The organism is Amycolatopsis solani, from assembly GCF_033441515.1.
GTDB lineage: Bacteria > Actinomycetota > Actinomycetes > Mycobacteriales > Pseudonocardiaceae > Amycolatopsis > Amycolatopsis solani.
In genome coordinates, this window is the sequence record NZ_JAWQJT010000003.1 from 1,485,276 (window position 1) to 1,541,749 (window position 56,474).

Annotated in this window: 56 protein-coding genes (1 of these 56 only partly in view); 28 read left to right on the forward strand and 28 right to left on the reverse strand. The window is 71.1% G+C overall.

From position 1 onward, the window contains the following. Window positions 1–51: 51 nt before the first annotated feature. Window positions 52–1,263, forward strand: coding sequence for an alpha-hydroxy acid oxidase (locus SD460_RS39490; RefSeq protein WP_290059849.1), 1,212 nt, complete (start codon window positions 52–54; stop codon window positions 1,261–1,263). Here SD460_RS39490 and SD460_RS39495 read toward each other — a convergent pair. Next, a complete protein-coding gene (locus SD460_RS39495) occupies window positions 1,260–2,003 on the reverse strand; it encodes an SDR family NAD(P)-dependent oxidoreductase (RefSeq protein ID WP_290059851.1) in 744 nt (247 codons plus the stop codon). The genes SD460_RS39490 and SD460_RS39495 overlap by 4 nt on opposite strands. An 84-nt stretch (window positions 2,004–2,087) precedes the next feature. Here SD460_RS39495 and SD460_RS39500 point away from each other — a divergent pair, with 84 nt between their 5' ends. Both SD460_RS39500 and SD460_RS39505 read left to right on the forward strand, forming a co-directional pair. Continuing rightward, window positions 2,088–2,678: a TetR/AcrR family transcriptional regulator gene (locus SD460_RS39500; RefSeq protein ID WP_290059853.1), complete on the forward strand. Its 591-nt coding sequence runs from the start codon at window positions 2,088–2,090 to the stop codon at window positions 2,676–2,678. A 118-nt stretch (window positions 2,679–2,796) separates the two neighbouring features. After that, window positions 2,797–4,407, forward strand: coding sequence for an L-lactate permease (locus tag SD460_RS39505; RefSeq protein ID WP_290059855.1), 1,611 nt, complete (start codon window positions 2,797–2,799; stop codon window positions 4,405–4,407). Here SD460_RS39505 and SD460_RS39510 read toward each other — a convergent pair. The 5 genes from SD460_RS39510 to SD460_RS39530 all read right to left on the reverse strand — a co-directional run bounded on the left by SD460_RS39510 (window position 4,388) and on the right by SD460_RS39530 (window position 9,557). Beyond that, complete coding sequence (locus SD460_RS39510; protein ID WP_290059856.1) at window positions 4,388–5,020, reverse strand: nicotinamide mononucleotide transporter family protein; 633 nt, start codon at window positions 5,018–5,020, stop codon at window positions 4,388–4,390. The two genes, SD460_RS39505 and SD460_RS39510, sit on opposite strands and share 20 nt — an antisense overlap. 54 nt (window positions 5,021–5,074) lie before the next feature. Then, window positions 5,075–5,797, reverse strand: coding sequence for an MOSC domain-containing protein (locus tag SD460_RS39515; RefSeq protein ID WP_290059857.1), 723 nt, complete (start codon window positions 5,795–5,797; stop codon window positions 5,075–5,077). 550 nt (window positions 5,798–6,347) lie between these two features. Then, on the reverse strand, window positions 6,348–7,121 hold the full coding sequence (locus SD460_RS39520) for a mechanosensitive ion channel family protein (protein WP_290059859.1): 774 nt from the start codon (window positions 7,119–7,121) through the stop codon (window positions 6,348–6,350). Between the two features lie 310 nt (window positions 7,122–7,431). Continuing rightward, complete coding sequence (locus SD460_RS39525) at window positions 7,432–8,652, reverse strand: ABC transporter permease (protein WP_290059861.1); 1,221 nt, start codon at window positions 8,650–8,652, stop codon at window positions 7,432–7,434. Further along, complete coding sequence (locus SD460_RS39530; protein ID WP_290059862.1) at window positions 8,649–9,557, reverse strand: ABC transporter ATP-binding protein; 909 nt, start codon at window positions 9,555–9,557, stop codon at window positions 8,649–8,651. The genes SD460_RS39525 and SD460_RS39530 overlap by 4 nt, the downstream gene beginning before the upstream one ends. Before the next feature lie 131 nt (window positions 9,558–9,688). Between SD460_RS39530 and SD460_RS39535 the strand changes: the two genes are divergently transcribed. From SD460_RS39535 to SD460_RS39555, 5 genes are all read left to right on the forward strand, one after another. Beyond that, window positions 9,689–10,903, forward strand: coding sequence for a PucR family transcriptional regulator (locus SD460_RS39535; protein WP_290059865.1), 1,215 nt, complete (start codon window positions 9,689–9,691; stop codon window positions 10,901–10,903). Between the two features lie 172 nt (window positions 10,904–11,075). Beyond that, complete coding sequence (locus SD460_RS39540; RefSeq protein ID WP_318307507.1) at window positions 11,076–11,999, forward strand: ACP S-malonyltransferase; 924 nt, start codon at window positions 11,076–11,078, stop codon at window positions 11,997–11,999. After that, a complete protein-coding gene (locus SD460_RS39545; RefSeq protein ID WP_290054315.1) occupies window positions 11,996–12,979 on the forward strand; it encodes a beta-ketoacyl-ACP synthase III in 984 nt (327 codons plus the stop codon). Before SD460_RS39540 ends, SD460_RS39545 begins: the two co-directional genes overlap by 4 nt. A 75-nt stretch (window positions 12,980–13,054) precedes the next feature. Further along, window positions 13,055–13,300 carry an acyl carrier protein gene (locus SD460_RS39550; RefSeq protein WP_004559006.1) on the forward strand — a complete coding sequence of 82 codons (246 nt, stop codon included), beginning with the start codon at window positions 13,055–13,057 and terminating at the stop codon, window positions 13,298–13,300. Window positions 13,301–13,328: 28 nt separating this feature from the next. Beyond that, window positions 13,329–14,579, forward strand: coding sequence for a beta-ketoacyl-[acyl-carrier-protein] synthase family protein (locus tag SD460_RS39555; protein WP_290054323.1), 1,251 nt, complete (start codon window positions 13,329–13,331; stop codon window positions 14,577–14,579). Window positions 14,580–14,628: 49 nt separating this feature from the next. Here the strand turns inward: SD460_RS39555 and SD460_RS39560 are convergent, their stop codons facing one another. Together SD460_RS39560 and SD460_RS39565 are read right to left on the reverse strand one after the other, a co-directional pair. Further along, window positions 14,629–15,222 carry a hypothetical protein gene (locus SD460_RS39560; protein ID WP_290054325.1) on the reverse strand — a complete coding sequence of 198 codons (594 nt, stop codon included), beginning with the start codon at window positions 15,220–15,222 and terminating at the stop codon, window positions 14,629–14,631. A gap of 30 nt (window positions 15,223–15,252) precedes the next feature. Next, on the reverse strand, window positions 15,253–15,756 hold the full coding sequence (locus tag SD460_RS39565; RefSeq protein WP_290054326.1) for a DUF3145 domain-containing protein: 504 nt from the start codon (window positions 15,754–15,756) through the stop codon (window positions 15,253–15,255). 272 nt (window positions 15,757–16,028) lie between these two features. Here SD460_RS39565 and SD460_RS39570 point away from each other — a divergent pair, with 272 nt between their 5' ends. After that, window positions 16,029–18,227: a hypothetical protein gene (locus tag SD460_RS39570; protein ID WP_290054328.1), complete on the forward strand. Its 2,199-nt coding sequence runs from the start codon at window positions 16,029–16,031 to the stop codon at window positions 18,225–18,227. A gap of 1 nt (window position 18,228) precedes the next feature. On the opposite strand, the gene SD460_RS39575 is transcribed toward SD460_RS39570, so the two are convergent. Beyond that, window positions 18,229–19,623 (reverse strand): dihydrolipoyl dehydrogenase family protein, encoded by a 1,395-nt coding sequence (locus SD460_RS39575; protein ID WP_318307508.1) that lies wholly within the window; start codon window positions 19,621–19,623, stop codon window positions 18,229–18,231. Between the two features lie 130 nt (window positions 19,624–19,753). On the opposite strand from SD460_RS39575, the gene SD460_RS39580 reads away from it, so the two are divergent. Continuing rightward, the gene (locus tag SD460_RS39580) at window positions 19,754–20,167 is read left to right on the forward strand and encodes an Lsr2 dimerization domain-containing protein (protein WP_290054331.1); all 414 of its coding nucleotides are present in this window, start codon (window positions 19,754–19,756) and stop codon (window positions 20,165–20,167) included. 18 nt (window positions 20,168–20,185) lie between these two features. Here the strand turns inward: SD460_RS39580 and SD460_RS39585 are convergent, their stop codons facing one another. The 5 genes from SD460_RS39585 to SD460_RS39605 form a co-directional block, all read right to left on the reverse strand. Continuing rightward, entirely contained in the window at window positions 20,186–20,917 is a 732-nt protein-coding gene (locus SD460_RS39585) for a lipoate--protein ligase family protein (RefSeq protein WP_290054332.1), read from the reverse strand. Further along, window positions 20,914–22,302 carry an NAD(P)(+) transhydrogenase (Re/Si-specific) subunit beta gene (locus SD460_RS39590; RefSeq protein WP_290054334.1) on the reverse strand — a complete coding sequence of 463 codons (1,389 nt, stop codon included), beginning with the start codon at window positions 22,300–22,302 and terminating at the stop codon, window positions 20,914–20,916. The genes SD460_RS39585 and SD460_RS39590 overlap by 4 nt, the downstream gene beginning before the upstream one ends. Continuing rightward, window positions 22,299–22,601, reverse strand: a complete 303-nt coding sequence (locus SD460_RS39595) for an NAD(P) transhydrogenase subunit alpha part 2 (RefSeq protein WP_290054394.1) — start codon at window positions 22,599–22,601, stop codon at window positions 22,299–22,301. The genes SD460_RS39590 and SD460_RS39595 overlap by 4 nt, the downstream gene beginning before the upstream one ends. A 5-nt stretch (window positions 22,602–22,606) precedes the next feature. Further along, on the reverse strand, window positions 22,607–23,719 hold the full coding sequence (locus SD460_RS39600; protein ID WP_318307509.1) for a Re/Si-specific NAD(P)(+) transhydrogenase subunit alpha: 1,113 nt from the start codon (window positions 23,717–23,719) through the stop codon (window positions 22,607–22,609). A 123-nt stretch (window positions 23,720–23,842) separates the two neighbouring features. Beyond that, window positions 23,843–24,496, reverse strand: a complete 654-nt coding sequence (locus SD460_RS39605) for a TetR family transcriptional regulator (protein WP_290054338.1) — start codon at window positions 24,494–24,496, stop codon at window positions 23,843–23,845. 91 nt (window positions 24,497–24,587) lie between these two features. On the opposite strand from SD460_RS39605, the gene SD460_RS39610 reads away from it, so the two are divergent. The 3 genes from SD460_RS39610 to SD460_RS39620 are packed head-to-tail and all read left to right on the forward strand — an operon-like array spanning window position 24,588 to window position 26,983. Next, the gene (locus tag SD460_RS39610) at window positions 24,588–25,655 is read left to right on the forward strand and encodes a ferredoxin reductase (RefSeq protein ID WP_290054340.1); all 1,068 of its coding nucleotides are present in this window, start codon (window positions 24,588–24,590) and stop codon (window positions 25,653–25,655) included. 10 nt (window positions 25,656–25,665) lie between these two features. Then, the gene (locus SD460_RS39615; protein WP_247012739.1) at window positions 25,666–26,775 is read left to right on the forward strand and encodes a fatty acid desaturase family protein; all 1,110 of its coding nucleotides are present in this window, start codon (window positions 25,666–25,668) and stop codon (window positions 26,773–26,775) included. A gap of 7 nt (window positions 26,776–26,782) precedes the next feature. After that, complete coding sequence (locus SD460_RS39620; RefSeq protein WP_290054343.1) at window positions 26,783–26,983, forward strand: hypothetical protein; 201 nt, start codon at window positions 26,783–26,785, stop codon at window positions 26,981–26,983. A 63-nt stretch (window positions 26,984–27,046) separates the two neighbouring features. Here SD460_RS39620 and SD460_RS39625 read toward each other — a convergent pair whose 3' ends face one another. From SD460_RS39625 to SD460_RS39640, 4 genes are read right to left on the reverse strand one after another with little or no spacing between them, the layout of a single operon-like run. Further along, entirely contained in the window at window positions 27,047–27,739 is a 693-nt protein-coding gene (locus SD460_RS39625; RefSeq protein WP_290054344.1) for a hypothetical protein, read from the reverse strand. Window positions 27,740–27,762: 23 nt separating this feature from the next. After that, window positions 27,763–28,893, reverse strand: a complete 1,131-nt coding sequence (locus SD460_RS39630) for a hypothetical protein (protein WP_290054346.1) — start codon at window positions 28,891–28,893, stop codon at window positions 27,763–27,765. Further along, window positions 28,890–29,732, reverse strand: a complete 843-nt coding sequence (locus tag SD460_RS39635) for a ThiF family adenylyltransferase (protein ID WP_290054347.1) — start codon at window positions 29,730–29,732, stop codon at window positions 28,890–28,892. The genes SD460_RS39630 and SD460_RS39635 overlap by 4 nt, the downstream gene beginning before the upstream one ends. Next, a complete protein-coding gene (locus SD460_RS39640; RefSeq protein ID WP_290054349.1) occupies window positions 29,722–30,177 on the reverse strand; it encodes a type II CBASS E2 protein in 456 nt (151 codons plus the stop codon). The genes SD460_RS39635 and SD460_RS39640 overlap by 11 nt, the downstream gene beginning before the upstream one ends. Before the next feature lie 528 nt (window positions 30,178–30,705). Between SD460_RS39640 and SD460_RS39645 the strand changes: the two genes are divergently transcribed. The 3 genes from SD460_RS39645 to SD460_RS39655 are packed head-to-tail and all read left to right on the forward strand — an operon-like array spanning window position 30,706 to window position 33,056. After that, entirely contained in the window at window positions 30,706–31,974 is a 1,269-nt protein-coding gene (locus SD460_RS39645; protein WP_290054351.1) for a sensor histidine kinase, read from the forward strand. Between the two features lie 9 nt (window positions 31,975–31,983). Further along, window positions 31,984–32,628 (forward strand): response regulator transcription factor, encoded by a 645-nt coding sequence (locus tag SD460_RS39650; protein WP_125306195.1) that lies wholly within the window; start codon window positions 31,984–31,986, stop codon window positions 32,626–32,628. 17 nt (window positions 32,629–32,645) lie between these two features. Then, window positions 32,646–33,056 (forward strand): secondary thiamine-phosphate synthase enzyme YjbQ, encoded by a 411-nt coding sequence (locus SD460_RS39655; protein WP_290054353.1) that lies wholly within the window; start codon window positions 32,646–32,648, stop codon window positions 33,054–33,056. Here the strand turns inward: SD460_RS39655 and SD460_RS39660 are convergent. After that, window positions 32,994–33,998: an ABC transporter permease gene (locus tag SD460_RS39660; RefSeq protein WP_290054355.1), complete on the reverse strand. Its 1,005-nt coding sequence runs from the start codon at window positions 33,996–33,998 to the stop codon at window positions 32,994–32,996. The genes SD460_RS39655 and SD460_RS39660 overlap by 63 nt on opposite strands. 100 nt (window positions 33,999–34,098) lie before the next feature. Here SD460_RS39660 and SD460_RS39665 point away from each other — a divergent pair, with 100 nt between their 5' ends. Further along, complete coding sequence (locus SD460_RS39665; RefSeq protein ID WP_290054357.1) at window positions 34,099–34,794, forward strand: HAD family hydrolase; 696 nt, start codon at window positions 34,099–34,101, stop codon at window positions 34,792–34,794. A 113-nt stretch (window positions 34,795–34,907) separates the two neighbouring features. Beyond that, complete coding sequence (locus SD460_RS39670; protein ID WP_290054359.1) at window positions 34,908–37,031, forward strand: bifunctional lysylphosphatidylglycerol flippase/synthetase MprF; 2,124 nt, start codon at window positions 34,908–34,910, stop codon at window positions 37,029–37,031. Here the strand turns inward: SD460_RS39670 and SD460_RS39675 are convergent. Genes SD460_RS39675 through SD460_RS39685 form a run of 3 tightly spaced genes read right to left on the reverse strand, consistent with a single transcriptional unit; the run spans window position 37,009 to window position 40,366 of the window. After that, on the reverse strand, window positions 37,009–37,683 hold the full coding sequence (locus SD460_RS39675; protein ID WP_290054361.1) for a hypothetical protein: 675 nt from the start codon (window positions 37,681–37,683) through the stop codon (window positions 37,009–37,011). The genes SD460_RS39670 and SD460_RS39675 overlap by 23 nt on opposite strands. A gap of 26 nt (window positions 37,684–37,709) precedes the next feature. Continuing rightward, window positions 37,710–38,618 carry a DUF8017 domain-containing protein gene (locus SD460_RS39680; RefSeq protein WP_290054363.1) on the reverse strand — a complete coding sequence of 303 codons (909 nt, stop codon included), beginning with the start codon at window positions 38,616–38,618 and terminating at the stop codon, window positions 37,710–37,712. Then, a complete protein-coding gene (locus tag SD460_RS39685; RefSeq protein WP_290054364.1) occupies window positions 38,618–40,366 on the reverse strand; it encodes a proline--tRNA ligase in 1,749 nt (582 codons plus the stop codon). Before SD460_RS39685 ends, SD460_RS39680 begins: the two co-directional genes overlap by 1 nt. A 123-nt stretch (window positions 40,367–40,489) precedes the next feature. Here SD460_RS39685 and SD460_RS39690 point away from each other — a divergent pair, with 123 nt between their 5' ends. Beyond that, a complete protein-coding gene (locus SD460_RS39690; protein WP_290054366.1) occupies window positions 40,490–40,843 on the forward strand; it encodes a VOC family protein in 354 nt (117 codons plus the stop codon). Window positions 40,844–40,869: 26 nt separating this feature from the next. Beyond that, window positions 40,870–41,772: a 2-hydroxyacid dehydrogenase gene (locus tag SD460_RS39695; RefSeq protein ID WP_290054368.1), complete on the forward strand. Its 903-nt coding sequence runs from the start codon at window positions 40,870–40,872 to the stop codon at window positions 41,770–41,772. Here SD460_RS39695 and SD460_RS39700 read toward each other — a convergent pair. Continuing rightward, entirely contained in the window at window positions 41,753–42,718 is a 966-nt protein-coding gene (locus SD460_RS39700; protein ID WP_290054370.1) for a GNAT family N-acetyltransferase, read from the reverse strand. The genes SD460_RS39695 and SD460_RS39700 overlap by 20 nt on opposite strands. Window positions 42,719–42,773: 55 nt before the next feature. On the opposite strand from SD460_RS39700, the gene yaaA reads away from it, so the two are divergent. Next, entirely contained in the window at window positions 42,774–43,520 is a 747-nt protein-coding gene (gene yaaA / locus SD460_RS39705; protein WP_290054372.1) for a peroxide stress protein YaaA, read from the forward strand. Window positions 43,521–43,574: 54 nt separating this feature from the next. On the opposite strand, the gene SD460_RS39710 is transcribed toward yaaA, so the two are convergent. Further along, a complete protein-coding gene (locus SD460_RS39710; protein ID WP_290054374.1) occupies window positions 43,575–44,645 on the reverse strand; it encodes an NAD(P)/FAD-dependent oxidoreductase in 1,071 nt (356 codons plus the stop codon). Window positions 44,646–44,729: 84 nt separating this feature from the next. Between SD460_RS39710 and SD460_RS39715 the strand changes: the two genes are divergently transcribed. Beyond that, window positions 44,730–45,284: a suppressor of fused domain protein gene (locus tag SD460_RS39715; protein ID WP_290054375.1), complete on the forward strand. Its 555-nt coding sequence runs from the start codon at window positions 44,730–44,732 to the stop codon at window positions 45,282–45,284. 6 nt (window positions 45,285–45,290) lie between these two features. Here SD460_RS39715 and SD460_RS39720 read toward each other — a convergent pair whose 3' ends face one another. Further along, on the reverse strand, window positions 45,291–46,142 hold the full coding sequence (locus tag SD460_RS39720; protein WP_290054376.1) for a LysR family transcriptional regulator: 852 nt from the start codon (window positions 46,140–46,142) through the stop codon (window positions 45,291–45,293). 82 nt (window positions 46,143–46,224) lie between these two features. Between SD460_RS39720 and SD460_RS39725 the strand changes: the two genes are divergently transcribed. After that, entirely contained in the window at window positions 46,225–47,112 is an 888-nt protein-coding gene (locus SD460_RS39725) for an MBL fold metallo-hydrolase (protein ID WP_290054378.1), read from the forward strand. Window positions 47,113–47,118: 6 nt separating this feature from the next. Here the strand turns inward: SD460_RS39725 and SD460_RS39730 are convergent, their stop codons facing one another. Then, window positions 47,119–48,651: a phytoene desaturase family protein gene (locus tag SD460_RS39730; protein ID WP_318307510.1), complete on the reverse strand. Its 1,533-nt coding sequence runs from the start codon at window positions 48,649–48,651 to the stop codon at window positions 47,119–47,121. Window positions 48,652–48,923: 272 nt separating this feature from the next. Here SD460_RS39730 and SD460_RS39735 point away from each other — a divergent pair, with 272 nt between their 5' ends. From SD460_RS39735 to SD460_RS39745, 3 genes are all read left to right on the forward strand, one after another. Further along, the gene (locus SD460_RS39735) at window positions 48,924–49,889 is read left to right on the forward strand and encodes an RIO1 family regulatory kinase/ATPase domain-containing protein (protein ID WP_290054381.1); all 966 of its coding nucleotides are present in this window, start codon (window positions 48,924–48,926) and stop codon (window positions 49,887–49,889) included. 340 nt (window positions 49,890–50,229) lie between these two features. Beyond that, window positions 50,230–51,834 carry a DEAD/DEAH box helicase gene (locus SD460_RS39740; protein WP_290054383.1) on the forward strand — a complete coding sequence of 535 codons (1,605 nt, stop codon included), beginning with the start codon at window positions 50,230–50,232 and terminating at the stop codon, window positions 51,832–51,834. A 100-nt stretch (window positions 51,835–51,934) separates the two neighbouring features. After that, a complete protein-coding gene (locus SD460_RS39745) occupies window positions 51,935–53,110 on the forward strand; it encodes an 8-amino-7-oxononanoate synthase (RefSeq protein ID WP_318307511.1) in 1,176 nt (391 codons plus the stop codon). 230 nt (window positions 53,111–53,340) lie between these two features. On the opposite strand, the gene SD460_RS39750 is transcribed toward SD460_RS39745, so the two are convergent. Together SD460_RS39750 and SD460_RS39755 are read right to left on the reverse strand one after the other, a co-directional pair. Next, the gene (locus SD460_RS39750; protein ID WP_290054384.1) at window positions 53,341–53,775 is read right to left on the reverse strand and encodes a GNAT family N-acetyltransferase; all 435 of its coding nucleotides are present in this window, start codon (window positions 53,773–53,775) and stop codon (window positions 53,341–53,343) included. Between the two features lie 20 nt (window positions 53,776–53,795). Beyond that, window positions 53,796–54,614, reverse strand: a complete 819-nt coding sequence (locus SD460_RS39755) for a S1 family peptidase (RefSeq protein ID WP_290054386.1) — start codon at window positions 54,612–54,614, stop codon at window positions 53,796–53,798. Window positions 54,615–54,780: 166 nt separating this feature from the next. Between SD460_RS39755 and SD460_RS39760 the strand changes: the two genes are divergently transcribed. Together SD460_RS39760 and SD460_RS39765 are read left to right on the forward strand one after the other, a co-directional pair. After that, complete coding sequence (locus SD460_RS39760; RefSeq protein WP_318307512.1) at window positions 54,781–55,635, forward strand: M15 family metallopeptidase; 855 nt, start codon at window positions 54,781–54,783, stop codon at window positions 55,633–55,635. A 96-nt stretch (window positions 55,636–55,731) separates the two neighbouring features. Further along, window positions 55,732–56,474: the 5' portion of a mycothione reductase gene (locus SD460_RS39765; protein WP_290054390.1), read on the forward strand. It continues 652 nt past the right edge of the window; the window shows 743 of its 1,395 coding nt (coding positions 1–743); its start codon is at window positions 55,732–55,734; its stop codon lies off the right edge, out of view.

The window sequence follows — 56,474 nt, forward strand, 5'->3', positions numbered from 1 at the left end:
GGCAGACATCCGATGTCTGCCGGGTCCCGCCTGCCCAGGGAGTTGATGAAGGTGACGAAGCGCCGACTGCCGAAGCCGGACGAGCTGAAGCAGATCCTGCGACCGAAGCCGATCGTGCTGAACCCGACCGAACGGCGGCTGGCGAACGCGCACACCATCGCCGACCTGCGGATGGCCGCGCGCAAGCGCACCCCGCGGGCGGCCTTCGACTACACCGACGGGGCGGCGGAGCTCGAGGACAGCCTGCGCCGCGCGCGGCAGGCGTACCGCCGGGTCGAATTCCACCCGAACGTGCTGCGCGGAGTGTCCGATGTGGACACCTCCCGCGAGATCCTCGGCAAGACCTCGGCGCTGCCGTTCGCCTTCGCCCCCACCGGGTTCACGCGGATGATGCAGCACGAAGGCGAAAGCGCGGTGGCTCGCGTCGCCGAGCGCAACGGCATCCCGGTCGGGCTTTCGACGATGGCGACGACGTCGATCGAGGACCTGGCCGCGGCCGCGCCGGGCGCCCGCAAGTGGTTCCAGCTCTACGTCTGGCGCGATCACGGCGCCGGCGAAGATCTGATGAATCGCGCGTGGGAGAACGGCTACGACACGCTCATGCTGACCGTGGACACCCCGGTCGGCGGCGCGCGCCTGCGCGACGTCCGCAACGGCCTGACCATCCCGCCGGCGCTGACGCTCAAGACGTTCCTCGACGGCGCGACGCACCCGGCGTGGTGGTTCAACCTGCTCACCACCGAGCCCCTGCAGTTCGCCTCCCTGAGCCACTTCGACGGCACCGTCGCCGAGCTGCTGAACAAGCTGTTCGACCCGACGCTGAACTTCGACGACCTCGACTGGGTCCGCCAGACCTGGCCGGGCAAGCTCGTCGTGAAGGGCGTGCAGAACGTCGACGACGCCCGCGACGTCGTGAAGCACGGCGCGGACGCCGTCCTGATCTCCAACCACGGCGGCCGTCAGCTCGACCGGGCCCCGACGCCCCTGGAACTCCTCCCCGCGGTGCTGGACGAGGTCCAGGGTGGCGCCGAGGTCTGGGTCGACACCGGCATCCTCTCCGGCGGCGACATCGTGGCCGCGATCGCCCGCGGCGCCGACGCCGTCCTGATCGGCCGCGCGTTCCTCTACGGCCTCATGGCCGGCGGCGAGCGCGGCGTGCAGCGGTGCGTGGACATCCTGCGGACGGAGATGGTCCGCACGATGCAGCTGCTGGGCGTCCGGACCCTGAAGGACCTGACGCCGAGCCACGCCACCCTGCGTTAGACCTGCGCCTGGCCGCCGTCGACGAAGAACTCGACGCCGTTGACGAAGCTCGCCTCGTCGGAAGCCAGGAACAACGCCGCGGCGGCGATCTCCGCCGGGTCCGCGAGGCGGCCGAGCGGCACCTCCGCCGCGAGGCCGTCGACCAGGCCCTGCTTCGCGCCCTCGTCCACCAGGTCCAGCAGGCCCGGCGTGCGGGTCGGGCCCGGGCTCAGGACGTTGACCCGCGTGCCCGTGCCCTTGAGGTCGAGCGCCCAGCTGCGGGCGAAGTTGCGGACCGCCGCCTTCGTCGCCGCGTAGACGCTGAAGGCCGCGCCCGGCCGCGTCGACGTCGTCGAGCCGGTGAGGATGATCGACGCGTTCGCGTTCAGCAGCGGCAGCGCCTTCTGCACGGCGAAGAGCACCCCCTTGACGTTCGTGGCGAACGTCGTGTCGAACTGCTCCTCGGTGATCTCGCCGAGCGGGGCGAAGCTCCCGCCGCCGGAGTTGGCGACCACGACGTCCAGCCCGCGGCCGCGCTCGGCCACCGCGCGGTAGAGCTCGTCGAGGTCGGCCAGGTTCGACGAATCCGCCCGGACCGCCGTCACGCCGTCGCCGATCTCGGCGACCGCGTCGTCGAGCGCTTCCTTGCGACGGCCCGTGATGAACACGTGCGCGCCTTCGGCCGCGAAGCGCTTCGCGATGGCGAGCCCGATGCCCGTGCTGCCGCCGGTGACGACGGCCGTCTTGTCCTGCAGGTTCACGCTGTTCCCTCCAAGTTCTTGACTATCTCGTCCAGAACGTACGCCGTTATGGACGAGATAGTCAAGAACGGGTAGCCTGATCCCATGGCGAGACCCCGGAGCTTCGACGAGGCAGCGGTCCTGCGCATTGCCAGGGACCAGTTCTGGGAGACCGGCTACGCGGGCACGAAGGTGGACGAGATCGCCGCCGCGACCGGCCTCGGCAAGGGCAGCCTCTACGGCGCGTTCGGCGACAAGCACGCGCTCTTCCTGCGCGTCTTCGACCACTACAGCACCGAAGCGGCCGAGGGCACGCGCCGTCAGCTCGAGGGCCCCGACGACACGGCGTACCAGCGACTGCGCGACCACGTGCGCGCGATCGCCGAGTCGGTCGTCGCCGACCGGGCGCGCCGGGGGTGCCTGATCGCGAAGAGCACGGCCGAGTGCGCGGAGCACGACGAAGCGGTCGCGGCCCGCAGCCGGCTGCTGTTCCGCGACCTGCAGGACCACCTGACGGCGTGCATCGCGGGTGCCCAGCGCGCGGGTGACCTCGACGACGACCCGGATCCCGCCCACCTGGGCGGGCTCGTGCTGGCGGTGCTGCGCGGCCTCGAGGCGCTCGGCAAGGGCGGGGTCGAGCCGGACGACATCCGGGCGATCGCCGAAACCGCGCTCGCCGTCCTCCCGAAGCCGTGAAGCGCTGACTCGTTGGGCCAACTGGTCTCAACTTCTTGACGGACCGCCTGGTTTGTGACGAAGATCTCGGGCACTCGCCGAAAGGCCGTTTTCGCATCGTGGAAAACGGAGGTCGCCCGTGTTCGTCCAGAATCTCACTCCCCTCGGTTCGCTGGGCCTGTCGGCGCTCGTCGCCGTGCTGCCGCTCGCCACCGTCCTCGTGCTCCTCGGGGCCGTGCGGATGCGGGCGCACCACGCCGCCCTCATCGGGCTGCTCGTCGCGCTCGTCGTCGGGATCGCCGCGTTCGGGATGCCCGTCGTCCAGGCCGTCTCCGGCGCGCTGTCGGGCGCCGCGTTCGGGCTGTGGCCGATCATGTGGATCGTCGTCAACGCGCTGTGGATCTACCGGCTCACCGTGCGGACCGGGCACTTCGACGTCCTGCGCCGCTCGTTCGGCCGGATCTCCGACGACCCGCGCATCCAGGCGCTCATCATCGCCTTCTGCTTCGGGGCGCTGATGGAGGCGCTGGCCGGCTTCGGCGCGCCTGTCGCGATCAGCGCCGTGATGCTCGTGGCCGTCGGCTTCCACCCGGTCAAGGCCGCGGTGGTCGCGCTGGTCGCGAACACCGCGCCGGTCGCGTTCGGCGCGATGGGCACGCCGGTCGTCACCCTCGCCCAGGTCACCGGCCTGCCGCTGCAGGAGGTGTCCTCGATCGTCGGGCGCCAGACGCCGCTGCTCGCGCTGGTCGTGCCGCTGCTGCTGGTGATCATCGTCGACGGCAAGCGCGGGCTGAAGGACACCTGGCTGCCCGCGCTCGTCTGCGGAGTGGCGTTCGGGCTCGTGCAGTTCCTCGCGTCCAACTACGTGTCGCCGCAGCTGGCCGACATCGGCGCCGCGCTCGCCGGGGCCGCCGCGCTCGTGGCGCTCCCCCAGACGCGCCGCCCGGTGCCCGAAGCCGTCCGGATCGGCACCGGCGGGACGGCGACCGCGGAGGCCCCGCCGGAGGACTCGCGCAACGACGTCGTGAAGGCGTACCTGCCCTACGCGTTCATCATCGTGATCTTCTCCATCGCCGTGCTGCCGCCGGTCAAGAAGCTGCTCGACAAGGCGACGTGGAAGTTCCACTGGCCGGGGCTGAACGTCGCCGGGCCGAACGGGAAACCGGTGTCCGGCAACACCTTCTCGCTGCCGTTCCTCAACACCGGCGGCACGCTCGTGCTCATCGCGGGCGTCCTGACGGCGGTGGTGCTGGCCGTCTCGGCGAGCGCCACCGCGCAGGAGTGGCTGGCCACGGTCAAGGAGCTGCGGTTCGCGATCCTGACCGTCACCGGGGTGCTCGCGCTGGCCTACGTGATGAACCTGTCCGGCCAGACGAGCACGATCGGCACGTTCATCGCGGCGGCCGGCGCCGGCCTGGCGTTCCTGTCCCCGGTGCTGGGCTGGTTCGGCGTCGCCGTCTCCGGCTCCGACACCTCGGCGAACGCGCTGTTCGGCGCGCTGCAGGTGACGGCGGCGACCAAGACCGGCCTGCCGGCGGACCTGCTGGCCGCGGCCAACAGCTCCGGCGGCGTCCTCGGCAAGATGGTGTCGCCGCAGAACCTCACGATCGCCTGCGTGGCCGCGAACCTGCCCGGCGAGGAGGGCAAGCTGCTGCGGAAGGTGCTGCCGTGGAGCCTGGGGCTGCTGCTGGTGATGTGCCTGATCGTGTGGGGTCAGAGCACGCCGGTGCTCAGCTGGATGCTGCCGTGACCCGTGCCTCGACGCGCTTGGCGGAGCGGTTCCAGCTCCACCAGCCGTGCACGACGAGCCCGGCGAACACGATGTAGATCGCGGCCGAGAAGTACAGGCCCGAGGAGATCTGCAGCGGCACGCCGATCGCGTCGACGACCAGCCAGACCAGCCAGAACTCGACGAGCCCCGCGCCCTGGGCGCCGAAGGCGACGAGGGTGCCGACGAAGATCGCGGCGTCCGGCCACGGCGCCCAAGACGCGTCCAGTGCGTCGAGGACCAGGGCCATGACGGTCGTGCCGACGACGAAGGCGGCCAGCATGGCCAGCCGTTCGGCGAGCCGGCCCGAGCGGACGACGACGCCGAACACCGGGTCCTTGCGGCGCGTCCAGGCCCACCAGCCGTAGAGCGAGATGGCGAGGATGGCGACCTGCCGGGCGGCGAGCCCGCCGAGGTGCGCGGAGACGTAGACGGCGAACAGCAGCACGGTGGCCCCGACCTGCACGGGCCACGTCCACAGGGTGCGACGCTGCGCGAGGAACACGACCGCCAGCGCGAACACCTGCCCGGCGAGCTCGGCGATCGAGATCCACTGGCCCAGCACGGTGATCCCGTGGTGCAGCAGGAAGTCCACGGCACGCCCCTTTCGTCCTACCGCTCCCAACATGCTCCGCGGGAGGTGAATTCCCTAGGGACTGTGAGGGGCGGAACATCCCACCCCGTGGACGTCGTCCCCGACGCGGAGCGCGCCGCCGCGGACCACGCGGGCCTGCACGCCGAAGGTCACGCCGTTCACCTCGGAGATCGTCTTGAGCAGCCCGGGCGCGGCGGGCAGCCCGTCGGCGGGCAGGCCGACCATCACGCAGCGGACGGCCTTCCGGAGCACTTCCAGCTCGACCTCGCCGATCCGGACCCGCTCCCCCACCCAGGACTCCTCGGTCCGCCCGGGCACCGATCCGGTGTCGAGCAGGATGTTGGCCCGGAACCGCCGCTCGTCCACCGCGACGCCGGGCGTGTGCCCGGCCAGCCAGGCCAGCGAGGAGGTCGTGACCAGGTGGACGGGGGCTTCGTCGTGGTGCGGGACCCCCGCTTCCTTCGCCAGCTCGACCCCCGGGAAGTCCAGCGCGGCGGCGAGCTCACCGTGCACGTCGGCGGCGTCCCCGCGCCGCACGCGCCCGTCCGGGAAGGTCAGCACCGGGACGTCACCGTCGTAGCGGGCGGCGAAGGCGTGCAGCCCGGGCATCAGCCGGAACCGGGTGGAGTTCTTGCCGCTGCCGAACCGGCCGCCGGGCTCGTAGACCGCGTAGAGGCGGTCTCCGTCGAGACCGCGGTCGCCGACGTGCACCTCGGTCAGCCGTTCGCCCGCCATCGACTTCACCGGATAGCGCCAGAGCGCCGCCACAACCCCCATCGCCCCAGGGTAGTGCCCGCCCGGGAGGTCTTGAATGAGTCATTCAGGTCGTCCGGCGACAGGGTCCCGGCAAAGTCGCGGGTCCCGCCGACCTGAAGGGGACGTTGCCGGCATCTGATGTCCTGAAGGGGACTTTCCTGTCATCACATGACAGGAACGTCCCCTTCAGGACACCGCGAGCGGCGCGGGACCGGCCTGGAGGACCGGACCACCGCGACTTTGCCGGAGCCCTGGCGTCCGGGGTCCTGAATGACTCATTCAAGACGTCCGGACGCGGGAACGGGCCCGGCGGCTTCCTCGTCCGCCACAGCTCCGGCGAAGTCGCGCGGGTCTGCCGGGGGCACCACGTCCCTCCCCTGCGGGTGCGACCGGCCGACATCGGGGTGCGCGAAGGTCGCGAATGACTCATGGGGGACCTCTGCTGCCTCGAATGAGTCATTCGCGACACCGCAGCCGGGCGGCAGAGCCGGCGGACAGACCTCCGGACGCGGGAACGGGCCCGGCGGCTTCCTCGTCCGCCGGGCCCGTTCCCGTGTCTCCCGCTACCCGGTCACAGCTGCGGACGCGGGGTGCCGGCCGGCGGCGTCGGGGTGTTGTCGGCCCCCACCGTCGTCCGGGGCCGCTCGGCGGTGCCCATCTCGCCGGTGCGCTGCTTCGGCGTCTCCAGCTGGTGCTCCATGTTCGCCATCCAGCCGCGCCAGCGGTCCTGGGCCGGCTTGATCAGGCCGCCGCCGAAGCCGACGACGATCACGCCGCCGATCGTGGCGAGGACCGCGATCAGGACCGGGCCGGTGATCGCCGTCGCGATGTTCACCTGGCCTAGGGCGGCGATGATGCCGAACGCCATGATCAGCCAGTAGGCCGCCATCGACAGCGGGCGCGCCGCGCCCCGGCCGGACAGCGCCGACGCGACGACGTCCCGCACGACCTTCGCGATGGCCGCCGCGACCACGACGAGCACCAGCGCGACCACGATCCGCGGCAGGAACGCGATGATGTCGTTGAGCAGCTGGCTCACCGGGTTCGTCGGCCCGAACACGCCGAACGCCAGCTGCAGCGCGATCAGCAGGATGAAGTAGTAGACCAATTTGACGAGAATCCCGGCCGCGTCGATCTTCTGGCTGCCGATGTTCCCGGAAAGGCCGGTCTTCGCGACGAGTTTGTCGAACCCCACTTTCCCGAGCACCAGTCCCAGTGCTTTCGAGATCGCCTTCGCGATCAGCCAGCCGATCAGCAGGATGATCAAGAATCCCAAAAGCTTCGGGACGAACGTGGCCACCAGGTTCCACGCCTGCCCGAGCCCGTCCTTCAGTTGCTGGCCCATACCGACTCCCTCCACGGGTTTTGCGCCCGAATCCCCACCCTCGGATTCGGGGTGGTGCCGCTGTGTTGCACCGGATCGTTGATCAGGTACCCAGCGGCGGCAACTCGTGCGCCCCACGATCGAGTGAGACGACTGGCGCGGAAAGATCACCCGTGGCCATACTGGTTCTACCGGTGGGGACCGGGGAGACGAGGCCGTCCGGCGCAGCGTAAACCGCGAGCGCCGGGCGGCCTCGAGCATATGGACTACATAAATGTTCCGGCCCCCGGACACCGAAGCGTCCGAGGGCCGGTTGAACAAACGGTGAACGTCAGGCGGCCCGCAGGGCGTCCCGCAGTTTCACCTTCGCGCCACTGCGCATGACGGCGTTGCGGTAGATCCGCGCGGCCAGCCAGATCAGCCCCGGGATCATCAGCACCACCAGCCCCACCGACAACACGGCTTCCCACACCGGAACCCCGCCCATCGCCAGCCGCATCGGCATCAGCGTCGGCGCGAACACCGGAATCACCGAAAGCACCTCGACGAACGTGTTGCCCGGGTCCGACGGCAGCACGGAAATGCCGACGACGTACCCGGCGATCACGAACATCAGCGCGGGCATCGTCGCGCCGCCGACGTCTTCCTGGCGCGAAACCAGCGCCCCGAGCGCGGCGAACACGATCGAGTACATGAAGAACCCGAGCAGGTACCACACGATCAGCCAGACGACGGTGCCCACGGCGGCCGAAACGGAAATGGTGAGCACGCCGGCCGCGAGCCCGGTGATCACCCCGCCGGCCCCGATGACGAGCATCTGGATCAGCCCGACCACGCCGATGCCCAGCACCTTCCCGGCCATCAGCTGCCACGGCTTGATCGTCGACAGCAGCAGTTCCACGACCCGCGACGTCTTTTCCTCGACGACGCCCTGCGCCACGCTCTGGCCGTTGATCATCAGCGAGAGGTAGATCAGGATGCCGGCCGCGATGCCCAGCACCAGCTGCTGGCCGTTGTAGTCGTACGGCTGCTCCAGCGGCGGGTCTTCGACGAACGTCGCCGACGCGATCGCCGCCTGGAACTGCGCCGGGTTCCCGCCCAGCGCGGAGATCTGCTGGTCGAGCGCGACCTGCCGGGACAGCAGCTGCAGCACGTTCGAGAGCTTGCCGTCGAGATCCTTCTTCACCTGGACGTGCACGGTCTTGCCGTCGCCGGTGAGCAGCGCGTCGATCGAGCCGTCGGCCAGCTTGGCGCGCCCGGCGGCCTCGTCGGCGACCTGCGTGAGGTCGATGCTCTCGTCGACGGCCTGGCCACTGGCCTTCAGCGGCGCCGAGAACGCCGCCGTCGCCGGGGTGTAGCCGACCGTCGAGTCGGCGCCGCCGCCACCCGAGACGAGCTTGATCAGCAGGATGCCGACCACGATCAGCAACAGCATGACCACGGTGGCGACGCGGAAGGCCTTCGACTTCACGCGCGTGCTGATCTCGCGGGAGGCGACCAGCCCCACCGCCGCGGCCGGGCTCATCCGGACATCCGGGAGCGGGGTGCTCATGCGGGGACCTCCTCGGTCGTCACGACGGTGCGGAACAGATCGGCCAGCGACGGCTGCTCGCGCGCGAACTCGCGCACCGGCCCGGTGGCCAGCGCGGCCTTGAGCACGTCCTGGTCGTCCGCGCCGTCGCCCAGCTCCAGCTCGGTGACCGAGCCCTTGCGGCCGAGCACCCGCACGCCCGCGACGCCGTCGGCCCAGCCGTCACCGGCCTCGGGGACGTCGACGCGCAGCCGCACGGCCCCGCCGGCCCGCAGTTCGCCGACCGTGCCGACCTCGACCATCTGTCCACTCCGGACGATGCCGACCCGGTCGCACAGCCGCTCGACGAGGTCGAGCTGGTGGCTGGAGAACACGACCGGCACGCCCTCGGCGGCCTTTTCCTTGAGCACCGCGCTCATCACGTCGACCGCGACCGGGTCGAGGCCGGAGAACGGCTCGTCGAGCACCAGGATCCGCGGCTCGTGCACCAGCGCCGCGGCCAGCTGGACGCGCTGCTGGTTGCCGAGGCTGAGCTTCTGCACCTCGTCCTCGCGGCGGGCGGCGACACCCAGCCGTTCGGTCCACTTCTCCGTCGACGCCTGCGCGTCGGCGGCGGACATGCCGTGCAGCCGCGCGAGGTACGTCAGCTGCTCGGCCACCTTCATCTTCGGGTAGAGCCCGCGTTCTTCGGGCATGTACCCGATGTGGCGCCGCGTTTCGTGCGTCACCGGCTGCCCGTCGTAGCGCACTTCGCCGGCGTCGGCGGACAGCACGCCGAGCGCGATGCGCATGGTCGTGGTCTTGCCGGCGCCGTTGCTGCCGACGAACCCGAACAATTCGCCCGGCCGGACGTCGAAGGTCATTTCCCGCAAAGCCACCACGTCGCCGTAGCGTTTGGAGATCGCGTCGATCTCTAAACCGGTCATCCCGGTTCCCCCATTTCTCTCCAGCTTCCCCGTTGCCCGCGATCCTAGGCAGTAGGTGCACGCACCGCATACCGCCCGGCGTTGCCACCGAGGGCTACGAAAGTTGCGGGACACGTAGGATCGCTGGAGCCATGGATGGAACCACCGCCCCGCGCCGGGTGCCGAAGCACCACGGACTGTCCGCGAAGACGCTCCGGCGGCTGGAGCACGCGTCCGGCAGCCTGGCCAGCGCGAGCATCACGGTGATGGAGCAGCGGCTGACCTGGTTCGCCCGGCTGCCCGCCGACCAGCGCGCGAGCGTGCTGCTGATCACGCAGGCGGGTGCCGCCGGCTTCGTCGGGTGGCTGCGGGACTCCAAGGAAGCGCTGAAGCTGACGACGGAGGCGTTCCGCGACGCACCGGCCGAGCTGTCGCGCTGGGTCAGCCTGCGCCAGGCGGTCGGCATGGTGCGGCTGGCGATCGAGGTTTTCGAAGAGCAACTGCCGGATTTCGCCGCGAATGAAGCGGAACGCGCGGCGCTGATCGAAGGAATCCTGCGTTACGGCCGGGAAATCGCGTTCGCGGCGGCCAACTCGTACGCGGCCGCGGCCGAAGCGCGCGGCGCGTGGGACGCCCGGCTGGAGGCGCTGGTCGTCGACGGCATCGTCCGCGGCGACGCCGAGGAGTCGGTGCTCTCGCGCGCCACGGCGCTGGGCTGGGACCCGATCGCGGCGGCGACCGTCCTGGTCGGCAACCCGCCGTCGGACGACCCGCCCGCGGTGGTGTTCGAGGTCCGCAGCCGCGCCGCCCGCGTCGGGCGCCCGGTGCTGCTGTCGGTCCAGGGCTCCCGGCTGGTGGTCGTGGTCGGCGGGCCGACCGACGGCGGCGTGAAGGAGCGGGAAATCCTGGCCCGCATGTCGGTCGCGTTCGCCGAGGGCCCGGTGGTCGCCGGCCCGACGGTCCCGTCACTGGCCGAGGCCCACCACAGCGCGACCGAGGCGCTCTCGGGGCTGCGCGCGGTGGTCGGCTGGCCGGGCGCGCCCCGGCCGGTCCGCTCGGCGGACCTGCTGCCCGAGCGCGCGCTGTCCGGGGACGCGGAAGCCGAGCGCCTGCTGGTGGACTCGATCGCGCGCCCGCTGGAGGAAGCGGGCCCGACGCTGCAGCGCACGGTGGAGGCGTACCTGGAGAGCGGCGGCGTGCTGGAGACGTGCGCGAAGACGCTGTTCGTGCACCCGAACACGGTCCGGTACCGGCTGCGGAAGGCGGCGGAGCTGACCGGCTGCCAGCCGACCGACCCCCGGGACGCGCTGGTGCTGCGGATCGCGCTGGCGGTGGGCAGGCTGGCCCGCGCCCGCGGTCTCTGGTGAGGGCCGCGTCACGTGATGGACTTAACAGCGAAAGGTGATTGAACCCGACAAGGCATCCGGGTTACGCGCGAGCTTCTCCGGCGCGTCTTTGGAGGGTTCCGACAAAGACGCCGCGTAGACACTGTGAGCGTCGGCATCCCGGGAAACCACCGTCGCCGTGTTGTCTTGAAGGGTGACAGCAGCAGTCCTCGCTCCCGGTCAGGGGTCCCAGGCCCCCGGCATGTTCACGCCCTGGCTCGACCTCGACGGCGCGCGCGAGCGCGTCGCGCAGTGGTCCGACCGCGCCGGGCTCGACCTGCTCCGCCTCGGCACCGAGGCGGACGCGGACGAGATCCAGGACACCGCGGTCGCGCAGCCGCTGATCGTCGCGCTCTCGCTGCTCACCTTCGAGCACCTGCAGGCCGCCGCGCCGGTGCCCGCGGACGCGCCGGTCGCCGGCCACTCCGTCGGCGAGCTCGCCGCGGCCGCGATCGCCGGGGTGCTCGAGCCCGCGGACGCCGTCGCGCTCGCCGCCGTCCGCGGCGCCGAGATGGCCAAGGCCTGCGCGCTCGAACCGACGTCGATGGCCGCGGTCATGCTCGGGGACCCCGAGCAGGTCGTCGCGTGGCTGGAGGACCGCGGCCTGACCGCCGCGAACCGCAACGGCGCGGGGCAGATCGTCGCGTCCGGCGCCGCCGACGCGGTCGCGAAGATCGTCGCCGAGCCCCTGGAAGGCACGAAGATCCGTGCCCTCAAGGTCGCCGGCGCGTTCCACACGCAGTACATGGCGCCCGCCGAAGAGGCGTTGCGCGCCTACGCCGCCGAGCTGACCCCGGCCGACCCCACCCGGCCGCTGCTGTCCAATGCGGACGGCGCCGTCGTCACCAGCGGAGCCGAATACCTGGAGCGCCTGGTCTCGCAGGTCACCCGGTCGGTCCGCTGGGACCTGACGATGGACGGCCTGGTCTCCCTCGGCGTCACCCGCACCGTCGAACTCGCGCCCGCGGGCACCCTGACCGGCCTGGTCAAGCGGCAGCTCAAGGGCGTCGTCACCACTACCACCGCGCTGAAGACGCCGGCCGAGCTGGCGGCGCTGCGCCAGGAGGACGCCTCGTGACCGACCGACCGGCCCTGAGCCTCAACCCGGGCTCCCGCGGCAGCCGCGTGCTGGGCGTCGGCAGCTACCAGCCCGAGCGGATCGTCAGCAACGACGACCTCTCGAAGATCATGGACACCAACGACGAGTGGATCCGGACGCGCGTCGGCATCATCGAGCGCCGCTTCGCCGACAAGGGCGAGCTGCTCACCGACATGGCGGTCGCCGCCGGCACCGCCGCGCTGGCCGACGCCGGGGTCGATCCGTCCGAAGTGGACACGGTGATCCTGCCGAACTGCACGATGCCGACGCCGATCCCGAACGCGGCCGCGCAGGTCGCCGCCCGGATCGGGATCCCGAGCCCCGGCGCGTTCGACCTGAACGCCGCGTGCGCCGGGTTCTGCTACGGCCTGGGCGTCGCCTCCGACCTGATCCGCGGCGGCTCCGCCAAGAAGGTCCTCGTGATCGGCGCCGAGAAGCTCACCGATTCGGTCGACCCGACCGACCGCGCGAACGCCATCATCTTCGCCGACGGCGCGGGTGCCGCGGTCGTCGGCGCGTCCGACGAGCCGCAGATCGGCCCGGTCTCCTGGGGCAGCGCGGGCGACCTCGTCGACCTGATCGGGATGACCGAAGAGAAGTTCATCTACCAGGAAGGCCAGTCGGTCTTCCGGTGGGCGACCACCCAGATCGCCCCGATCGCGTTGCGCGCGCTGGAGGTCGCCGGGCTGAAGCCGTCCGATGTGGACGTGCTGATCCCGCACCAGGCGAACCTGCGCATCGTCGAGGCGATCGCGAAGAAGCTCCGGGCGCAGGGCGCCCGCGAGGACATGGTCGTCGCGGACGACATCAAGTACTCCGGCAACACCTCGTCGGCGTCCATCCCCCTCGCGCTGGACCACATGCGCAAGGCCGGGACGGCGAAGTCCGGCGACGTGGTGCTGGCGGTCGGGTTCGGCGCGGGCCTGTCCTACGCCGGGCAGGCGTTCGTCTGCCCCTGATCACCGTTACGCTCCCCGCGGGCACTCGCCCGAGGGAACACAGACCCCCAGAAAGACCGAGAAGGGAACTACCCCATGGCTGACAACGCTGAGATCCTCGCCGGCCTCGCCGAGATCGTCGAAGAGGTGGCCGGTGTGGCTCAGGACGACGTCACCGCCGAGAAGTCGTTCGTGGACGACCTGGACATCGACTCGCTGTCGATGGTCGAGATCGCCGTGCAGGCCGAGGACAAGTTCGGCGTCAAGATCCCGGACGACGAGCTCGCCAACCTCAAGACCGTGGGCGACGCCGTGAACTACGTCTCGGCCAACTCCAAGTAGTCCTCTTCCCCTCCTTGAGGAGACTCCCATGAGCAACATCGACGTCGTGATCACCGGTCTCGGCGCCACCACACCGCTCGGCGGGGACGTGACGTCCACCTGGGACGGTCTGCTGGCCGGGCGGAGCGGGGTCCGGGCGATCGAGGCCGACTGGGTCGAGGAGCTGCAGCTGCCCGTCAAGATCGGCGGCATGCTGGCCGTCGATCCGTCGGAGGTCCTCCCGCGGGTGCAGGCCCGCCGGCTGGACCGCTGCGAGCAGGTCGCGCTGATCGCCGCCCGGCAGGCGTGGGCCGACGCCGGGTACGCGGAACCGACGGACGAGCACACCGACGTCGACCCCGACCGCCTCGGCGTGTCGATCGGCACCGGCGTGGGCGGCCCGGTCACCCTGCTCACCCAGAACGATCTGTTGCACCAGCAGGGTCTCCGCAAGGTGTCGCCGCTGACCGTGCCGATGCTGATGCCGAACGGCCCGGCCGCGCACGTCGGCATCGACCTGAAGGCGCGGGCCGGCGTGCATTCGCCGGCTTCGGCCTGCGCTTCGGGAGCCGAAGGCATCGCGAGCGGGGTCGAGATGATCCGCTCCGGCCGCGCCGACGTCGTGGTCGCCGGGGGTGCCGAAGCGTGCATCCACCCGATCACGCTGGCCGGGTTCGCCCAGGCCCGCACGGTGTCCACGCGCAACGACGACCCGGGTGCGGCTTCGCGGCCGTTCGACGCCAACCGGGACGGCTTCGTCCTCGGCGAGGGCTCCGGCGTGGTCATCCTGGAGCGCGCGGACCTGGCGAAGGCCCGCGGGGCGCGCGTCTACGCGACGATCGCCGGGCACGGCATCACCTCGGACGCCTACCACATCACGGGCAACCACCCCGAGGGCATCGGCCAGATCGCCGCCATGCGTGCGGCGATGAAGATGGCCGGCGTCACCGCGGCGGACGTCGGGCACGTGAACGCCCACGCGACGTCCACTGTGGTCGGTGACATCGGCGAGGCGGCGGCGATCCGCAACGCGGTCGGGGAACACCCGGTCGTGACGGCGCCGAAGGGCGCGCTCGGCCACCTCGTCGGCGGGGCCGGCGCGGTCGAGGGGATCATCACGATCCTGTCGCTCTACCACGGCATCGTGCCGGCCACGATGAACCTGACCGATCTGGACCCGCGGGTGCAGCTGGACGTCGTTTCGGGTGAGCCGCGCAAGGTCGAGCTGACCGCGGCGATCAGCAACTCGTTCGGCTTCGGCGGTCACAACACCGCCCTGCTGTTCACCCCCGCGGCCTGACGGACGCGAACAAAAAAGGGGCCCGGCTTCGGCCGGGCCCCTTTTTTCATCAGCATTTTTCGTGTTCGGGCGGCGGGCCCTTGTCGATCGAATCGATCTTCAGCGCGCCCTGCTCGACGACCATCGGCAGCACCAGCCGCCACTTGATGCACGGCTCCTGGAAGAACGGCGGGGCGTCCTCGGGGTTCTGCACGCTGGTGAACCCGACCAGGACGCGCAGCGACGAGCCGGAGCCGCGCTCGATCCGGTAGACGACGGCGTCTCTGTCCTTTGTGGTGCGTACGCCGTTCTTCCAGGTGGTGAGCGACTGCTCCGCCACCCGCTGCGCGCTGACCACGCTCGTCCACTGCTGGTACTGCTTGTTGTTGATGGCCGAGAAGTACGTCTCGATGACCCGGCGGACGGCGTCGGCCTGCGGGTGCGCCCGCGCGTCGTCGGTCATCCGCACGGCGTCCGCGGCGGCCGGCTCGCCGCTGCCCGACGTCGCCGGTGTCGCGATCGCGGCGGAGGTGTCGTCGGCGGGCTGGTCGGGACGTCGGTAGAGCTCGCGCGCGAGCAAGCCGGCCCCGACGGTCACGGACAGCACCACGACCACGACGGGCACCAGCCAGCGCTGGCGAGAGCTGGGGGCGGGGGTGGTCACGCCGTGAGCGTACCGGCCCCCGTCCCGCGGCTAACCGACCTGGTGCAGCCAGGTCACCGGGGCGCCGTCACCGGCGTGGCGGTAGGGCTCGAGCGCCTCGTCCCAGCTCGCGGCGAGGAGTTCGTCGAGCTTGTGCGCGAGGGACTCACCCCCGCGGGTCATGGCGACGAGGGCGCGCAGCTGGTCTTCGCCCACCACGATGTCGCCGTTGGCACTGGTCCGGCCGTGCCACAGGCCGAGGCCGGGCGCGAAGCAGTACCGTTCGCCGTCGACGCCCGCGCTGGGCTCTTCGGTGACTTCGAACCGGATCATCGGCCACGCCTTGAGGGCGGACGCCAGTCTGGCGCCGGTGCCCGCGGGCGCGCGCCAACCGCATTCGGCGCGAAGCTGACCCGGACTGGCCGGCTGCGCCGTCCACTTCAGGTCAACGCGGGCACCCAGGGTGCCCGAAATGGCCCACTCGACGTGCGGACACACCGCAGACGGCGACGAGTGGACGTACACCACACCTCGGGTGCTGCCACGGGTGCTCACTGCTACCTCCGCTTGTTGCTCGACGAGGGACGTCTTCCCCTACGCCCTGACTCGAGCTGCGGAACGGCTTCAGCGCGGCTCCCGAATACCGCCTCCGATGCGTTGTAGCACATTCTGCACCCCAACCGTGCTGTTTGGCCACATGAACACCACAAGTCACCCGGGGCACCACTTTCGGAGGGCAAGCGGCCGCGTCGTCCCCGTGTCGCACGATGGATGCGGCCACGCGCGCTAGCGTGATGACCCGGAACGACGAGCAGGGAGGGGTTTCGGTGCGACTGGTGCGCCTGGAGCGGCAGCAGTCCCGGGTGGCCGACGACATCCGGGCGGCACTGGCATCCCTGGGCCGCGGCAGCACCGTGATCGGCGGCATCGCCCTGATCGGCGTCGGCTCGGTGACGGACCGCCCGATCGAGGCGGTGGTCATCCTCCCCCACGGCGTGATCATCGTCATCGGCGTGGACCTCCCGGATCCGGCCCTGCGCCTGGAAGCCCCGCTGGGAGCCCCCTGGCGAGCGGACGGCTGGCCCCTCGTGGCCGACGACGACGCGGTCAACCCGGCCACGGAGGCGCTGGACGTCTCCCAGGCGTGCGAGCGCCGGATCGCCGCCCTGGTCCCGGGAACGGCCCCGGTGGGCACGATCATCGCGGTGGGCCCGTACGTGGAGACGGTCGACCAGCCGGCAGGCGACCTGGCGGGCCCGGTCCGCGTCCTGCACCCCACCCCGACCACGATGCTGGCGGCGACGGTCTCCCTGGCGACAGCACATCGGCCCCGATCGGTGGACCAGGTCCGCGCGTTGATCCGCGGACTGGCACCGGACGCCCCGGAGTTTTCCGACGACGTGCTGGTGGGAGAAGGCTTCAGCCGCTTCACGGACGACGTTCCGCCGGAGTCCCTTTGGGACAGCGGCCCGGAGGTTCCGGCGCAGAGCGCATCCCCGGTGGCCGGGGGCGGGGTGGGGGCTGCCGCCGCCGTGCCGGGGTCGGTGGTTCCGGGCTCCGCCACCGCGGGCTCGGCCGGTTCTGACACGGCCGGTTCTGACACGGCCACCTCCAGTACACCCGCTTCCGGCTCGACCGCTTCCGAGCCGGCCACTTCCGACTGGCGGACCGAGACCCCGGTCCCGCCCGAACCGGAGCCTGCCGCGGCCGAAGAGCCGGTGGCCGAAACCGCACCGGTCGAACCCGAGCCGGAACTTCCCGCCGCCGCAGCCGAACCGACCGCGTCCGTCGAAGCTGCGCTGGAGCCGAAACTTCCTCTCGACTCCGAAATCGCGCTCGTCGAGGTGCCCCGGCCGCCGGAAATCGTGTCCGAGGAAGCCGAACGCACCGAAGTCCTCGCCCCTCAAGGACCACCGGTCTTCCCCGGCACCGAATCCACCCGGCCGAGTGAACCCGGACCGTCCACGACGGACACCGAGCGAACCGAAACCCTCACACCCGACGCCCAGCGCACCGAGCGCCTCCCCTTCCCCGCCGCAACCGCGCCCGCTTCACCTGCCGCACCCCAAGCAGCCACGCCACCGACCGCCGCCGCAGCTGCCGCACACGCGGCAGCCACCGCACCCGAATCAGCCACGCCATCCCCCGCCGCACCCGCGGCATCCACCACCTCCCCAGCGGCCACCCCATCCGCAGCTGCCGCACCCGCGGCACCTGCCGCATCCACCACCTCCCCAGCAGCCGCCCCATCCGCAGCTGCCGCACCCGCGGCAACCGCCGCCTCCGCAGCCGCCCCACCCGCAGCAGCCACCGCGCCCAGCCGGCCGCGCACCACGCCATCGCCCCACCCGCTCCCCGCGGCCCGGCAACCGATCCAGCCCGCCACCCCGCAGCCCTCCCCCCAGCCACGACCGGAGGACTCCCGCACCGTCCGCTGGCTTCCCCTCGGCGCCATCGGCCTGCTCGTCCTCCTGGTCGTCGCCGCGATCGCCGTCGCCACCACCGGGGACGACACCGCCGCCGCGCCGACCGGGCCGCCCACGCCCGCCACCCAGCCGCCGCCCGCCAGTCCGACGACGGCCGCTCCCGCGCCGAGCCTGCAGTTCGCCCTGCGCGCCGCCGACGCCGATCAGCGGTGTGCGTCGCACGCCTTCGGGGACGCTCAGGCCAGCCTGCAGCAGACCAGCTGCGCCGGGGTGCGGCGCGCCAGCTACGCCGCCACCGTCGACGGGCGGCCCGGGGCCGTCACCGTCGGGATCGTCGAGTTCCCCGACGCCGCGCAGGCGGCCGCCTTCAAGGCCGTCGCGGACACGCCGGGCGGGGGCGGGATCCTCGACCTCGCCACCGAGACCGGCAAGTGGGGCGACACCGCCCCGCCGCGGTTCGAGAACGCCGCCTACGCCTCCAAGGTCGAAGGCACCTCCGTGCGGCTGGTGCAGGCCGTCTGGGCGCCGGGACCGTCCACTCCGGACGATCCCGGCCTCGCCCGCGCCGCGAAGGCGGCGCTGGACCTGCCCGCGCAGTGACTCAGAGGCCGTACGCCTCGAGCAGCCGCAGCCACACCTCGCTGATCGTCGGGAACGACGGCACCGCGTGCCACAGCCGGTCCAGCGGCACCTCGCCGACGATCGCGATGGTCGCCGAGTGCAGCAGCTCCGAGACGTCCTGGCCGACGAACGTCACGCCGAGCAGCACGTTCCGCTCGGTGTCGACGACGATCCGGGCCTTGCCGGTGTAGCCGTCCGCGTGCAGCGACGAACCCGCCACCGCGATGTCGATGTCGACGACCCGGTCGGCCGAGCCCGGCCGCGCGTCCGCCAGGCCGACCGCCGCGACCTCCGGGTCGGTGAAGACCACCTGCGGCACCGCGTGGTGGTCGGCCGTCGCGGTGAACGGGCTCCACGCCGCCGAAGAGACCGGCTTGCCCGCGGCCAGCGCCGCCACCGTGTCGCCGGCCGCGCGGGCGCCGTACTTGCCCTGGTGGGTCAGCGGAGCGCGGCCGGTGACGTCGCCCGCCGCGTACAGCCAGCCACCGTCCACTGCGGACACCCGGCCGCTGTCGTCGACCGTCAGCGCGGCGCCCGCTTCGACGCCGAGCGTCTCCAGGCCGAGCCCGGCGGTCGCGGGACGGCGCCCGGTCGCCACCAGGAACTCGTCGACGACGACCGTCTCGCCGTCCTTCAACGTCAGTTCGGTGCCGCCCGCCCCGGCGGCGACCCGCTCGACACCCGACTCCGTGTGGACGTACACCCCCGCTTCGCGCAGCCCGTGCAGCACGAGGTCGCCGGCGAAGTGCGCGTTGCGCGGCAGCGGGCGCTCGCCGGTGATCACCAGGTGGACTTCCGAGCCGAGCGACGCGAACGCCTGCGCCATCTCGACGCCGACCACACCGCCGCCGAGGACGCCGAGGCGCGCCGGCACCGACTCCGCCGACGTCGCCTCGCGCGAACCCCACGGCCGGATCGTGTCGAGGCCCGGGATCTTCGGCGTGTTCGGCACGCTGCCGGTGCACACGATCACCGCGTGCCGCGCGGTCAGCACGCGGTCGCCGCCGACGGTCACCTCCCGCTCACCGGTGATCACGCCGTGCCCGCGGACCGGCTCGATGCCGGCACCGCGCGCCCAGTCGACCTGTCCCGAGTCGTCGCCCTTGCCGGTGAACCAGTCACGGCGGGCGAAGACCGCCGCCGGGTCGAGCCGGTCGCCGACCGGGACGCCGGGGACCCGCCGGGCGGCGGCGAGGAGATTGCCCGGCCGCAGCAACGCCTTGCTCGGGATGCACGCCCAGTACGAGCACTCGCCGCCGAAGCGTTCGTGCTCGACGAGGGCGACCTTCAGGCCGCCGCGAGCCGCCCGTTCGGCGGCCACCTCCCCCACCGGACCCGCGCCGATCACCACTACGTCAAAAGTCTGTGCAGCCATGGGGTTCAGCGCACACCACCGCGCGGGATCGCGCAAGCCAGCGGCTATCCTCGTCGGGAGAAGCTGCAAGGTCTATCGGCGGCACCGGGTGCCGTCGCCCCGGTGCGCCCGAAGAGCACGGGAGGTTGTCGTGGCCAAGAACACGGCTGTGCGGGTGCTGGACGATCTGACCGGCGAGGCCGCCGCGGAGACGGTCGGGTTCGGGCTGGACGGCATCGAGTACGACATCGACCTCTCCTTCGCCAACGCCGACGCGCTGCGCGAGTTCCTGCAGCGCTACGCCGACGCCGGCCGCCGCACCGGGGGCCGCAAGCGCCGTCCGCGGATCGTGCCGGGCGCGAAGCGGCCGCGAGCGAAGGCCGCAGCCAAGACGACCACCGCCAAGACCACCGCCAAGGCGGCACCGAAGGCCGCGGCCAAGGCGAAGACCGCGAAGGCCGAGCCGGTGAAGACGACCCGCGCCCGCAAGGCGGCGGAGCCGAAGAAGACCACGCGGGCGACCGCGCGCAAGGTGCCCGGCATCACGTTCTCGGCCGCCGAGTAAGTCCACAGTAGACAGAGGTCACGCCGCGCGCTGGGCGCCGTCCGCGTGCCAGGACGGGTAGTGGTAGCGGGTGTGCAGCAACGTCCGCTGCCGCGCGCGTTCGGCCTCGGTCGGCGGGCGCGGCACGAACGTCCCGAGGATCTGCGACGCCGCCGCACGCACCGCGGCCTCCACCGCCGGGAAGCCGGGCCGGACGCCGTGCTCGGCCAGCGACGCCACCGGGCTGCGGTGGGAGTCGAGGGGCCGCGGGTCCGGCGGCGCGCTCGTCAGGTAGCGGCCGACCAGCGCGGCCGACGTCTCGACCAGCAGCGTCGAGTGGGCCAGCAGCCCGGTCTTGGTGCGGAACACGGCGAACCCGCACAGCTTCGCGTCGGCCACGAACAGCCCGCGGTCGCCGATCCGCGGGACCAGGCCGAGCTGGTCGACGGCGGCGCTCATCACCTGGCCGAGCGCTTCCAGGGGCCGGTCGGCCGGGCCGGGCAGCACCAGGGTCACGTTCAAGTTGCCGGGGTCGTGGAACACGGTGCCGCCGCCGCTGGCCCGCCGCAGCACCGGGACGCCGTCGCGCTCGCATTCCGAGACGCGCACCTCGCGCGCGATCCGCTGCCCGCGCCCCACCACGACGCAAACCGGGTTGCGCCAGAGCCACAGCACCGGTGACTCGGGCGCAACCCGGAGGAGTGCTTCGTCGAACGCCAGGTTCTCGGCCGGGTCCGTGAACGCGGCACGGACGTCCGACCCGGTCGTCATAGCGCTTTGAGTTCCTCCACGATCTCGCCCACCGACGACTTGGCGTCCCCGAAGAGCATGCTGGTCTTCGGATCGTAGAACAGGTCGTTGTCGATGCCCGCGAAGCCGGAGCTCATGCCGCGTTTCAACACGATCACGGACCGGCTTTCGTTGACCTTGAGGATCGGCATCCCGTAGATCGGCGAGCTCGGGTCGGTCTGCGCGGCCGGGTTGGTGACGTCGTTCGCGCCGATCACGAGCGCGACGTCGGTCTGGGCGAACTCGGAGTTGATCTCGTCCATCTCCTTGAGCTGCTCGTACGGCACGTCGGCCTCGGCGAGCAGCACGTTCATGTGCCCGGGCATCCGGCCGGCCACCGGGTGGATCGCGTACGCGACCGTGATGCCCTTCTTCTCCAGCAGCTTCGCCATCTCGCGGACGGTGTGCTGCGCCTGCGCCACGGCCATGCCGTAGCCGGGCACGACGACGACCTTGCTCGCGTACGCCATCTGGATCGCGGTGTCGGCGGCGCTGGTCGCGCGCACCGGACGGGCTTCCTTCGCGCCCCCGCCGGCCGCCACCGCCGGACCGCCGCCGAAGCCGCCCGCGACGATCGCCGGGATGGACCGGTTCATCGCCTTGGCCATCAGGTTGGTCAGGATCGAGCCGGACGCGCCGACGATCATGCCGGCCACGATCAGCGCCGTGTTGTCGAGCGCCAGGCCCATCGCCGCGGCCGAAAGCCCGGTGAAGGCGTTGAGCAGCGAGATGACGACCGGCATGTCCGCGCCGCCGATCGGCAGCACGACGGTGAGGCCGAGGATGCCCGCCGCCACGAGCAGCCCGACGATGAGCAGCCACGAGTCGCCGCCGGCGATGATGGCCACCGCGCAGGCGAGCGCGACCAGCAGGAGCAGCGCGTTGACCGGCTGCTGCAGCTTGCCCATGGTGATCGGGCGGCCGCTGATCAGCTCCTGGAGCTTGCCGAACGCCACGTTCGAGCCCCAGAAGGAGATCGACCCGATGATCGCGGCGAACAGGGACGCGATCGCGATGTACGCCGGTTCGTGCGCGTAGCCGTCGGTGGAGTTGAACTCGACCCACGCGATGAGCGCGACCGCGCCGCCGCCGACGCCGTTGAACAGCGCCACCATCTGCGGCATCGCGGTCATCTTGACCTTGCGCGCGGACGGCACGCCGACCACCGCGCCGATCGCGACGCCGAGGACGATGAGCAGCCAGTTGCCCATGCCCGGGGTGAGCAGGGTGGCGATCACCGCGATGCCCATGCCGACCGCGGCGATCCAGTTGCCGCGGACCGCGGTGCGCGGGCCGGTCAGGCCCATCAGGCCGTAGATGAAGAGGGCGAACGCGATGATGTAGAGGATCGCGACGAAGTCGGTCACTTGTCGTCCTCCTCGGCCGGAGCGGGTTTCTTGCCCTTGAACATCGACAGCATCCGGTCGGTGACCAGGAACCCGCCGACGACGTTGATCGTGCCGAAGGCGATCGCGATCACCAGCAGGATCTTGTTGAAGACGCCGTCGACGCCGAGGCCGAGCACGACCAGCCCGCCCAGCAGCACGATGCCGTGGATGGCGTTGGTGCCGGACATCAGCGGGGTGTGGAGGGTGTTGGGCACCTTGGAGATGACGGCGAAGCCGACGAACCCGGCGAGCACGAGCACCGCGAGGTTCTGCACCAGGGGACTCACGACGGGCTCCCTTCGCGCCCGGCCACGCAGGCACCGGCGACGATCTCGTCTTCGAAGTTCAGCTCCAGCGCGCCTTCCTTCGTCACGAGCAGCTCCAGCAGCTCGACGACGTTGCGGGCGTACAGCTCGCTGGCGTGCGAAGGCATTTCGGCGGGCAGGTTCAGCGGGGAGGAGATGGTGACGTCGTGCTCCACGACGTCCTCGCCCGGCTTGGTCAGCTCGCAGTTGCCGCCGGTCTCGCCGGCGAGGTCGACCACGACCGACCCGGCGGGCATGCCCTTGACGGCGTCCGCGGTGACCAGCGTCGGCGCCTTGCGGCCCGGCACCAGCGCCGTGGTGATCACGACGTCGAACTTCGTGATGGCCTCGGTGAGCCGCCGCTGCTGTTCCTCGCGCTCTTCCGGCGTCAGCTCGCGGGCGTACCCGCCTTCGCCGACCGCCTCGATGCCGAGGTCGAGGAACTGCGCGCCGAGCGACTTGACCTGCTCGGCGACCTCGGGCCGCACGTCGTAGCCGGTGGTCTGCGCGCCGAGCCGCTTCGCCGTGGCCAGCGCCTGCAGCCCGGCGACGCCGGCGCCGAGCACCAGCACCTTGGCCGGCGGGACCGTGCCCGCCGCGGTGGTGAGCATCGGGAAGAAGCGCGGGAGCTTCTGCGCCGCGAGCAGCACGGCGCGGTAGCCGCCGATGCTGGCCTGCGACGACAGCGCGTCCATCGCCTGCGCGCGGGAGATCCGCGGGATCGCCTCCATCGCGAAGGCGCGCAGGCCCGCTTCTTCGAGCTTCGCCAGCCCGTCCGGGTTTCCGCGCGGGTCGAGGAAGCCGACGAGCACGGATCCCCGGCTCAGCTTCGCGACCTCGTCCGGCGCGGGTGGGTTGACCTTCACGACGACCTGCGCGCTCCAGGCGTCGCCGAGCTCGGCGCCCGCTTGGGTGTACGCGTCGTCACTCAGGTGCGCCCTGGCCCCGGCGCCCGGTTCGACGACCACGCGCAGCCCTCGCTGCGCCAGCCGCCCGACCAGTTTGGGCACCATGGCCACCCGGCGCTCCCCGGGGCGTGACTCGGTCACCACACCCACGGTGAGCTGCTGACTCTGTTCGCTGTCCGTCACACGACCTCCTCATCGGCGAGGCACGATCCGAGGGTTGTACCACGCCGGACCGACAGTCCCCAGTGACGTGAGTCGCAAGTCTCGGGGTTCTGCCGGGAAATACGAACGTCGTGCGGGAAACGTTCAGCGAGTTTTCCAGTGCGGGATGCCGAGCAGGATCAACCGCAGCCGTTTTTCCGCCGTTCCGGTGATTTTCGCGTCTTCACCTGGGCGGGCTTCCAGCAGTTCGACGGTCGTCGTGATCATCACGGAAACGATCAAGTCCGCCAGCATGTGCAGGTCTTCGGTGCTCCACGAGCGCAGCGGGGTGAACCGGGCCAGGTCGATCGCGAGGTCGCCGGAGAACAGGCGCAGTTCGACGGCGATGGCGCGGGCGAGCGGGCCGCCGCCGTAGCGCTCGCGGGTCAGGAACCGGAAATGGTCCTCGTGCGCCCGGACGAATTGGTGCACGGTGGCCACCGAGGCGCTGATCATCCCCTGGTAGGTGTCCGGGTCGGTGCGGGCGGAGCGCATCATGCCGCGCAGCGTGCGCGTCGCTTCTTCGACGAGCGCGACGCCGAGTTCCTCCATCGTGGCGAAGTGCCGGTAGAACGCCGTCGGCACCAGGCCCGCACCCTTCGCGACTTCACGCAGGGAAAGCGTGGCGAACGGGCGGTCGGCCAGCAGGTCCAGCGCGGTGTCCAGCAACGCCTGACGGGTGCGCTGCTTGCGCTCCTGGCGGCTCACCGGCTCTTCCGACACGTCCACCAGCGTACGGATGTCCACCGCGTTGCTCACGTCACATCCTCGCCTTCCCGCGTTGACAGCGGCTCCACTCCTGCAGTGCACTGTTCAGTGTACAGTCGTTCACTGTAACCGAGGAGGACAGATGACGGCGCTCATCCCCCGGCGGGTGCGCAGCCTCGCCTCGCTGGCCGAGGCGCTGCTGACGCCCCACGGGATGGACCGGTACCTGGAACTCGTCGACCCGATGCTGGTCCGCCGCGAGATCCGCGGGCTGGTCACGGCGGTGCGCAAGCAGACGCCGGACAGCGTCACCCTCACCGTGCGGCCGAGCCGCGCGTGGCCGGGCTTCACCGCCGGCCAGTACGTCCGCCTGCAGGTGGAGATCGACGGCGTCCGGCGCACGCGGTGCTATTCGCCGTGCGGTTCGCAGTACGACGGCGAACTGGAGTTCACGGTCAAGGAGCAGGGCCTGGTGTCCGGGCACCTGAACCGCGCGATCGGCGTCGGCTCGGTCGTCAACCTGTCCACTCCGGACGGAAGCTTCACCCTGCCCGCCACCCGGCCCGACCGCGTGCTGCTGATCGCGGGCGGCAGCGGCATCACGCCGGTGCTCGCCATGGCCCGCACCTTGGTCGACGAGAAGCACCCGGGCGAGATCGTGTTCGTGCAGTACTCGAACGGCCCGGCCGACGCGCTCTACCGCACCGAACTGGCCGAGCTCGCCGCCCGGCACCCCGGCCTGCGGGTCGTGCACGCCCACACCCACACCGAGGGCGGCGAACTGCGCGGCTTCTTCACGCCGGAGCACCTGGCGCGGGTCGCGCCCTGGTTCCGCGACGCGGAGGCGTACGTCTGCGGCCCGAAGCCGCTGATGGACGCCGTGCGCGAGCAGCTGGGTGAACGCGTGCACACCGAGGAGTTCACGCCGCCGGCGCTGACCTTCGACACGGCGAACGCCGAAGGGCAGGTGCGCTTCAAGCGCAGCGGGCGGGAGTGCGCGAACTCGGGGAAGCCGTTGCTGGAGCAGGCCGAGGAGGCCGGGCTCTCGCCGGAGCACGGCTGCCGGATGGGCATCTGCTTCTCCTGCACCCAGCTCAAGACCGCCGGGCGCGTCCGCAACGCGAAGACGGGCGAGATCTCCGGCGAAGAAGACGAAGAAATCCAGCTCTGCATCTCCGTCCCCGTCGGGGACGTCGAGATCGACGCGTGAGGAGACCGCCATGACCGGATTGCAGGACCGCCTGACCCCGGCGCAGATCGAGGAGTTCGGCCGCGAACTCGACGCGCTGCGCCAGCGGATCGTCGACGACCTCGGCCAGGAGGACGTCGACTACATCCACACCGTCATCAAGACCCAGCGCGGGCTCGAGGTCGCCGGCCGCGCGCTGCTGTTCGCCGGGTTCTTCCCGCCCGCGTGGCTCGCCGGCGTCGGCGCGCTGTCGGTGGCGAAGATCCTCGACAACATGGAGATCGGCCACAACGTCATGCACGGCCAGTACGACTGGACGCGCGACCCGGCGCTGAGCTCGCAGCGCTTCGAGTGGGACACCGTGGCGCCCGCCGAGAACTGGCGACACTCGCACAACTACATCCACCACACGTACACGAACATCGTCGACAAGGACCGCGACGTCGGCTACGGCATCCTGCGGATGGACACGGCCCAGAAGTGGCACCCGTACTACCTGGGCAACCCGGTGTACGCGACGCTGCTGGCGCTGTTCTTCCAGTGGGGCGTCATGCTGCACGACCTCGAGGTCGAGAACGTCGTCAAGGGCGAGCGGTCGTGGGCCGACAACGTGCCGGTGCTGAAGAAGATCGTGCGGAAGGCGTCGCGGCAGGTCGGCAAGGACTACGTCCTGTTCCCGCTGCTGACCGGCCCGCTGGCCCCGCTGACGTTCCTCGGCAACGCGACGGCGAACCTGACCCGCAACCTGTGGGCGTTCGCGATCATCTTCTGCGGCCACTTCCCCGCCGACGTCGAAAGCTTCACCGAGGAGGAGACGGCTTCGGAGTCGCGCGGCCAGTGGTACCTGCGCCAGATCCTCGGCTCGGCGAACATCTCGGGCGGCCCGCTGTTCCACATCATGAGCGGCAACCTGTCCCACCAGATCGAGCACCACCTGTTCCCGGACATCCCGGCGCGCCGCTACCCGCAGATCGCGGGCGAGGTGCGCGCGATCTGCGAGAAGTACGGCCTGCCCTACCACACGGGACCGCTGCGCAAGCAGCTCTGGTCGGTCGCGAAGAAGATCGTGAAGCTCGCTCTCCCGCAGACTTCGCCGTCCCCGACTACCGTGGAACCCGACCGGCAGCTCCGAGCAGCGTGAGGGTGACATGGTGGGCCAGTTCGAACGAGACAAGGACACCCTGCAGGTGATCACCGAATCGGCCGCGACACACGTCGGCAACATCGCATCGATCATCACGGGCGCGATCCGCGACATCGCCCGCGAAACGGGCGACTGGCTCACGGACGTCATCGAGATGCGCGAAGCCGCACAGCGGGCCCGGGAGGACGACCCGGACGCCCCTTGATCCGTGCAGTCACGCAGGGTGGAGGCTCGCCGGCCTTGTCGTCTGCAGCCGGCGAGCTCTCGGTCAGGCCCATGCGGTCGCCGACACAGACCTGCCGTTCAGACGAGTGAGGCTCCGAGTGACGTTGGTCAAGATCGATGTGGATTTGACCGCGGTTGCGATGGCCGTCTCAGCCCAGTCGGGTAACGGGTCCGGCGGCAGGTGGTGGTGCGGACGAAGGATCAGTCTTCTGGTCAGCCGGGACTCGAGCTGCCAGAGCGCGATGTCCATGCCCCCGGCGGGGACGTCGAACTCGAGCTCACGCTTGAATTCGGTCTCCGTCTCGATCCGCACCATGGACTGTGTGAGCTTCGACCACTCGGCTGACAACTCACCGGAGACGTTCACTACCCATACGTCGCCTTTCCCGGACAGTTCAAGACCGACCGTTCTGGCCAGCTCGCGCGACACCTCCTGCCCCACGCCGCTCCGGACTGTTCGGCTATCCCGGAAGAGGGCCGGCCCAGCGACCGACTCGGCCCACAGCAGCCGCCAGACCTTGGTGTGCTGGAACAGGAAAGTCAGCGTGTTGGCAGCGTCCGCCAGCTCCGCCTGCGGCAGGCCGAAGAAACCCGGCTCGTCCACCAAGAGCCGACGAGTCAGCTCCGGAGCCGTCACCGCGCGAGCTGCGGTCCACGGCGCTGCCAAGTCGGCCAACCGAGCGAGACCACTCCCCACTGAATCACCGGAAAACGCCGGAGGTTCATTCTCGTGCATCGCCAGCTCCTCTCCCGGGTGTCTCACCTGGTCACCCACGATCGCAGAGCAAATCCGCGCAAGAGCTTGCTGCGGCCTGTGCCGCGTGTCACGTACTCGATAAACTTTCCAAGCTCGGTTTTGACGTCGGCGAAGTCCCTGACCAGGTCGCCGGGCAAGGTGACCTCGACGACAGGTGAGACCGTGGTGCCCAGCTTCAGCAAGCCATCGGCTAGGCCTGCTCCGGTCGGGTACAGGAAAGAGACCGTGACCGGGCCCGTCGTGGTCTCGACCAGCCCGCGGGCGACCAGCCGATTCCGCACCACGACCAGGCGAATCGACGCGAATTCGGGACGACGGATCCGATCCTGCTCCCGAATTAGCGCCTCCCGGCCTTTTGGTGACTCCGTCCACCCGGCGATACCCAAAGAGGCCCGCTGCTCGCTGCCACCGTCCTTGCCAGCTTCGGCTCTCCTATTCTCCACGTCGTGCGCCGGCGTCCTCTCCGAGGTGACACCGGGTGCTTCTTCTGCAGGCATACTGCCGTCCGAGCCGCCCGTCACAGCCTCCGGCTTTTTCTCTTTCGCGTCGTTCCTCAGCCTTGCGATCATGATCTCCGGCTCCGCACGAGCAACCACGTGAACGTGATCGCGCGGCAGCTCGAAGTACCGATCACCTCCTCTTACGAAGAGGTAGTGCCGAGCGGTAGAAAATCCGCTTATGTTCACCGCGAGACTCGCGAAGAAGTAGTCGTGGTTGTGCCCCGGGCTGTCGACAGTCTGCTGGTAACCACGGATGTCGCCATCGCTGAGGTCCACCGACCGATTGGGGTGGTGACTGTGCCAGCTGCCGAGGTTTTCGATTTCCGGGTACCGCTCCTCCAAACGCCGGAAGCACGACTCCTGCCAGCGCCGGTCACCGATGTGGTAGGTAGCCGTGCGCTTGGCCTCCGGCCCGTCTTCGATGAAGTCGAACACCACGAACTTCAGATCCGCCAACCCGGCCAGGCGCTCCTCAAGACGGTCGTACTTGCTGAGACCGACGATGAACCCCACCCACTTGCCACCCACCTCGATCTTGGGATGGGCGACGATCTCGGCATCGAACTTTTCGGCCACATCCTGGGGTACGAGCACCTGGGGCAACGCGTGTTTGACCCTCATCGTGACGTTCACACCTCTCCCCCTTGTCCACACTCCAAATGGCAGTCCAGTTGTGGCCGAAGAATTGCACGGGAAGTGTCGTACATGGCGTCGAATAATCCTGGAATTCGCCGCAAAGCGAGGGTCAGCCAGTTGAACGAAGGCAAACTGAGGTAGCGCGAGTCCCGACCCGCTAGCAACGAAACTACGTAGTGTGCATGATAGGAGGCCACAACCGAGATGTCGGCGGCCAGGCCGGAGGCGACAAAATCCTGCTCACCAAGGCCGTAGATTCGCTGAGTTTCTTCGTCGGTAAGATCCAACCAGTTGTCGAGGTCACGCTTCTGTTCGACGCTGAACAACGTCTTGCAGTCATGGCAAGCCGTCTCACCCGGGAGGTAAGCGTAAACCTCCCCACCCATGCCGGTGCGAAAAACCGATCCGAACACGACCGGCACGCGCTTCGCCACACAGACGGAATTCACGAAGCTTCGAGCAGGCGAATTGTCGACCGCACACAGGACGACGTCCGCCTCCCCGACGTCCTCTGGGAAGCCGGGATCCGCAAGAACGTCCCCGCCGACTCGCTCGATCCGGTAGGCAGGATTGCGGTCGAGCAGCCAGTCCCGGGCGATGTCCGTCTTCAGCCGCCCCAGATCGGCTCGCCGGGCGGGGTGCTTCACCAGGTTGACCGCTTCCAGGCGATCCGGGTCGTACAACGACCAGCGACCTATACCGGTCATGCCAAGGCGTTCGAGCACAACAGCTCCGCCACTGCCCAAACCGACCACGACAATCTTCTTGTCCGCGAGCCGCGAGGTGTCAATCAAGTAGTCGATCCGGGTGGTGTCCAGTTGCACATCAGAGGTCATGCCACCATTTCCTCACGTTGTATACGGTCCCGTGCCGATGCTGTTCCGGACCAGGCCAGATGCGCCGAATAAGGAAGACCTCGTACTTGTTCAACCAGAGTGCAGACTTCGCTACAAGGAAGGCCAGTGACATATATGATTGCCACTGGTTGGAGCGCATCACGCACAAGCTCTTGCCAATCATGTGTGGATTCGATGTCGGCACCCAGCCTGAGGGCTCGACATCGGGCAGCACATGAGGATACGAAGATTCAGCAACGACTTTGATGCCGTAGGATTTCCCCGCGAACGTGCGCAAGGTTCCGGTCGCCACCGCGAACCGTCCGTGCTTGCCGTTTCCAACGATCGTGAACTGCGGAAAGTGCTGGAGCAAGATGGCTCTCTCGGCCGCGAGCCGGTCACCCTCGGACGCCACCAGAAGAGACCTGGTCACCTGGAAATTCATCTCCGATCCCGGCCGTACTCGCCCTTTTGATCCGAGATCCCCGCGATGGACTTCCCTGCTCCGACAGCGGGCGCTTTGCCAACGGCATGGATGTTCCCCGATGAGTCGATCTCGACAAGATCTGCATCACCCAGGGACGAGAGCAGCCGCTCGGCCTCGTCTCTACTGGTCATGGACAACCTCTCAAACAGTCGATGATCCACCGTGCAATTCGATCCCGCCCCAGTGGTCGCCAGGCACGGCATGAACGTTACGGTTTATGGATCCCTATCATCGACTTCACCCGATAAACCCGGCGGAAACTATCCCACCACCGCTTGGATTGCACGACGTCACACTGTCGAGAGCAAGAATAGATCTTGAAGGTAGTTTTGACTGCTTCACCGGCAGCCTGCTAGCTCCGGGAAGAGGACCACACCTGCGCCGCGACGGTTCGCGAGGGTGGATCACGGTACCCGGGAGTTCCGTAGCAGAAGCCGGGGGAAAACCGGATGGGCCCGCCCCGCGAACCGGGCGAGACTGGAACCCGTGACCAGCCTCGACCTACCCCGCCCCCACCCGCTCCGCCGGGTCTTCGGCCCCCTCGCGGCGCGGGACTTCTGGGCCGAGTACGCCTGGCTGTGGCTCGCCGGCCCGCTCAGCCTGTTCTCCCTCTTCACCTTCCTCGTCCTCGTCTTCACCGGCCTCTGGCTGACGCCGGTCCTGCTCGGCTTCCTCGTCATCGCCGGCGCGCTCCTCTACGCCCGCGCCCTCGGCGCCGCCCACCGCGGCCTGGCGAAAGCGCTGCTCGGCGTGAGCGTGCCCGCCCCGCGCCGTCCCGAGCTGAAGCCCGGGCTCTGGAGCTGGGTGAAGGCCCGCGTCGGCGATCCGGCGGGCTGGCGCACGGCCGGCTACCTGCTGATCCGCTTCCCGCTGACCATCGCGGGCCTCTTCACCGTCTTCTTCGGGACGGTCTACGGCGTCACCGCGACGACGTTCGCCGTCCTCTGGTTCCCGCTCGGCGAACGGACTCTGCCCGTCTTCGACATCAGCGCCGACAGCTGGGCCGGGGCGCTCGCCTGGTCGGCGTCGGGGCTGCTGGTGCTCGTGGTGCTGCCGTGGGTGACCCACGCCTTCACCGCGCTCGACCGGCTGCTCGTCGTCGGCCTGCTCGGGGAGCGCGTGCTGTCGGAACGGGTCCGCGACCTCGAAGAGAGCCGCGCGACCGCCGTCGAGGACGCCGCGCTGCGGTTGCGGCGCATCGAACGCGATCTCCACGACGGCGCTCAGGCCCAGCTCGTCGCGCTGTCGATGAAGCTCGGCCTGGCCAAGGAGGAGCTCGAAGGCGTCGACCTCCCCCAGGTGAAGGAGCTGGTCACGGCCGCGCACGCCAACGCGAAGCAGGCCCTGACCGAACTGCGCGACCTCGCCCGCGGCATCCACCCCGCCGCGCTGGACGCGGGACTCGACGTCGCGCTCGCCACGCTCGTCGCGACGTCCGGGATCGACGCGCGGGTCGCCGTGCGGCTGCCGCGCCGTCCACCGCCGTCGCTGGAGACGATCGTCTACTTCAGCGCCGCCGAGCTGCTCACCAACGCCGCGAAGCACGGCGGGACGACGTCCGTCGAAGTCACGGAGGAGCGCGGCGTCCTGTGGCTGAGCGTGCGCGACGACGGGGGTGGCGGCGCCCGGATCGTGGCCGGTGGCGGGCTGGCCGGCGTCGCCGAACGGCTGCGGACGGTCGACGGCGAGCTGGCCGTCACGAGCCCGGCGGGTGGTCCGACCGAAGTGATCGCACGGGTGCCGCTGCCCCGCTAGGGTCGCGGCATGCGGATCGTCATCGCGGAGGACTCCACCATCCTGCGCCAGGGCCTCGTCGAGCTGCTGACCTTCCGCGGCCACGAAGTCGTCGCCGCGGTGAAGGACGCCGACGCGCTGCGGACCGCCGTCGAAAGCCACACCCCCGATGTGTCCATTGTGGACATCCGGATGCCGCCGACGCACACCGATGAAGGCCTGCGGGCCGCGATCGCGCTGCGCGGCGAGCTCCCGGGCTGCGCCATCCTGCTGTTCTCCCAGTACGTCGAGACGAAGTACGCCGCGCAGCTGCTGGCCGACCGCGCCGGCGGCGTCGGTTACCTGCTGAAGGACCGCGTCGCGGAGGTGTCGGACTTCCTCGACGCGCTGCGCCGGGTCGCGGACGGCGAAACGGTGCTCGACCCCGAAGTCGTCAGCCAGCTGTTCTCCGCGACGCGCCAGACCGACGCACTCGGCGGCCTCACCCCGCGGGAACGCGAAGTGCTGGGCTTGATGGCCGAAGGCCGGTCGAACTCGGCGATCGCGGCGAAGCTGTTCCTGTCGGCCGGTTCCGTGGAGAAGTACGTGACGTCGATCTTCGGCAAGCTCGGCCTGCCACCGTCCGAAGGGGACAATCGCCGGGTGCTCGCGGTGCTGCGCTACCTCGACTCCTGAGGCTTACGCTGGGAGCCATGTACTCCACCGAGATCGAGGTCCGCACCGGCTCCGACGCCGTCGTCCACGACCTCACCCGCGAAGCCGAGGCCTTCCTGCGCGACGCCGACGCGGCCGACGGGCTGCTGCACGTGTGGGTGCCGCACGCCACCGCCGGGCTGGCGATCCTGGAGACCGGCGCCGGCAGCGACGAAGACCTGCTGACCGCCCTCGACGAGCTCCTCCCCCGCGACGGCCGCTGGCGGCACCGGCACGGGAGCCCGGGTCACGGCCGTGACCACGTGCTCCCGGCGCTGGTGCCGCCGTACGCGACGATCCCGGTGCTCGGCGGCGTGCTCGCGCTGGGCACCTGGCAGTCGATCTGCCTAGTGGACACCAACCTCGACAACCCGGTCCGCAAGGTGCGGTTCAGCCTGCTCGCGGGCTGAGCGGCCCGGCCACAGCGTCACCAGCAGGCCCGCGGCGAGCAGCGCGCCCAGCACCCAGAGGCCGGTCGTGACGTCGGGTGCGTCCGGCACGCCCTGCAGCAGGCTGCGCAGGCCCTCGGTCGAGAAGCGGAACGGCGTCCACGACCAGAGCAGCGCGCGGTAGGCCGGGTTCAGCAGCTCCGGCACCTGCCCGGCGACCGCGGGCGCGACCAGGTACAGCGGCCCCAGCACGGCCATCGCGCGCAGGCCGAGCAGGCGCAGCATCCCGGCCTGCACCGCTGCGAACGCCGTCGCCGAGAGGAAGACGAAGCCGAGCACCCCGGCGTCCAGCGGCAGCGCGGAGTCCCACAGCGCGAAGAACCCGGCCACGACCGCCGCGAGCAGCACGCCGACGCCGACGACCTGCGTGAACCGCGATCCGGTGCCCGGCACGCGGCCGGTCCGCTTGGCCAGCTGCGTCAGGCCGAGGCCGGCGACCAGCGCGCCGATCCAGGCCAGCGCGGACGCGGCCAGCGGCGCGGTGCGGCCGGCCAGGCTCACCGGGTGCAGCACCTCCTGCTTCGGCGCGCCGGCCAGCGCGGTCGCGGCGCCGGTCAGCGCCTGCTGCGCGACCTGCGTGCCGGCCGGGTTGACCGCGCCCGACGTCACCACCGTCGCGACCGGTCCCGGCCCGAGTTCGAGCACGCCGTAGACCTTCTTGTCCGCCAGCAGCTGCCGCGCTTCGGCCGGGCTCGCGACGGTCCAGGCGAGCTGGCCCCCGCCGTGCGCGGCGATGCGCTGGGCGATTTCGGGCGGCGCGGCGACGGCGACCGGGACGCCGTCCGGCGCGACCGTGGCCTGCGCGCCGAAGGTGAGGAAACCGAGCACCACCGCCACCAGCGCGCCGGCCAGGGCGGCGATCAGGGCGAGCGCCCCGGTGGGGCGCCGGGCAGGACCGGTCATGACCAACCTCCAGTTATTCGTCGCTTGTTGAATTCAAGCTAAGGCCGCACTCCCAAGAAGTCAACACGTGTTGAATAGTGGCGCCGGTAACCTCGATCTCGTGACGAAGAAGCGGCTGGTGCTCTGGGACATCGACCACACCCTCGTGGACTTCACCGAACTGGGTTCGGCCTGGTACGCGACGGCGTTCACCGCCGCGACCGGGGCCACCCTGCGCGTCAACCCGGTGTTCGGGGGCCGCACGGAGCTCGCCACGACGACCGACCTGCTCACCGCGAACGGCTTCGAAGCCGCGCAGGAGACGATCCAAGCGCTGTTCAAGGCCCTGGTGGCGGAGTCCGAACGCGCGGCGCACCGCTTCCCGGCCGAGGCCCGCGTGCTGCCCGGCGCGGCCGAGGCGCTGAGCGAGTTCGCCGGGCACGACGGCGTCGTCCAGACGCTGGTCACCGGCAACCTGCCGGAGATCTCCCGGCACAAGCTCGCCGCGTTCGGCCTGCAGGAGCACCTCGACCTGGAGATCGGCGGCTACGGCACGCTCTCGGTGCACCGCCCGGACCTGGTGCCGCACGCGGTGGGGCTGGCAGCGGCCAAGCACGGCACCGAGTTCGAAGCCGACGAGGTCGTCGTCATCGGCGACACCCCCAACGACGTCAAAGCCGCGCTGGACAACGGCGCGGTCTCCATCGCCGTCGCGACCGGTCACTTCTCGGCCGAGGAACTGGCGGCGGCGGGCGCGCACACCGTCCTGCCGGACCTGGCCGACACCGACGCCGTCCGCGCCGCCGTCCTCGGCTGACGTTGTCCTCCTGAGGAGGGGGATACCCCTCAGCCGAAAGGACGACTCCCCTAGGGGAAATCTCCGTCTGCTGCCCGATGCCCACGGCGACCGCCGCTCGCCAGACTCTTCCCATGACTCAAACAGGGGCGGCGGGCAAGCTCGCCGGAGGGGGACGCGTCCGGGGAACGGTCGCGGTGCTCAGACAGCGTCTCCCGTTCACCAGCACCGTGACGGCGGCCATGCTGGTGCTCGCCGTCGCGTCCGGCGCGCTCTGGAACGCGGCCGAAGACCGCGCGGCCTACCCGTTCATCGCCTACGGATTGCCGTCGCTGGAGGCGGGCCGGTGGTGGACCATGATCACCGGGCCGTTTTTCGCCGTCATCCCTTGGTACTACCTCCCGATGGTCGGCAGCTTCGCGCTCTTCGCCGGCTTCGCCGAGTGGCAGCTGGGCACGCGGCGCGCGATGGCCGTGACCATCGGCGGCCAGGTCGCCGCCGTCCTCGTCGCGACCCAGTTCCTCGCGCTGTGCCGCAATTCCGGCTGGCTGTGGGCCGAGCGGGTCGCGGGCAGCCTCGACGTCGGGTTCTCCGGCGGCGCGCTCGCCGCGGTCGCGGTCGCCAGCGCGACGCTGCGTCCGCCGTGGGCGCTGCGGTTGCGGGCCGGGCTGTGCGTGTACGCCGGCGTCGCGATCGTCTACGTCGGCACGCTGGCCGACCTCGTGCACTTCTTCGCGCTGCTGCTGGCGATCCCGCTCGGCAAGCGGCTCGTCGGCGGCCGGCGTGCGGACGAAGCTTCCGGTCCGAACCTGCGTGAGTGGCGGCTGCTGACCGTGGCCGGCCTGCTGCTGCTCACCGTGGCCGAGATCGTGATGTTCCTGGTGCCCGGCGACGGCCCGTTCGGCTCGGCGGAAGGGGTTTCGCTGTCGGCGCCGGAGCTGGCGATCCTCGTGGTGCTCGTGGTGCCGATGCTCAACGGGCTGCGCCGGGGCGGGCGCGTCGCGTGGCGCTGGGCCGTCGCGCTGTCGGCTTTCGTCACGCTGCAAGGGTTCGCCGTCGCCACGCTCGTCGGGCTGGCCGACGTCTTCGGCGGGGACTACGACGTCGAAGGCCTGCCGCTGTTCTTCGTCGACAATCTCTTGTGGACGGTCGAGCTGGGTGTCCTGATCGCCGCGCGCCACGCGTTCCGCGTGCCTTCGCGACGCCGGCTGCGGCGGCACGCGCAGGGCCCGGGGCCCGCGCTGGCCCGTTCGCTCCTGGGCCGCCACGGCGGCAGCACGCTGTCGTGGATGACGACCTGGCCGCGCAACACCTACTTCGTCCGCGAGGACGGCCGGTCCTACCTCGCCTACCGGCGGCACGCGGGAGTCGCGGTCGCGCTCGGCGACCCGATCGCGCCCGACGGCACCGCGGCGGCGACCGTCACCGAATTCACGACGATGTGCGAGAACTCCGGCCTGGTGCCGTGCGTGTTTTCGGCGACGGAGGCCACCGTCGCGGCGACGCGCGAGCTGGGCTGGCAGCACGTCCAGGTCGCCGAGGACAACGTGCTGGACCTCGACGGCCTCGAGTTCCGCGGCAAGGCGTGGCAGGACGTCCGGTCCGCGCTCAACAAGGCCGCCAAGCAGCAGATCGACTTCCGGCTGGTTCGCTTGGCCGACCAGCCGGAACCCATCCTTGCCCAAGTCCGGGCGCTCTCGGAGGAGTGGATCGCCGACAAGGGCATGCCGGAGATGGGGTTCACCCTCGGCGGGCTCGACGAGGCGATGGACCCCGCCACCCGGGTCGGCCTCGCGGTCGACGCGGAGGGCACCGTCCACGGCGTGACGTCGTGGCTCCCGGTCCACACGGGCGCGGGCAAGATCGGCGGCTGGACGCTCGACGTCATGCGCCGCAGCGCGCACGGCTTCCGCCCGGTGATGGAGTTCCTCATCGCGTCGGCCTGCGTGGCGTTCCGGGAAGAAGGCGCGCGGTTCGTCTCGCTTTCGGGCGCGCCGCTGGCCCGCAGCGGCTCCGGCCCGGCGCGGCCGGTGGACCGGGTGCTGGAGTCGCTGGGCCGCGTGATGGAGCCGTACTACGGGTTCCGGTCGCTGCACGCGTTCAAGGCGAAGTTCCAGCCGCGGCACGTCCCGCTGTACCTGGCGTTCCGCGACGAAGCCGACCTGCCCCGGATCGGGCTGGCGCTGAGCCGGGCGTACCTGCCGGACGTGCGGCTGCGGCAGCTGGCGAAGCTGGTCAGTAGCTCTCGGGCACGCTGATCCGCTGGGGGAAGCGGATCTTCCGGCGGCTGACGACGTTCTGGTCCTTTTCGATCAGCCTGCCGTCGGTCAGCCGGAGCCAGTGCCCGTCGCGGGAGTCGCTGAACGCGAGCATCACCCCCGGCGTGGCGTCGGTGCCCGTCCAGCGGACGGGCATCCGCCACTTCCCCGGCGGCAGCACGGCGTAGAGGTACTCGTCGTCTTCGATGACCGGGCCGCGGTGCAGCGTGGACCCGGTCATCGGCAGGCTCAGCACGAGATCGAACGAGACGACGACGTGGTGGATCGCTTCGGCATTGGCGTTGGCGACGACCATGAACACGGTGCCGTCGTCCTCGCCCGCCTCGGTCCACGCGGTGACCTTCCCGGCCTGTTCCTGCCGCTCACGCAACTCTCGCCGCTGCCGGTCGGCCTGCGCGAGCCGCCCGTCCCGGATGGCGATCCACAGCGCGACGACGACGGCGCCGAGGGTGCCGATCCCGCCGGCCCACTGCCCGGTGGCACCCCACCAGTCCGGATCCCGCGGTTGCACGAGCCAGCTCCAGGCGCCGGCCAGCAACGGCCCGAAGAGGAGCAGGACCCCCGCGGCGCCCAGCACCGCGAACGCGCCGATCCGGATCCGTGCGAGCCGTCTGTCCGCGTCACCACCCATGCGGGCAGCCTGCCGAATCCGGGCGCCTAGCGGTAGGTGGTCGGCGGCGGAGTCGTCGTGCCGCGGTCCGCCGCCGGCACGAACCGGTAGCTCCGCACGATCCCGACCAGGTCGTCGCGCACCGAAGGGCCGCCCCGATCGCTGTCCGCGTAGGCGACCACGACTCCGGCCGTCCCCGCGTTGCCGCCGAACGCCATCGCCGCCACCAGGGCGTGCTTGGCCGCGCACTCCCCCGTTTCGGTGGGGACGACTTCCGCGACCACGATCCGCGCCGGCGCTTTCGTCCCGTCGGCCTTGGTGAGCTGCGCGTCGGTGCCGGCGTCGGCGGTCACCGCGGCGAGCGGGCCGCCGTCCGGGCTGAACGCGCTGACGCCGAGGTCGGTGACGGCCTTGCGCGCCGCCGCGTCGAGGTCGGCCAGCGGTTCCGTGGTCACGCCCGCGCCGCCGAGGTCACTGTCGCGGCAGAAGTCCTCGCCCAGGAACGCGCTCGTGATCAGGCGCATGCCCGGCGCCGTGCCGGTCTTCTCCCAGCCGTGCAGCGTGCCGGGTTCGGGCACCCAGTTCGGCGGCACGTCGTAGGCGTACGAACCGTCCCGGCCCGCCACCGACCGCCAGCCGGTGACCACCGGCGGGACCGCCGCCCGCGGCGACGGAGTCACCACCACTGGCGAACGCGGCGTGGGCGCCGAGGACGACTCGCGCGGCTTGCCGACACCCAGCGCGTTCAGCACCCCGGCGACCAGCGCGATGAACACCAGCCCGAACCACGGCGCCTTTCGCCACTTCAGCGGCTTCGCGGCCGGACGGATCCGCTTCGGCCGCGCACGCCGGAGGTCCGGCGCGTCCGCGGGTTCGTAACCGCCGAACCCGCGGAGCGCCGCGTTGTCCTCGTACCCCGGCGTCTCGTCTTCGGGCCGCCGGCGGAACCGGGCCATCAGGACCGGACGAGCTTGACCAGGTGCTCGGTGACGGCGTCGACCGCGATCTCTTCACGCTCACCGGAGCGCCGGTCCTTGACCTCGACGACGCCGTTGGCCAGGCCGCGCCCGACCACCAGGATGGTCGGCACGCCGACCAGCTCGGCGTCGGCGAACTTGACTCCGGGCGTCGCCTTGCGGTCGTCGAGGATGATCTCCAGACCGGCGTTGTCCAGCTCGGCGGCGATCTTCTCGGCGCCGGCGCGCACCGCGTCGTCCTTGCCCGCGATGACGATGTGCACGTCGAACGGCGAGACCTCGCGCGGCCAGATCAGGCCGAGGTCGTCGTGGTTCTGCTCGGCGAGCACGCCGACCAGCCGCGAGACGCCGACGCCGTACGAACCCATCGTGATCCGGATCGGCTTGGAGTCCGGGCCGAGCGCGTCCAGCTCGAAGGCGTCCGCGTACTTGCGGCCGAGCTGGAAGATGTGCCCGATCTCGATGCCGCGCGCGGCGACCAGGGTGCCCTGGCCGTCCGGCGACGCGTCGCCCTCGCGAACCTCAGCGGCTTCGATCGTGCCGTCGGGGGTGAAGTCGCGCCCGGCCAGCAGGTCGACGACGTGGTGGTCGACCTTGTCGGCCCCGGTCACCCAGGCGGTCCCGGGGACGATCCGCGGGTCGGCGAGGTAGCGCACGCCGTTGTCCTGCAGCGCCTTCGGGCCGATGTAGCCCTTGACCAGGAACGGGTTCTTCGCGAAGTCGGCTTCTTCGAGCAGCGCGACCTCGGCGGGCTCCAGCGACGCTTCGAGGCGCTTCATGTCCACTTCGCGGTCACCGGGGACCGCGACGCAGACCAGCTCCCACTCCTTCGCGCCCGGCTGACGCGTCTTGAGCATCACGTTCTTCAGCGTGTCCGCCGCGGTGAACGTCCGGCCCAGGTCCGCGTTGTTGAGGAAGGTGACCAGCGACTCGATGGTCGGCGTGTTCGGCGTGTGGTGCACCTGCGCGTCGGGACGGCCCTCGATCGGCTGCGCGGGCGGCGCGGGCGTGACGACGGCTTCGACGTTCGCCGCGTAACCCGAGTCCGTGCTGCGGACGTAGGTGTCCTCCCCCGTCTCGGCGACCGCGAGGAACTCCTCGGACGCCGAACCGCCCATCGCGCCCGACGTCGCCTTCACGACGACGTACTCGAGGCCGAGCCGGTCGAACAGCTTCGTGTAGGCGTCGCGGTGCGCCTGGTAGGAGCGCTCCAGGCCCTCGTCGTCGAGGTCGAAGGAGTAGGAGTCCTTCATGACGAATTCGCGGCCGCGCAGGATGCCGGCGCGGGGACGCGCTTCGTCGCGGTACTTCGTCTGGATCTGGTACAGCGTGACCGGGTAGTCGCGGTACGAGCTGTACTCGCCCTTCACCGTCAACGTGAAGAGCTCTTCGTGCGTCGGGCCGAGCAGGTAGTCGGCGCCCTTGCGGTCCTTGAGGCGGAAGAGGCTGTCGCCGTATTCGGTCCAGCGGCCGGTGGCCTCGTAGGGCTCCTTCGGCAGCAGTGCGGGGAACTGGATCTCCTGCGCGCCGATGGCGTTCATCTCGTCGCGCACGACGTTCTCGACGCGGCGCAGCACGCGCAAGCCCAGCGGCAGCCAGGAGTACCCGCCCGGGGCGACCCGGCGGACGTAGCCGGCGCGTACCAGGAGCCGGTGGCTCGGTACCTCGGCGTCCGCCGGATCCTCGCGCAACGTGCGAAGGAACAACGACGAAGTCCTGGTGATCACTGCGGGGCTCCCTGCGCCGGGCGGGTGTGAAAGTCCCGCTCAGGGTAGTCACTCGCCCCGCCGTGACTCCAACGGGTTACTCGGCGGCCCGTTTTTGTCGGGGGTCGTCGCTAGCTTCGGGGCATGGCGATCCACATGGGCATGATCACGATCGACTGCGCGGACCCCCGAGGTCTGGCGGAGTTCTGGACGGCGGCGCTCGAGACGACGGTCACGCAGGACTACGAAGGCGAGTTCCTCATCCTCGCGCCCGCCGGCGGCGGCCTCCCGCTGGCGCTGCAGCGGGTACCGGAGCCGAGAGCGGGCAAGAACCGGGTCCACGTCGACTTCCGCGGCGACGACCGCGAGGCCGAGGTGAAACGCCTGGTCGGGCTGGGTGCGAAGGAGCTCGCGGTGCACCGGGTACCGGGCCTGACCTGGACGGTGCTGGCCGATCCGGAGGGCAACGAGTTCTGCGTTTCAGGAGGCGAGCACTGAGCTCGGGCGCCGGGTAGAAAGGCGGCATGAGCGCTCGCGTACTGCTGCCCTGGACCGACATCGAGGTGCCGGAGGGGGTCGAGGTCGCGTATTACGACGGCCGCGAAGCCGTTCCGGGCGGCCTCGACGACGTCGAGTTCTACGTGCTCCCCTACGACCGCGGCCCGGAGCCGCCGAAGCTGATCAAGGAACTGCCCGCGTTGCGGGTGGTGCAGGCGCTCTCGGCCGGGGTCGAGGCACTGCTCCCGCTGCTGCCGGACGGCGTCCGCCTGGCGAACGGGCGGGGGCTGCACGACCTGAGCGTCGCCGAGCACACCCTCGCCCTGATCCACGCGGCGCAGCGGGACCTGCCCCGATGGTTCGCCCAGCAGACGCGGGGCGAGTGGGTGCGCGAGCACACACGCTCACTGGCCGACAGCCGCGTGCTCCTGGTCGGCCACGGCTCGATCGGGCAGGCGATCGAGCGCCAGCTCGTCGCGGCGGAGGCGGTCGTGACGAGGGTGGCGAGCCGCCCGCGTCCGGAGCAGGACGTCCACGGCGTCGCCGAGCTGCCGGAGCTGCTGCCCGGCGCCGACATCGTGGTGCTGATCCTGCCGGACACCCCGGCAACCCGGGGGCTCATCGGCCGCGCGGAGCTGGCGGCACTCCCGGACGATGCCCTGGTGGTGAACGTCGGCCGCGGCACGGCGATCGACACCGAGGCACTGGTGGCGGAGACCCGCGCCGGACGGCTGCGCGCGGGCCTCGACGTCACGGATCCGGAACCCCTGCCCGCCGGCCATCCACTGTGGACGGCGCCGGGCGTGGTCATCACCCCGCACATCGCGGGCGGGTCGGCGTCGTTCTACCCGCGCGCGAAGAAGCTGGCGGCCGAGCAGCTGAGGCGGTACGTGCGGGGCGAGGAGCTGCTCAACCTCGTGGAGCACTGAGCACGTACACGTGCCATTCGTCGTCGACGCGGTACCCGCACCGCTCGTAGACACCGAGCGCCCGGTGCGCGTTGTCGACGTCGACGTTCAGGGCCGACCGGTCGAACCCCGCGGCCTTCGCGGCCCGGAGCGTGTGGCCCAGCAGGCCCGAGGCGACCCCGCGCCCGCGCAGCACCTCGCGCGTCCCGACCCAGGTGGCGTGCAGCTCGCGAATGCCCGTCGCCGCGGCTTCGGACGCGTAGAAGTGGCTCAGCACGAACGCTAGGACCTTTTCCCCGTCGAGGACGAGGAACGACAGGTCCGGCCGGAAGTCCTTCGAGCCGGTGACCAGGTGCCGCCACGCCTCCGGCTCGTAGAGCGTGCTGCCCCAGTGGTCGGCGAAGGTATCGTTGCGGGCATCGAGGACGGCGCGGTCCTGCTCGAACCCGAACGGCACCGCCTCGAAGCCGTCCGGCAGCGCCGGCTGCGGCGGCAGCTCCGCCAGGCCGACGCGCATGGTCACCATCGTCCGGAGATGCCGGTAGCCCGCCCCGGCCAGCACTCCGGCGATCCAGCGCTCGTTCTCGTGGAGGCCGTAGTGCAGTTCCAGCGGCGCGCCCGGGAAGGCACGCTCGTGGACCTCGCGGCTCGTCCGCGAGAACCACCCGGCCAGGTGAGCGCCGAGGACGTCGTCGCGGTGGTCCGGGTGCACGATCGACTGCAGCCGGATCATGTGCACGGGCTCGGCGGCGTCCCGGCGGCGGATCAGGCCGTACCCGACCAGCCGGTCGCCCGCCCAGGCGCCGATCGTGGCGCGGGCCAGGTCGATGCTGGGACCTGCCAGCTCTTCGCGGAGGTCTTCCTCGCTGAAGTGCTCACCCGTCCGGTCGGTTTCCTCGGCCGCCGCGTACAGGCGGGTCAGGGCCGGTACGTCGGCGAACGTCAACGGGCGCCAGGTCAGGTCCATGCCGGGAGGCTAGGCCGGGCGGCGGCGCCCGCGCACCCCGATTTACGCTCGGCACGTGCTGGTGCTCCTCCCCCCTTCAGAGACCAAAGCCGACGGCGGCCGCGGCGGCCCGCTCGAGCTGAGCGCGCTGTCGTTCCCCGAGCTGAACCCGGCGCGCGCGAAGCTCGCGGACGCGCTGGTCGAGCTGGCCGCCGACGTCCCGGCCAGCATCGCGGCCCTGGGCCTCACCGAGCGCCAGGCCGGGGAGGTCGCGCGCAACGCCGAGCTCTGGACGTCCCCGACGATGCCGGCCCTGCGCCGCTACACGGGTGTCCTCTACGACGCCCTCGACGTGAAGAGCTTCACGAAAGCCGGCCTCGAGAAAGCCCACCGCCGCCTGGCGGTGACGTCCTCGCTGTTCGGCGTCGTCTCGGCCACCGACCCGATCCCCGCGTACCGCCTGTCGGGCGGCAACTCCCTGCCCGCCCTCGGCACCGTCCGCGGCCTGTGGAAGCCCGTCCTCGAGCCGGTGCTGCAGGCGGTCGAGGGCTTGGTCGTGGATCTCCGTTCAGGCACGTACTCGGCCTTCGCGAAGCTCCGCCCGGACGCGGTGACGGTCCGCGTGGTCACCGAAAACGCCCGCGGCGAACGCGTGACGGTCAGCCACTTCAACAAGGCGTACAAAGGCCGCCTCGCCCACGTGCTGGCCGCGACCCGCGCCGAACCGTCCACTGTGGACCAGCTGGTGAAGGTGATCACGAAGGCGGGCCTGGTGGTCGAGCGCACGGGCGACCACGCGCTGGAGCTGGTCACCGAAGGCTGACGGGCCACCCCAGCCGCCGGTAGTGGCGCGTCACCAGCGCGGCGAGGTGGCGGTTCAGAAGCGGTCCGGGGCGAACGGACTCAGGTCGAAGCCCGGGTCCTCCCCCACCGCCAGCGCCGCGACGAGCTTGCCCGCGAACGGCGCGTTCGTCAGGCCGCCCGCGCCGAAGCCCGTCGACACGGCCAGTCCGGGACGCAGCAGGCCGAGGATCGGCAGGCCGTCCGGCGTGCCCGGCCGGAAGCCGACCCGGGTCTCGGCCAGTGTCGCGTCCGCGAGGCCGGGCGCGACCGCCAGCGCGTTGTCCAGCACCTCGCGCTGCCCGGCGGCCGTGACGCGGTAGTCGAAGCCCGACTCCGCCTCGCGCGTCGCGCCTGCGACGACCCGGCCACCGCCGAACGCGAGGAGGTAGTGGCTGGTGCGCGGCAGCACCACCGGCCACGCCGCCGTGTCCGTGCCCGGCAGGTCGAAGTGGCTGATCTGACCGCGGTGCGGCGTCACCGGCAGGTCGATGCCCAGCGGTGCCAGCAGTTCCCGGCTCCACGCGCCGGCCGCGACCACGACGCTGTCCGCTTCCAGCGGTCCCGCTTCACCCGCGACCGTGCCGTCGGCGCGGAACGCGACCTCGCCCTCGACGAACTTCGCGCCCCGGCGCTCGGCGTCGTGCAGGAGCGCGCGGCGCAGCTCGTGCCCGTCGACACGGCCGGCGCCGGTCAGGTGCACCGCACCGAGTCCCGGCGCCAGTGCCGGGAAGAGCTCGCGGGCCTGCGCCGGGTCGAGCCGGCGGACCTCGCCGATCTCCGGCGCGTCCGCCGACCGCTTGCTCAGCCGTTCCTGCGCCGCCGCCAGCTCGGCCTCGTCGGCCGACACGATCATCCCGCCGACGACCTCGAACGACGAGCCCTCGAGCTCCGCCGAGAATTCGCGGTAGTACCGGCCGGCGGCCGAGGCGAGCGGGTACACCGCGTCTTCCCGCTGCGACGTCCACGGGCTGACGATCCCGGCGCCGGCCTCGGTCGCCGTCCCCGGCCACGCCGCGTCCGCCACGACCACTTCCACGCCGCGGCGCGCCAGGTGCCAAGCCGTCGCCGCACCGCCGATTCCGCTGCCGATCACGAGCACTCGCATGCTTCCCACCCTGCCCGAACGTGCCGCGCCCGGGCCAGCGGGATTGCCCCGCGCCACATCCCGGTCAGTCGTATGCTGCGCGCCATGCCGAGCCGTGCCGAGCGGTATGTCGCCCATCTCGACACCCTGACCGGGACCAGCGAACCCCGCCTGCAGCCGATCCCGTCGACCCACGACGGGCTCGACGACGTCATCGCGTTCGTCTACGTGGACGAGCCGGAACCGCGCTACCTCACCGGCGCGACCTACGGGCTTTCGCTGGCCGAGCACCCGGAGTGGCACGGCATGAGACCGGAGCTGTGGATCAGCGTCCGCTCCGACGACCCGACGTGGGCCCTGGCCATCGGCTACCTGGCCGAGCAGCTGCGCGGCACCTGCCCGTTCGTCTACGGCGACACGATCGACTTCGGGCAGCCGATCGCCGAGGAGTCCGCCATGACGGCGTTCGCGGTCTCGGCACCCGCGGGGCTCGACGCGCACCAGTACACGCTGATCGACGTCGGCGGCGCGCCGATCAGCATCGCCGGCTGCTACCCGGTGCACGACACCGAGCGCAAGTTCATCCGCGAGCACGGCATCGACGCGTTCTGGCAGCTGGACTGGGACCTCTACGACGTGCGCCGCGCACCGGTGGTCTAGACCTGATCAGGCGCGGTACGCGGCCCTCGCGATGTGGGCGAACGAGCGGACCAGCGGGTTCGTGTCGCCCTTCTGCCACACCACGACCACCGGGCTCGGCGGCATCGCGGGCAAGGGCACCACGACCAGGTCGCCGGGTGGCTGGTGACCGAGCGGGGTCAAGCCGACGGTGCCGTTCCAGAGAACCGCCTGCAGGCATTCCTGGACCGCGCGCACCACCGGGCCCTCCCGGGGTTCGCCACCGTGCCAGTACGACTGCCACCGCGGGTCGGTGCCGTCGGGGAACCGGAACCAGCGGCGGCCGGCCAGGTCCGCGAGGTCGAGCTGCTCGCGGGTGGCCAGGGGGTCGTCGGCGCGCAGCACCGCACCCACCGGGTCGGTGCGCAGTTCGTGCACCGCCAGGCCGGTCTCGTCGAACGGCCCGCGGGTCAGCGCCACGTCGACCAGGCCCGTGCGCAGCCCGCAGGTCGGGTCGGTCAGGTCGGTGTCGCGGACGCGGACCTCGACGCCGGGGTGCCGCTGCCGGTACGCGTCGGCGAGCCGGAGCGCGTTCGGGTCGGTGCTGTCGCCGAGGATGCCGACGGTGAGGACCGCTTCGCCCGCCGCCGCGGCCACGCGCACGCGGGCCCGGTCGGCCTGGTCGAGCAAGGATCGAGCTTCCGCCAGCAGCGCCGCTCCGGCGGGGGTGAGCGTGACTCCCGTGGCGGAGCGCAGCAACAGCACGGCACCGACGTCGCTCTCCAGCTGCTTGATCGCCCGGCTCAGCGGCGGCTGGCTCATGTGCAGCCGCGCGGCGGCGCGGCCGAAGTGGAGTTCTTCGGCGACGGCCACGAAGTACCGCAGCGTGCGCAGCTCCATGACCGGCGACGATAGCCACCCGGTATCGGCACCACCGAACCGGTCTTGGACGCCCGTGCCCGGACGGCGGTGGAATCGGGGCATGACCGAACTGACCGATCCCGCCGTGCGCGTCGAAGGCGCCGAGGAGATCGCCCCGGACCTGCTGGTGATCCCCAACCGCCGGGTCGACCTGGTGCCCAACATCGGCGTCGTCGGCGGCTCGGAAGCCGTGCTCGTCGTCGACACCGGCATCGGCACCGCCAACGCCGAGCAGGTGCTCGCCTTCGCGACGGAAGTGGCGAAGGGCCGCCGCCTGTACCTGACCACGACCCACTTTCACCCCGAGCACGCTTTCGGCGCCCAGGTGTTCGCCGGCGAGGCCACCTACGTGGTCAACCGCGCCCAGGCCGGCGACCTGACGACCAAGGGCCCGGGCTACCTGGAGATGTTCCGGGACCTCGGCGAGGTCGTCGCCCGCCGTCTCGACGGTGTCCGGGTGCCGGCGCCCGATCTCGTCTACGACGACGGGTACGACCTCGACCTCGGCGGCCGGACCGTCCGGCTGCGCCCCACCGGGCGCGGCCACACCAAGGGCGACCAGGTCGTCGAGGTGCCGGACGCCGGTGTCCTGTTCACCGGCGACCTCGCCGAGACCGGGCAGTTCGCGATCTTCCCGTGGTTCCCGCCGCACGACGCCGACGTCTCGGGCGTGGGCTGGCTGGCCGTCCTGGACCGGCTGGCCGCCGCCGGGCACCGGGTGGTGGTTCCCGGGCACGGAGAGGTCGGTGGCGGTGCCGTACTCACCGACGTCCGCGACTACCTGCGGGAACTGCGGGACGAGACCTGGCGGCGACGGGACTCGGCGATGGGCGTGGACGAGGTCATCGCCGAGGTCCGGTCGCTGCTCGTCGAACGGCATCCGGACTGGGCCGGCCGCGAGTGGATCGAGCCAGGCGTCGCGTGTCTGTGCACCGAACACGACGCCTGACCCGGATCACCGGACGCCGAGCACCGCCATGGCCGCGTTGTGGCCGGGAATGCCGCTCACACCACCTCCTCTCACGGCTCCCGCGCCGCACAGCAGAACGCGTTCGTGCGGTGTCTCCACGCCCCAGCGGCCGGCCTGGGCCGGATCCTCGGCGAACGGCCAGGAAAGGTCCCGGTGGAAGATGTGCCCCGCTGGCAAGCCCAGCTCGGCTTCCAGGTCCAGCGGGGTTTTGGCTTCCACACAGGGTTTTCCGTCCGGCGTGGACAGCAGGCAGTCCTCGATCGGCTCGGCCAGCACGCTGTCGAGGGAAGCGAGCGTCGCGCGCAACGCCGCTTCCCGCGCCTCTTCGTTGCGCCCCTCGAAGAGCCGCGCCGGCATGTGCAGGCCGAACAGGGTGAGGGTGTGCGTGCCGGCCGAGCGTTCGGCCGGGCCGAGGATCGAAGGATCCGTCAACGAGTGGCAGTAGATCTCGCACGGCGGCAGCGTGGGGATCCGGCCCGCTGCCGCCTCGCGATACGCCGCCTCCAGCTGGGTGAAGGTTTCGTTGACGTGGAAGGTGCCCCCGAACGCTTCGGCCGGATCGACGTCCGGGTCACGCAGCCTCGGCAACCGCGAGAGCACCATGTTCACCTTCAGCTGCGCGCCTTCCGGCCGGCTCGGCGGCTCCTCGCCCAGCAGCCTCGCCAGCGTGGACGGCGCGACATTGGCCAGGACGTGCCCTCCGACCGCGACGTGCTCGGCGTCGTCACGCCGGTAACGCACCTCGCCGCCGGGATCCACCGAGAGCACCTCCGCGCCGGTCACCAGGCGCGCGCCCGCGGCGGCCGCGGCCGTCGCGAGCGCACCGGTGACCGAGCCCATGCCGCCGACCGGGACGTCCCAGTCGCCGGTGCCGTTTCCGATCACGTGGTAGAGCAGGCACCGGTTCTGCCGCAGGTCCTCGCCGTCCGCCGGGGCGAACGTGCCGATCAGCGCGTCGGTGAGCACCACGCCGCGCACGGTGTCGTCACCGAACCACGACGTGAGCGCTTCGCCGATCGGCCGTTCGAACAGCAAGGACCACGCCCGGTCGTCACCGATCCGCGCGCGGAAGTCCACTTCGGACAGCAGTGGTTCGGTGAGCGTCCCGAACGCGCGCCCGGCGACGCGCCCGGTCAGCTCGTAGAACTCCTGCCAAGCCGCGAAGTCCGATGTGGACCCGGTGAGCGCACGGAACGACGCCGCCGTCCGGCCGTCGTCGCCCGTGTCGACAAGAAGACCGGAGCCGCCCGACGGGGTGTACGACGACATCCGGCGCCGTCGCAGCTCCACGTCGAGGCCGAGGTCGGCCACGATCTTCTTCGGCAGCAGGCTGACCAGGTACGAGTAGCGCGAAAGCCGGACGTCCACGCCCTCGAACGCGCGGAACGAGACGGCGGCGCCACCGGTCTCACCCCGTCGTTCGAGCACGAGCACCGACCGGCCCGCCTGCGCCAGGTAAGCGGCCGCGACCAGGCCGTTGTGCCCGCCGCCGACGATCACCACGTCGTACGCGTCCATCCGCTCCTCCTCTGTTCTGCCTGCCGGTTCATCGTGGCCACGGCGGCGAGCGGAATTCAAGGAAACGTCACGAATGGACCGTTCGCGCTATTCGGTTGCGCGGCCCGCGACCGGTCCGGCAAGCTGAACGGGTCCGGCAGGGAGCCGGTGTGCGAGAGCGGGGAGGTGCCTGTCGTGATGGATGTCCGGGCCCTTTCGCGCCCTTGCCCACCTGCCCCTCGGAGCTGACCACGCGCCCGGTGGGGCATCCCTGATCGAGGAGAAACCCACCAGTGCGCCAGCACGACTTCGAAGATTTCGACAGTTTCGACGACCAGCCTTCCCGCCGTCGCACAGCGCGTTCGCGCCGGCAAGGGCGGTTCGACGATCCCGAGCCCACCCGCAGCGGGCGGCTCACCGAAGGCGAGCGCGTCCGGCTCGCCAAGCTCCGAGACGACGCCTACACCGAAAACCAGCTGCCCGACGGGGCCGATCGCTGGTCCACGTGGGACGACGCCGAACACGGCCCGCGGCCCCGGCCGGACTGGGTCGTGACCGAGCTCGCCGCGGTCGACACCGACCTCGGGGTGCTGAAGACCGGTAAGGAGGCCGACGTCCACCTGCTGCGGCGCGGCCTGCCCGGCTCCGACGGCACGCTGCTCGCCGCGAAGCGCTACCGCAGCGACGAACACAAGCTGTTCCACCGCGACGCGGGATATCTCGAAGGACGGCGGATGCGCCGCTCCCGCGAGATGCGCGCGATCGAGCACCGCACGGCGTTCGGCCGCAACCTCATCGCCGAACAGTGGGCCGTCGCGGAGTTCGCCGCGCTGAGTCGCTTGTGGACGCTCGGAGCACCGGTGCCCTACCCGGTTCAGCGCAACGGGACCGAGCTGCTCCTCGAATTCCTCGGGGAGGAGGACGGGACAGCGGCGCCGCGGCTGGCCCAGGTGCGCCCCGACGCCGGCGAGCTGAAGGACCTCTGGTTCCAGGCCACCGCGGCGCTCGAACTGCTCGCCGCCGAGGGGCTCGCGCACGGCGACCTCTCTGCGTACAACCTGCTCGTGCACCGGGGCCGGTTGATGGTGATCGACCTGCCGCAGGTCGTCGACGTCGTGGCCAACCCCGGCGGCGCCGAGTTCCTGGCCAGGGACGTGCGCAACCTGGCAGGCTGGTTCCACGGACGCGGGCTGGGCGAGCACGTGACGAACACCGACGAGCTGCTGGCGGAACTCGTGACCGCGGCCGGGCTCGGGTGAACGCGGGGCGGCGTCGCGGCTGTGTCGCGGAACACGTCTGCGACGCCGCCCACAACCGGTGACCTCGATGCGTAGTCCCCGCTCCACCTCGGGTACAGTATGTAGTGACCGCAACCGGCGGCGTGGATGAGTTGGTGTCCGTCGCCTCCAGAGCCACCGAATGGCTCGCGGTGATCCGCAATTTTACCGTAATCCCAAACAGCGGCGCGCAGTGTCGGATAGCGACAAGACACAGTGTGCCGGGGTCCGTCCCTGTGAACGCCCACCGCACACCATCTTGCCCTGCCTGCGCGCGGGGAGCCCGGGCCTCCTTGTGACGAACCACGTCCGAGAGGCATTTGTGACAGTCACGTTCAACTCTGGTCCTTCCACGTCCGCGCACGCGGACCGTCCCGACCGCCGGCCGCGTCAGCGCCAGGCCGGTGGGGACATGCTGCGCGACGACGCTGTCGAGACCGTGGCCACCAAGACCTTCGCCCAGCTGGGCCTGCCGGAGCCGCTGCTCCGCGCGCTGGCCGACGCGGGCATCAACAGCCCCTTCCCGATCCAGTCCGCGACCATCCCGGACGCGCTCGCCGGCCGCGATGTGCTGGGCCGCGCCCAGACCGGCTCCGGCAAGACCCTCGCCTTCGGCCTGGCCATGCTGGCCCGGCTCGACGGCGGCAAGGCCCGCCCGAAGCGCCCCCGCGCGCTGATCCTGGTCCCGACCCGCGAGCTGGCGATGCAGGTCGCCGACTCGCTGACCCCGCTGGCCAAGTCCCTCGGCCTGTGGTGCCGCACGGCCGTCGGCGGCATGGCCTTCGCCCGCCAGGCCGACGCGCTCTCCCGCGGCGTCGACCTGCTGATCGCCACCCCGGGCCGGCTGTCGGACCACGTCCGGCAGGGCACCGCGCACCTGGGTGACTGCAACTTCATCGCCCTCGACGAGGCCGACCAGATGGCGGACATGGGCTTCATGCCGCAGGTCCGCGAGATCATGGACCTCACCCCTCCGGGCGGGCAGCGGCTGCTGTTCTCGGCGACGCTCGACGGTGACGTCAACCGCCTGGTCCGCCAGTACCTGACCGACCCGGTCACGCACTCGGTCGCGCCGTCGACCGCGAGCGTCGACACCATGGACCACCACGTGCTCCAGGTGTCGCACCAGGACAAGCAGGACATCATCACGCAGATCGGTGCCCGCGAGGGCCGCACGATCATGTTCGTGCGGACCAAGCACCACGTCGACCGCCTCACCGAGCGCCTGCGCGAGCAGGGCGTGAACGCGCAGGCCCTGCACGGCGGCAAGACGCAGGGGCAGCGCAACCGCGTCCTCGCCGACTTCAAGGAAGGCCACTCGCCGGTGCTCGTCGCCACGGACGTCGCGGCGCGCGGCATCCACGTCGACGACATCTCGCTGGTGCTGCACGTCGACCCGGCGGCCGACCACAAGGACTACCTCCACCGCGCGGGCCGCACGGCGCGCGCCGGAGCGTCCGGTGTCGTCGTCACGCTGGTCACCAACGACCAGCGGCGCATGGTCAAGCGGATGACCGACCGGGCCGGCGTCCGCGCCGAGTCCACGATGGTCCGCCCGGGTGACGAAGCGCTGTCCCGCATCACCGGTGCCCAGCAGCCCAGCGGCGAGCCGGTCATCGAGCGGCGGCGCGAGAACCCGCGTCGCGGCGGCGGCGGCTTCCGCGGCGACCGTGGCTTCGGCGGCGGTTCGGGTCGCGGTGGCTACCGCGGCGACCGTGACCGTGGTGGCGACCGCGGCGGCTACAGCGCCGACCGTGGTGACCGTGGTGGCGACCGCGGCGGGTACCACCAGGGCTCCCGTGAGGGCGCCGGCAACCGTGAAGGCCGTCCCGGCGGCTTCGGCGGCCGCGGCCGTCAGCCCCGCTCGGGCAACGGCGGTGGCTACGGCCGCCCGAGCCGTGGCCCGCGTCGCGGCTACGACAGCTGATCGATCCACTCTGGAAGCCCCGGACCGCTGGTCCGGGGCTTCCGGCGTTTCCAGGGCCCGCCACACGACCGCGCGGATCGCGGATGGGAGACTGCGGGACGTGACTACGCCGCCGACGCCCCCGCCCGATGAGGTTTTCGACTGGCTCGACGTCGAGGCGGAGAAGCGGGCGGCCGCGGGACTCGTGCGGCAGCTGCGGCCGCGTCCCGCGCGGGCCGACGAACTGGACCTGGCCGGGAACGACTACCTCGGGCTGGCCCGCGACAAGCGTGTGGCCGGGGCTGCCGCGGCCGCCGCGCTCCGCTGGGGTGCGGGGGCGACCGGGTCCCGGCTCGTCACCGGATCGACCGAGCTGCACACCGAGCTCGAGCTGGAGCTCGCCCGGTTCTGCGGCGTGCAGGCGGCGCTCGTGTTCTCCTCCGGCTTCACCGCGAACCTCGGTGCGGTGACGGCGCTCTCCGGCGCCGAATCGGCGATCGTCACCGACAAGTACATCCACGCGTCGCTGATCGAGGGCTGCCGGCTGTCGCGCGCCGATGTCGCCGCGGTCGCGCACTCGACGCCGTCGGCGATCAAGCACGCGCTTTCGACCCGGCGCAAGCCGCGTGCGCTCGTGGTGACCGACTCGGTGTTCTCGGTGGACGGGGACATCGCCCCGCTCGGCGAGCTGGCCGGCATCTGCCGCGAGCACGGCGCGGCGCTGCTGGTCGACGACGCGCACGGCTTCGGCGTCCTCGGTGACGGCGGCCGCGGCGCGGTGCACGCGGCCGGGCTCGCGGGGGCGCCCGACGTCGTCACGACGTTGACGCTGTCGAAGTCGCTCGGCGCTCAGGGCGGTGCGGTGCTGGGGCCGCGTCGCGTGATCAAGCACCTCGTGGACACGGCGCGCAGCTTCATCTTCGACACCGCGCTGGCGCCGGCGAGTGCCGCCGCCGCGCTGGCCGCGTTGCACGCGCTGAAGGAAGAGCCCGGGATGGCGGGGAAGGTCGTCGAGAACGCGGGCAACCTCGCGATGTCGTTGAAGGCGGCCGGGTTGAAGGCGAGCCTGCCGGACGCGGCCGTCATTTCCGTTCAGGCGCCTTCGGCCGAGACCGCGGTCGCGTGGGCGGCTGCGTGCGCGGAGCAGGGCATCCGCGTCGGGTGCTTCCGGCCGCCGTCGGTGCCGGACGGCATCTCGCGGCTGCGGCTGACCGCGCGGGCCGACCTCACGGAAGCCGATGTGGACCGCGCGGTGAAGGTGATCACCGCGACGGCACCGCGGGGCGCGACCGTCTGACGCGGCGGGGCGATCGGCAGCGGGTCGGCCGGTGGGCCCGCGGCCAGGGCAAGCACGATTTCGGGCCTGCGGCCTGGCGCGGGGTGGGCCCGCGGCCAGGGCAAGCACCATTCCGGGCCCCCGGCCTGGCGTGGGGTGGGCCCACGGCCACTGCGAACACCGGTCCGGGGCCTGCGATCCGCGGTATAGGCCCGCGGTCCGCTGGGCAGCGGGGGCGCTCTCGCGGCAGGTCAGCGGGCGAGGCGGCGCATGCGGATGTGCGGGATGCCGTCTTCGTCGGTGTACTCCGCGCCTTCCGCGACGAAGCCGTAGCGGGCGTAGAAACCCTGGACGTACGTCTGGGCGTCGAGAACGTACTCGCCCGGGACCTTCAAAGCCTCGTCCATCAGCCGGGCCGCCAGGCCCTGGCCGCGGGCGTTCGCCGCTGTCACCACTCGGCCGATGCGGCGGATGTCGCCGGGGTCGAGTAGCACTCGCAGGTACGCCGCTACCCCGTCCTCACCCGCGAACCAGAGGTGGCGGGTGTCGGGCTTCAAATCGCGGCCGTCGAGCTCGGGGTACGCGGCTTTCTGCTCCACCACGAAGACGTCCACGCGCAGGCGGAGGATGTCGTGGAGCTGGGTGGCCGTCAGTTCGGGACCGGTCGCGTCGTGCAGGGTCGGCATGCCCCTGCTTACCACGCCGCTCAGGGGAAGAGGGTGCGTGGCTTGGCCTGGGCTTCGATGTCGTCGGTGTACGCCGAGACGCGGGTGTAGACGCCCGGCTTGCCCGCCTTGCCGCAGCCGTCGCCGAAGGACACGATGCCGATCAGGGTGTCGCCTTCCACGAGCGGGCCGCCGGAGTCGCCCTGGCAGGCGTCCTTGCCGCCTTCGGGGTAGCCCGCGCAGACCATCGTCTTCTGGTTGTAGACGTTGTAGTCGGAGCCGCACTCGCTGTCGGAGACCAGCGGGACGTCGACGCTGCGCAGATAGTCCGAGCGGGCGCCGCCGTCGGCGGTGCGGCCCCAGCCGAGCACCGTTGCCTTCGTGCCTGCCGCGTACAGGCTCGCGTCGCCGCTGCTCGGCAGCTTCGCCGGGCGGTAGTCGAGCTGGCCGCGGACCGTCAGGACCGCGACGTCGTCGCCCTGCGTCGGGTCGCTGTAGCCCTTGCTGATCCAAACCTTGGAGACGCTGAGGACCTGGCCCTCGTCCGTGCGCTTGTCCTCGCGGCCCGCCACCACGCGGACGTCCTGCTTCGCGACCGCCTTGGCGCAGTGCGCCGCCGTCGCGACCGCCGTGGAGCTGACGATCACCGCGCCGCAGAACTGGTTTCCGCTGCCGTCGGTCAGGTACACCGCGTACGGGTGGTCGCCGAGCGATGCCTTGTCGCCGCCGACGATCCGTGCCTGGTTGCCGGATCCGGGGTCCGCCGACGCCGTGCCGACCACGACCGGGACGGCCACCGCGGCCACGGCGAGGAGCGCGCCGCTCGCGAGCAGCAGGGATCGACGGGACTTCACGGACATGGGATGTTCCCCTCATCAGACACGGCAAAGAACAAGCGCTCGGCACCCGGGCGACTCCGGTGCGTGAACAACGTGCGCTGAATACCCTAATCGGAGTGGGCCCAAAGCGGTGTCACTGGAACGGGTGGACTCCGCGCTCCGCGACCGCCTCTGTCAAGCTGGCCGGATGCGGCGGACGGCGGCGGTCTTCGGGGCGGTACTGGCCCTCGCGCTGACGTCGTGCGCTGCCGAAGAAGTGCCGTCCACGCCGCAACCAGTGCCTTCGACACCCGTTCCGGCGAGGACTCCGGCGACGGCTCCGGTGACGGCGTCGAGCGCGCCCGCCGTCACCTGGCAGGTGGGTGCCCGGCCACTCCCCCGGCGTCCCGACGGCTTCGGTGAGGTCGAACCGACGCCACCCGAACTGGTGAACCGGGCACTTCCGACAAAAGACCTCCTTCCGCCGCCGGCGGACGGCCGGTACGCGTCGACGATCAGCGCGGTGCCCGCCGACGTCCTCGCGCGCAGCACCTGGCAGGCCGCCTGCCCCGTCAAGGCGACCGACCTGCGCTACCTGACGATGTCCTTCTGGGGCTTCGACGGCCGCGCGCACACCGGCGAGATGCTGGTCAACGCTAAGGGCGCCGCCGGGATCACCAAGGTGTTCGGGCAGCTCTTCGCGGCACGCTTCCCGCTCGAAGAGATGCGCGTGACCAGCCCCGGCGAGCTGACCGTGCCGCCGACCGGCGACGGCAACTCGACCAGCGCGTTCGTCTGCCGCCCGGCGCGCGGGCAGACGTCCTGGTCGGCGCACGCCTACGGGCTCGCCGTGGACGTCAACCCGTTCTGCAACCCCTACACCCAGGGCGACCTCGTGCTGCCCGAGCTGGCTTCGGCGTACGTCGACCGCGCGAACCGGCGGCCGGGCATGGTCCTGGCCGGCGACGCGATCGTGCGGGCGTTCGCCGCGATCGGCTGGGGCTGGGGTGGCGCGTGGTCCAGCCCGAAGGACCGGATGCACTTCACCGGCAACGGCCACTGAGCACGTAATACGACGTTAAGCACATCGGGGAACACCCGCTTCCCACCGCCGGTTGGCTAGGGTGAATCGTTCGGAGCCGACCCCGCGGAGGATGCAGTGCCCCACTACGACCTGGTGATCGTCGGGACGGGATCGGGGAACTCGATCCTCGGCCCGGATTTCGCGGGCAAGAAGACGGCGATCGTCGAGAAGGGCACGTTCGGGGGCACCTGCCTCAACGTCGGCTGCATCCCCACGAAGATGTTCGTCTACGCCGCCGACGTCGCGTACACGCCTTCGCACAGCGCGAAGTACGGCGTCGACGAAGAACTGAAGGGCGTGCGCTGGCGCGACATCCGCGACCGGGTCTTCGGCCGGATCGACCCGATCGCCGCGGGTGGCGCGGAGTACCGCCGCAGCCACGAGGACAACGCGAACGTCGACGTCTACGACGGCACCGCCCGCTTCACCGGGCACAAGGAACTGCGCGTCAGCTTCGCCGACGGGCGCCCCGACGAGGTGCTGACCGCGGACAAGTTCGTGCTCGCCGCGGGCGGGCGGCCGGTGATCCCGGAGATCCCCGGCCTCGACACCGTCGAGTACCACACCTCCGACACCGTGATGCGGCTCGACGAGCTGCCCGAGCGCATCGTCATCCTGGGCGGCGGGTACATCGCGGCCGAGTTCGCGCACGTCTTCGCCTCGTTCGGCGTCCACGTCACGCTGGTCAACCGGTCCGGGCGGCTGCTGCGCTCGGAGGACGACGACGTCAGCGCGCGGTTCACCGAGCTGGCCGCCGAGCGGTTCGACGTCCGCCTCGACCGCAAGACCGTGCGGGTGCGCAAGACCGGCAACGGCGT

Coding starts and splice junctions, on each gene's coding strand:
- SD460_RS39500 (WP_290059853.1), top strand. CDS start 2,088: ATGGCGAGACCCCGGAGCTTCGACGAGGCAGCGGTCCTGCGCATTGCC.
- SD460_RS39515 (WP_290059857.1), bottom strand. CDS start 5,797: ATGGGGGTTGTGGCGGCGCTCTGGCGCTATCCGGTGAAGTCGATGGCG.
- SD460_RS39520 (WP_290059859.1), bottom strand. CDS start 7,121: ATGGGCCAGCAACTGAAGGACGGGCTCGGGCAGGCGTGGAACCTGGTG.
- SD460_RS39525 (WP_290059861.1), bottom strand. CDS start 8,652: ATGAGCACCCCGCTCCCGGATGTCCGGATGAGCCCGGCCGCGGCGGTG.
- SD460_RS39530 (WP_290059862.1), bottom strand. CDS start 9,557: ATGACCGGTTTAGAGATCGACGCGATCTCCAAACGCTACGGCGACGTG.
- SD460_RS39535 (WP_290059865.1), top strand. CDS start 9,689: ATGGATGGAACCACCGCCCCGCGCCGGGTGCCGAAGCACCACGGACTG.
- SD460_RS39550 (WP_004559006.1), top strand. CDS start 13,055: ATGGCTGACAACGCTGAGATCCTCGCCGGCCTCGCCGAGATCGTCGAA.
- SD460_RS39555 (WP_290054323.1), top strand. CDS start 13,329: ATGAGCAACATCGACGTCGTGATCACCGGTCTCGGCGCCACCACACCG.
- SD460_RS39575 (WP_318307508.1), bottom strand. CDS start 19,623: ATGGCTGCACAGACTTTTGACGTAGTGGTGATCGGCGCGGGTCCGGTG.
- SD460_RS39585 (WP_290054332.1), bottom strand. CDS start 20,917: ATGACGACCGGGTCGGACGTCCGTGCCGCGTTCACGGACCCGGCCGAG.
- SD460_RS39610 (WP_290054340.1), top strand. CDS start 24,588: ATGACGGCGCTCATCCCCCGGCGGGTGCGCAGCCTCGCCTCGCTGGCC.
- SD460_RS39615 (WP_247012739.1), top strand. CDS start 25,666: ATGACCGGATTGCAGGACCGCCTGACCCCGGCGCAGATCGAGGAGTTC.
- SD460_RS39620 (WP_290054343.1), top strand. CDS start 26,783: ATGGTGGGCCAGTTCGAACGAGACAAGGACACCCTGCAGGTGATCACC.
- SD460_RS39625 (WP_290054344.1), bottom strand. CDS start 27,739: ATGCACGAGAATGAACCTCCGGCGTTTTCCGGTGATTCAGTGGGGAGT.
- SD460_RS39635 (WP_290054347.1), bottom strand. CDS start 29,732: ATGACCTCTGATGTGCAACTGGACACCACCCGGATCGACTACTTGATT.
- SD460_RS39640 (WP_290054349.1), bottom strand. CDS start 30,177: ATGAATTTCCAGGTGACCAGGTCTCTTCTGGTGGCGTCCGAGGGTGAC.
- SD460_RS39650 (WP_125306195.1), top strand. CDS start 31,984: ATGCGGATCGTCATCGCGGAGGACTCCACCATCCTGCGCCAGGGCCTC.
- SD460_RS39655 (WP_290054353.1), top strand. CDS start 32,646: ATGTACTCCACCGAGATCGAGGTCCGCACCGGCTCCGACGCCGTCGTC.
- SD460_RS39660 (WP_290054355.1), bottom strand. CDS start 33,998: ATGACCGGTCCTGCCCGGCGCCCCACCGGGGCGCTCGCCCTGATCGCC.
- SD460_RS39670 (WP_290054359.1), top strand. CDS start 34,908: ATGACTCAAACAGGGGCGGCGGGCAAGCTCGCCGGAGGGGGACGCGTC.
- SD460_RS39675 (WP_290054361.1), bottom strand. CDS start 37,683: ATGGGTGGTGACGCGGACAGACGGCTCGCACGGATCCGGATCGGCGCG.
- SD460_RS39680 (WP_290054363.1), bottom strand. CDS start 38,618: ATGGCCCGGTTCCGCCGGCGGCCCGAAGACGAGACGCCGGGGTACGAG.
- SD460_RS39690 (WP_290054366.1), top strand. CDS start 40,490: ATGGCGATCCACATGGGCATGATCACGATCGACTGCGCGGACCCCCGA.
- SD460_RS39695 (WP_290054368.1), top strand. CDS start 40,870: ATGAGCGCTCGCGTACTGCTGCCCTGGACCGACATCGAGGTGCCGGAG.
- SD460_RS39700 (WP_290054370.1), bottom strand. CDS start 42,718: ATGGACCTGACCTGGCGCCCGTTGACGTTCGCCGACGTACCGGCCCTG.
- SD460_RS39710 (WP_290054374.1), bottom strand. CDS start 44,645: ATGCGAGTGCTCGTGATCGGCAGCGGAATCGGCGGTGCGGCGACGGCT.
- SD460_RS39715 (WP_290054375.1), top strand. CDS start 44,730: ATGCCGAGCCGTGCCGAGCGGTATGTCGCCCATCTCGACACCCTGACC.
- SD460_RS39720 (WP_290054376.1), bottom strand. CDS start 46,142: ATGGAGCTGCGCACGCTGCGGTACTTCGTGGCCGTCGCCGAAGAACTC.
- SD460_RS39725 (WP_290054378.1), top strand. CDS start 46,225: ATGACCGAACTGACCGATCCCGCCGTGCGCGTCGAAGGCGCCGAGGAG.
- SD460_RS39730 (WP_318307510.1), bottom strand. CDS start 48,651: ATGGACGCGTACGACGTGGTGATCGTCGGCGGCGGGCACAACGGCCTG.
- SD460_RS39750 (WP_290054384.1), bottom strand. CDS start 53,775: ATGCCGACCCTGCACGACGCGACCGGTCCCGAACTGACGGCCACCCAG.
- SD460_RS39755 (WP_290054386.1), bottom strand. CDS start 54,614: ATGTCCGTGAAGTCCCGTCGATCCCTGCTGCTCGCGAGCGGCGCGCTC.
- SD460_RS39760 (WP_318307512.1), top strand. CDS start 54,781: ATGCGGCGGACGGCGGCGGTCTTCGGGGCGGTACTGGCCCTCGCGCTG.